49 protein-coding genes (2 of these 49 only partly in view) are annotated in these 57,671 nt (G+C 63.5%); 15 read left to right on the top strand and 34 right to left on the bottom strand.

All coding sequences use genetic code 11. The features are described from left to right. On the bottom strand, positions 1-530 hold the start of the coding sequence (locus tag PPGU16_RS32560) for a 2-hydroxycarboxylate transporter family protein (RefSeq protein WP_224028453.1). 796 nt of this gene lie to the left of the window's left edge; only the first 530 of its 1,326 coding nucleotides appear in the window; the start codon lies at positions 528-530; its stop codon lies off the left edge, out of view. A 294-nt stretch (positions 531-824) separates the two neighbouring features. Here PPGU16_RS32560 and PPGU16_RS32555 point away from each other — a divergent pair, with 294 nt between their 5' ends. Continuing rightward, positions 825-1,265 (top strand): hypothetical protein, encoded by a 441-nt coding sequence (locus PPGU16_RS32555; RefSeq protein ID WP_180726824.1) that lies wholly within the window; start codon positions 825-827, stop codon positions 1,263-1,265. Between the two features lie 60 nt (positions 1,266-1,325). On the opposite strand, the gene PPGU16_RS32550 is transcribed toward PPGU16_RS32555, so the two are convergent. From PPGU16_RS32550 to PPGU16_RS32515, 8 genes are all read right to left on the bottom strand, one after another. Further along, on the bottom strand, positions 1,326-1,742 hold the full coding sequence (locus PPGU16_RS32550) for an organic hydroperoxide resistance protein (RefSeq protein WP_180726823.1): 417 nt from the start codon (positions 1,740-1,742) through the stop codon (positions 1,326-1,328). Positions 1,743-1,768: 26 nt separating this feature from the next. Then, a complete protein-coding gene (locus PPGU16_RS32545; protein ID WP_180726822.1) occupies positions 1,769-2,038 on the bottom strand; it encodes a hypothetical protein in 270 nt (89 codons plus the stop codon). 261 nt (positions 2,039-2,299) lie between these two features. Continuing rightward, the gene (locus PPGU16_RS32540) at positions 2,300-2,761 is read right to left on the bottom strand and encodes a MarR family winged helix-turn-helix transcriptional regulator (RefSeq protein WP_042305532.1); all 462 of its coding nucleotides are present in this window, start codon (positions 2,759-2,761) and stop codon (positions 2,300-2,302) included. A gap of 116 nt (positions 2,762-2,877) precedes the next feature. Then, a complete protein-coding gene (locus PPGU16_RS32535) occupies positions 2,878-7,041 on the bottom strand; it encodes a sulfite reductase subunit alpha (RefSeq protein WP_180726821.1) in 4,164 nt (1,387 codons plus the stop codon). Positions 7,042-7,062: 21 nt separating this feature from the next. Continuing rightward, positions 7,063-7,410 (bottom strand): nitrite reductase small subunit NirD, encoded by a 348-nt coding sequence (gene nirD, locus PPGU16_RS32530; RefSeq protein WP_180726820.1) that lies wholly within the window; start codon positions 7,408-7,410, stop codon positions 7,063-7,065. Positions 7,411-7,456: 46 nt separating this feature from the next. Then, positions 7,457-10,018 carry a nitrite reductase large subunit NirB gene (nirB, locus tag PPGU16_RS32525; RefSeq protein ID WP_180726819.1) on the bottom strand — a complete coding sequence of 854 codons (2,562 nt, stop codon included), beginning with the start codon at positions 10,016-10,018 and terminating at the stop codon, positions 7,457-7,459. A 34-nt stretch (positions 10,019-10,052) separates the two neighbouring features. Next, positions 10,053-11,354: an MFS transporter gene (locus PPGU16_RS32520; RefSeq protein ID WP_180726818.1), complete on the bottom strand. Its 1,302-nt coding sequence runs from the start codon at positions 11,352-11,354 to the stop codon at positions 10,053-10,055. 340 nt (positions 11,355-11,694) lie between these two features. After that, positions 11,695-12,615 (bottom strand): LysR family transcriptional regulator, encoded by a 921-nt coding sequence (locus PPGU16_RS32515; RefSeq protein WP_180726817.1) that lies wholly within the window; start codon positions 12,613-12,615, stop codon positions 11,695-11,697. Positions 12,616-12,723: 108 nt separating this feature from the next. Here PPGU16_RS32515 and PPGU16_RS32510 point away from each other — a divergent pair, with 108 nt between their 5' ends. Together PPGU16_RS32510 and PPGU16_RS32505 are read left to right on the top strand one after the other, a co-directional pair. Continuing rightward, positions 12,724-13,806: a tartrate dehydrogenase gene (locus PPGU16_RS32510; RefSeq protein WP_180726816.1), complete on the top strand. Its 1,083-nt coding sequence runs from the start codon at positions 12,724-12,726 to the stop codon at positions 13,804-13,806. Between the two features lie 171 nt (positions 13,807-13,977). Continuing rightward, on the top strand, positions 13,978-15,288 hold the full coding sequence (locus PPGU16_RS32505) for an MFS transporter (protein ID WP_180726815.1): 1,311 nt from the start codon (positions 13,978-13,980) through the stop codon (positions 15,286-15,288). A gap of 39 nt (positions 15,289-15,327) precedes the next feature. On the opposite strand, the gene PPGU16_RS32500 is transcribed toward PPGU16_RS32505, so the two are convergent. Together PPGU16_RS32500 and PPGU16_RS32495 are read right to left on the bottom strand one after the other, a co-directional pair. Then, positions 15,328-15,507: a CsbD family protein gene (locus tag PPGU16_RS32500; protein WP_180726814.1), complete on the bottom strand. Its 180-nt coding sequence runs from the start codon at positions 15,505-15,507 to the stop codon at positions 15,328-15,330. 160 nt (positions 15,508-15,667) lie between these two features. Beyond that, a complete protein-coding gene (locus tag PPGU16_RS32495; RefSeq protein ID WP_180726813.1) occupies positions 15,668-18,871 on the bottom strand; it encodes an EAL domain-containing protein in 3,204 nt (1,067 codons plus the stop codon). Positions 18,872-19,355: 484 nt separating this feature from the next. Between PPGU16_RS32495 and PPGU16_RS32490 the strand changes: the two genes are divergently transcribed. Further along, the gene (locus PPGU16_RS32490; protein WP_180726812.1) at positions 19,356-20,219 is read left to right on the top strand and encodes a GNAT family N-acetyltransferase; all 864 of its coding nucleotides are present in this window, start codon (positions 19,356-19,358) and stop codon (positions 20,217-20,219) included. 26 nt (positions 20,220-20,245) lie between these two features. Here the strand turns inward: PPGU16_RS32490 and PPGU16_RS32485 are convergent, their stop codons facing one another. Beyond that, positions 20,246-21,112 carry a 3-hydroxybutyryl-CoA dehydrogenase gene (locus tag PPGU16_RS32485; protein ID WP_180726811.1) on the bottom strand — a complete coding sequence of 289 codons (867 nt, stop codon included), beginning with the start codon at positions 21,110-21,112 and terminating at the stop codon, positions 20,246-20,248. A gap of 182 nt (positions 21,113-21,294) precedes the next feature. On the opposite strand from PPGU16_RS32485, the gene PPGU16_RS32480 reads away from it, so the two are divergent. Then, positions 21,295-21,723: a hypothetical protein gene (locus PPGU16_RS32480; RefSeq protein WP_180726810.1), complete on the top strand. Its 429-nt coding sequence runs from the start codon at positions 21,295-21,297 to the stop codon at positions 21,721-21,723. A 133-nt stretch (positions 21,724-21,856) separates the two neighbouring features. Here PPGU16_RS32480 and glcC read toward each other — a convergent pair whose 3' ends face one another. Beyond that, on the bottom strand, positions 21,857-22,636 hold the full coding sequence (gene glcC / locus PPGU16_RS32475; protein WP_224028441.1) for a transcriptional regulator GlcC: 780 nt from the start codon (positions 22,634-22,636) through the stop codon (positions 21,857-21,859). Between the two features lie 220 nt (positions 22,637-22,856). Here glcC and glcD point away from each other — a divergent pair, with 220 nt between their 5' ends. From glcD to glcF, 3 genes are read left to right on the top strand one after another with little or no spacing between them, the layout of a single operon-like run. Further along, positions 22,857-24,356, top strand: coding sequence for a glycolate oxidase subunit GlcD (gene glcD, locus PPGU16_RS32470; protein ID WP_180726809.1), 1,500 nt, complete (start codon positions 22,857-22,859; stop codon positions 24,354-24,356). After that, positions 24,356-25,423 (top strand): glycolate oxidase subunit GlcE, encoded by a 1,068-nt coding sequence (gene glcE / locus PPGU16_RS32465; RefSeq protein ID WP_180726808.1) that lies wholly within the window; start codon positions 24,356-24,358, stop codon positions 25,421-25,423. Before glcD ends, glcE begins: the two co-directional genes overlap by 1 nt. A 13-nt stretch (positions 25,424-25,436) precedes the next feature. Further along, positions 25,437-26,669: a glycolate oxidase subunit GlcF gene (gene glcF / locus PPGU16_RS32460; RefSeq protein WP_180726807.1), complete on the top strand. Its 1,233-nt coding sequence runs from the start codon at positions 25,437-25,439 to the stop codon at positions 26,667-26,669. An 832-nt stretch (positions 26,670-27,501) separates the two neighbouring features. On the opposite strand, the gene PPGU16_RS32455 is transcribed toward glcF, so the two are convergent. After that, positions 27,502-28,851: a type II toxin-antitoxin system HipA family toxin gene (locus tag PPGU16_RS32455; RefSeq protein ID WP_180726806.1), complete on the bottom strand. Its 1,350-nt coding sequence runs from the start codon at positions 28,849-28,851 to the stop codon at positions 27,502-27,504. A gap of 2 nt (positions 28,852-28,853) precedes the next feature. Next, a complete protein-coding gene (locus PPGU16_RS32450; protein ID WP_180726805.1) occupies positions 28,854-29,102 on the bottom strand; it encodes a helix-turn-helix domain-containing protein in 249 nt (82 codons plus the stop codon). Between the two features lie 223 nt (positions 29,103-29,325). Here PPGU16_RS32450 and PPGU16_RS32445 point away from each other — a divergent pair, with 223 nt between their 5' ends. After that, positions 29,326-29,784 carry a hypothetical protein gene (locus PPGU16_RS32445; protein ID WP_180726804.1) on the top strand — a complete coding sequence of 153 codons (459 nt, stop codon included), beginning with the start codon at positions 29,326-29,328 and terminating at the stop codon, positions 29,782-29,784. 294 nt (positions 29,785-30,078) lie between these two features. Continuing rightward, positions 30,079-30,975, top strand: a complete 897-nt coding sequence (locus tag PPGU16_RS32440) for a LysR family transcriptional regulator (RefSeq protein ID WP_180726803.1) — start codon at positions 30,079-30,081, stop codon at positions 30,973-30,975. On the opposite strand, the gene PPGU16_RS32435 is transcribed toward PPGU16_RS32440, so the two are convergent. The 10 genes from PPGU16_RS32435 to leuC all read right to left on the bottom strand — a co-directional run bounded on the left by PPGU16_RS32435 (position 30,966) and on the right by leuC (position 40,609). Further along, positions 30,966-31,889 (bottom strand): SMP-30/gluconolactonase/LRE family protein, encoded by a 924-nt coding sequence (locus PPGU16_RS32435; RefSeq protein ID WP_180727141.1) that lies wholly within the window; start codon positions 31,887-31,889, stop codon positions 30,966-30,968. The genes PPGU16_RS32440 and PPGU16_RS32435 overlap by 10 nt on opposite strands. Before the next feature lie 18 nt (positions 31,890-31,907). Next, a complete protein-coding gene (locus PPGU16_RS32430) occupies positions 31,908-32,915 on the bottom strand; it encodes an ABC transporter substrate-binding protein (protein WP_243460753.1) in 1,008 nt (335 codons plus the stop codon). Between the two features lie 63 nt (positions 32,916-32,978). Further along, positions 32,979-33,821: a fumarylacetoacetate hydrolase family protein gene (locus PPGU16_RS32425; RefSeq protein WP_180726801.1), complete on the bottom strand. Its 843-nt coding sequence runs from the start codon at positions 33,819-33,821 to the stop codon at positions 32,979-32,981. Positions 33,822-33,834: 13 nt separating this feature from the next. Beyond that, positions 33,835-34,590, bottom strand: a complete 756-nt coding sequence (locus PPGU16_RS32420) for an SDR family NAD(P)-dependent oxidoreductase (RefSeq protein ID WP_180726800.1) — start codon at positions 34,588-34,590, stop codon at positions 33,835-33,837. Between the two features lie 46 nt (positions 34,591-34,636). Next, positions 34,637-35,443, bottom strand: coding sequence for an ABC transporter permease (locus PPGU16_RS32415; protein WP_180726799.1), 807 nt, complete (start codon positions 35,441-35,443; stop codon positions 34,637-34,639). After that, on the bottom strand, positions 35,424-36,278 hold the full coding sequence (locus PPGU16_RS32410; RefSeq protein WP_180726798.1) for an ABC transporter ATP-binding protein: 855 nt from the start codon (positions 36,276-36,278) through the stop codon (positions 35,424-35,426). Before PPGU16_RS32410 ends, PPGU16_RS32415 begins: the two co-directional genes overlap by 20 nt. Further along, positions 36,275-37,300 (bottom strand): ABC transporter substrate-binding protein, encoded by a 1,026-nt coding sequence (locus PPGU16_RS32405; protein WP_180726797.1) that lies wholly within the window; start codon positions 37,298-37,300, stop codon positions 36,275-36,277. The genes PPGU16_RS32410 and PPGU16_RS32405 overlap by 4 nt, the downstream gene beginning before the upstream one ends. A gap of 169 nt (positions 37,301-37,469) precedes the next feature. Continuing rightward, positions 37,470-38,540, bottom strand: coding sequence for a 3-isopropylmalate dehydrogenase (gene leuB, locus PPGU16_RS32400; protein ID WP_180726796.1), 1,071 nt, complete (start codon positions 38,538-38,540; stop codon positions 37,470-37,472). Positions 38,541-38,579: 39 nt separating this feature from the next. Beyond that, on the bottom strand, positions 38,580-39,176 hold the full coding sequence (leuD, locus tag PPGU16_RS32395) for a 3-isopropylmalate dehydratase small subunit (RefSeq protein ID WP_180726795.1): 597 nt from the start codon (positions 39,174-39,176) through the stop codon (positions 38,580-38,582). 2 nt (positions 39,177-39,178) lie between these two features. Next, positions 39,179-40,609 (bottom strand): 3-isopropylmalate dehydratase large subunit, encoded by a 1,431-nt coding sequence (gene leuC, locus PPGU16_RS32390; protein ID WP_180727140.1) that lies wholly within the window; start codon positions 40,607-40,609, stop codon positions 39,179-39,181. Positions 40,610-41,001: 392 nt separating this feature from the next. Here leuC and PPGU16_RS32385 point away from each other — a divergent pair, with 392 nt between their 5' ends. Further along, positions 41,002-41,949 (top strand): chemotaxis protein, encoded by a 948-nt coding sequence (locus PPGU16_RS32385; RefSeq protein WP_180726794.1) that lies wholly within the window; start codon positions 41,002-41,004, stop codon positions 41,947-41,949. Between the two features lie 218 nt (positions 41,950-42,167). After that, positions 42,168-44,900 (top strand): winged helix-turn-helix domain-containing protein, encoded by a 2,733-nt coding sequence (locus PPGU16_RS32380; RefSeq protein ID WP_180726793.1) that lies wholly within the window; start codon positions 42,168-42,170, stop codon positions 44,898-44,900. A 19-nt stretch (positions 44,901-44,919) separates the two neighbouring features. Here PPGU16_RS32380 and PPGU16_RS32375 read toward each other — a convergent pair whose 3' ends face one another. From PPGU16_RS32375 to PPGU16_RS32345, 7 genes are all read right to left on the bottom strand, one after another. Further along, positions 44,920-46,203, bottom strand: coding sequence for a DUF445 domain-containing protein (locus PPGU16_RS32375; RefSeq protein ID WP_180726792.1), 1,284 nt, complete (start codon positions 46,201-46,203; stop codon positions 44,920-44,922). Next, the gene (phaZ, locus tag PPGU16_RS32370; RefSeq protein ID WP_180726791.1) at positions 46,200-47,033 is read right to left on the bottom strand and encodes a poly(3-hydroxyalkanoate) depolymerase; all 834 of its coding nucleotides are present in this window, start codon (positions 47,031-47,033) and stop codon (positions 46,200-46,202) included. The genes PPGU16_RS32375 and phaZ overlap by 4 nt, the downstream gene beginning before the upstream one ends. A gap of 75 nt (positions 47,034-47,108) precedes the next feature. Next, the gene (locus tag PPGU16_RS32365; RefSeq protein WP_180726790.1) at positions 47,109-47,531 is read right to left on the bottom strand and encodes a phasin family protein; all 423 of its coding nucleotides are present in this window, start codon (positions 47,529-47,531) and stop codon (positions 47,109-47,111) included. Positions 47,532-47,573: 42 nt separating this feature from the next. Then, entirely contained in the window at positions 47,574-49,316 is a 1,743-nt protein-coding gene (locus PPGU16_RS32360; RefSeq protein ID WP_180726789.1) for an alpha/beta fold hydrolase, read from the bottom strand. A gap of 33 nt (positions 49,317-49,349) precedes the next feature. Beyond that, on the bottom strand, positions 49,350-49,814 hold the full coding sequence (locus PPGU16_RS32355) for a MaoC family dehydratase (RefSeq protein ID WP_180726788.1): 465 nt from the start codon (positions 49,812-49,814) through the stop codon (positions 49,350-49,352). A gap of 26 nt (positions 49,815-49,840) precedes the next feature. After that, the gene (locus PPGU16_RS32350) at positions 49,841-51,484 is read right to left on the bottom strand and encodes a fatty acid--CoA ligase (protein ID WP_180726787.1); all 1,644 of its coding nucleotides are present in this window, start codon (positions 51,482-51,484) and stop codon (positions 49,841-49,843) included. A 217-nt stretch (positions 51,485-51,701) separates the two neighbouring features. Further along, positions 51,702-52,406: a Crp/Fnr family transcriptional regulator gene (locus tag PPGU16_RS32345; protein WP_180726786.1), complete on the bottom strand. Its 705-nt coding sequence runs from the start codon at positions 52,404-52,406 to the stop codon at positions 51,702-51,704. A gap of 134 nt (positions 52,407-52,540) precedes the next feature. Here PPGU16_RS32345 and PPGU16_RS32340 point away from each other — a divergent pair, with 134 nt between their 5' ends. The 3 genes from PPGU16_RS32340 (at position 52,541) to PPGU16_RS32330 (ending at position 55,186) form a co-directional block, all read left to right on the top strand. Further along, a complete protein-coding gene (locus tag PPGU16_RS32340) occupies positions 52,541-53,308 on the top strand; it encodes a class II aldolase/adducin family protein (protein WP_180726785.1) in 768 nt (255 codons plus the stop codon). 111 nt (positions 53,309-53,419) lie between these two features. Beyond that, positions 53,420-54,469: a 2-dehydropantoate 2-reductase gene (locus PPGU16_RS32335; protein WP_180726784.1), complete on the top strand. Its 1,050-nt coding sequence runs from the start codon at positions 53,420-53,422 to the stop codon at positions 54,467-54,469. A gap of 33 nt (positions 54,470-54,502) precedes the next feature. Continuing rightward, a complete protein-coding gene (locus PPGU16_RS32330) occupies positions 54,503-55,186 on the top strand; it encodes a Crp/Fnr family transcriptional regulator (protein WP_224030403.1) in 684 nt (227 codons plus the stop codon). A 25-nt stretch (positions 55,187-55,211) separates the two neighbouring features. Here the strand turns inward: PPGU16_RS32330 and PPGU16_RS32325 are convergent, their stop codons facing one another. Next, positions 55,212-56,342 (bottom strand): porin, encoded by a 1,131-nt coding sequence (locus PPGU16_RS32325; RefSeq protein ID WP_243460752.1) that lies wholly within the window; start codon positions 56,340-56,342, stop codon positions 55,212-55,214. Positions 56,343-56,591: 249 nt separating this feature from the next. Beyond that, positions 56,592-57,671, bottom strand: partial view of an FUSC family protein gene (locus tag PPGU16_RS32320; protein ID WP_180726782.1) — the 3' portion only. Its footprint extends 966 nt past the window's final position; the window shows 1,080 of its 2,046 coding nt (coding positions 967-2,046); its start codon lies off the right edge, out of view; it ends in the stop codon at positions 56,592-56,594.

The following is a 57,671-nucleotide window of genomic DNA, read 5'->3' as shown; positions in this document are numbered from 1 at the left end:
TACAGCAGCGTGTGCTTCACGCCGAGTCCGAACATCGCGCCGACCGCCGTGCCGACGATGGCGGCCGCGATCGAACCGATTGCGAGCGGCACGAAGATCTTGATGAAGCCCTGGATCAGCACGCGCCGGTCCATACTCAGAATGCTGCCGACGATGATCGACGCAATGAACAGATACAGGAAGTTCGTCTGCTTGGTGAACTCCGTCGTCAGGTTGAGGACGGGTTTCGGCAGCAGGTGATAGTACGTGAGCGCCGACGGCACGAAGGTCGCGCAGATCGCGGCCGCGCCGATGTTGCGCAGAACGGGCAGACGCTTGCCCAGCTCGGCGCAGGTGAAGCCGAAGAACGCCAGCACGGCGATCGCCATCGAAATTTCGCCGGGCACCTTGCCCGTGACGGCAAAGCCCGTGATCAGCGCGAGCAGGATGAAGTAGACGGGCAGCGGAATGATGCCGATCCGGTATTCCATCAGCTTCCACCAGCCTTCCGGCCAGAAGCGCGTCTTAGCGACGGGTTGTTGCGCGGGCACCGGCTGCGAAGGGCCGTGGGCGTGAGAGGTCGTTTGCAAAGCATGTCTCCTTGATCTGGATGCGCGGGTGGCATCGCTTGTCTATGGCCGTGGCCAGTGGGCGCTTATAGCGCAAGGCCCATGCCAGTTTTTCGTCGAGGATTGAATTTCCATGTCGTTGATTTTTATAGCCTTTTTTGGACCAACGAGCGACCGCTGACGAACCCGTTCTGAGACCTCAGAATCGACACGAATGCGCAGGCTGAGAGTTCAGCCATTCGCTAGAATCGCGGCATCGCTCGATTGGGGAAAACCATGCAGGACACATGGCAGTTCCAGGTCAGGATCACGGTTTCGGACGAACGGGCTGGTGCGTTTCGCGCCGACCCGGCTGCGCAGGCGTATGCGCCGCTGCGTGACGTGCTCAGCCAGCATCGCGCCGTGCTGACATGCCAGTTCGATGCGTTCGCCGGCTACGTCAAGGAAGCCGAAGAGGTAGGGACGGCTGCGTACCCTCTCTATGAATGGACGCGGCAGACCATCGAGAACCCTGAAAAGAAAGCGAAATACCTGCGCTCCTTCACTGTGTATGTGGAGGGCGAGCAGGTTTATTCGAAGGAGACAGCTGACGCGCTCGAAGCGGCGCTCCTGTCGTTGGCGTTAGACCCCGAGTCGGGCATCGAACGCGTGTTCAAGTACGACACGAATCCCGCCCACAACCCGCAGCCGCCGCAATCGGGCAGCAACGCGCAATAGCCGGTCCGTCGCGTCCATCGTCTGAAGGACGCCAGCGATCCGGCCACTGCAGCGCGCACGTCAAACCAGCGCGATCTCGACGTCGATATTGCCGCGCGTTGCCTTCGAATATGGGCACGTCTGGTGTGCCGCATCGACGATCTTCTGCGCGACTTCAGCGCTCACGCCCGGCAGGCTCACGTTCAGACGCGCCTGCAGGAAGTAGCCGCCCTCACCCGTGCCGAGGTCGACTTCGGCGTTCACGGCCGTGTCGGTGGGGAGCGCGATTTTCAGTTCGCGCGCCGCGAGTCCCATCGCGCCGATAAAACACGCCGACCAGCCCGCTGCGAACAGTTGCTCGGGGTTCGTGCCCTTGCCGCTCGATCCCGGCGGCGAAAGCTGGATATCCAGACGGCCGTCCGGGCTGCGCGCAGCGCCTTCGCGACCGCCCGTGGTGTGCGTCTTGCCCGTGTACAGGACGTTGTCGATTCTTGCCATGATGTGCTCTCTCCTCTGGCCGCGACTTAGTGATGCTTGAAGGTGGACACGTTGAACTCGCCCGAGATGGTGCGACGACCCGATTCGACGGTTTGGGTCGCTACGCCACCCATATCGTCATTGGCGGCTGCATTGCGGCCTGCTTCGGCGACGATGGCGCTCGGGCCTTGCTGCGACACGGGGGCGCCTTGCAGCGGGTTGTAATGCGGCGCGGGGCCGTAGCCGCTCGCGAAGGCCGAAGTGGACGCTGCGACGCCAAGGGCAAACCAGACTGCGACTTTGAAGAACTTGCTCATGTTGAACTCCGCCAGGTGGAGGCGCCCGCGCTGGGGCGCCATAACGTTGAATATTCCGTGGATCGCGCCTGACTGGCGCTACCATCTTCTTTAACCGCACACGATTACATCGCGTACGACACATTCTAGGCTCAAAATTTTTCCTGTCAAGTGCGATTTAATCGCGTGCGATGCATTTGTCGAGAAAAAAGCCGGCAATCCGGCTTGACGACGCGCCTGGTACGGAGCGTCGACGGGCGCGGAAAGCGCCCGCACTGTGGCTCAGTCCTGCTCGCTCACTGCCTTGATCAGGTTGTTGCGCAGCGTGACGATGGACTTCTGCATCTTCGAGAACTCGTCGGGCGCAAGGCCGCAGGCCTCCACCAGATCCATGCCGAACGCCTTCTCGCGCAGCTTCCGGCCAGCCTTGGTCAGGCTGACGCGCACCTGGCGCTCGTCTTCCGGATCGCGCTGGCGCTCCAGATAACCCATTCCTTCGAGCTTCTTCAGGATCGGCGTGAGCGTGTTCGATTCGAGAAAGAGTTTTTCACCGAGACTGCTGACGGTCTGATGGTCCTCTTCCCACAGCGCAATCACCGTGATGTATTGCGTGTACGTGAGCCCCAGTTCTTCGAGAATCGGCTTGTAAGCCTTGCCGAATGCCAGGTTCGCCGAGTAAACGGCAAAGCACAGGAAGTCGGCGAGCTTCGGGTTCGTGTCTTCTGCCTTGGCGGTGGTCTTCATTTGCGTCCTCGTTGGCACGAGACGGATGTCTCTACAGGAACGCATTATACATCGTGTGCGATTTAATCGGAAATGCTTGACATTACACAAAGGTTGCGGGCAGCCGCCCGCGCGCTTCAGTAGACGTCCCGCACGTAGCGGCGGTCCTTCGTCATTGCGCCGACGTATTCTTCCGCCCGCTCGGCGCTCAGGCCGCCGTGCTGCGCGACGACTTCCTTCAGCGCGGCATCGACGTCCTTGGCCATCCGGCTCGCGTCGCCGCACACGTAGAAGTGCGCGCCCTCTTCGAGCCATGCCCACAATTGCGCGCCCTGCTCGCGCATCCGGTCTTGCACATAGACCTTGTCGGCCTGATCGCGCGAGAACGCCAGATCGAGGCGCGTCAGCAGCCCGCTTTGCTGCATGCTTTCGAGTTCGTCGCGATAGTAGAAGTCGGTTGCCGCATGCTGTTCGCCGAAGAACAGCCAGTTGCGCCCCGTCGCGCCGCGCGCGCTGCGCTCGTGCAGAAAGCCGCGAAACGGCGCGACACCCGTGCCGGGCCCGACCATGATCATCGGCGTGTCGCCGCTGCGCGGCGGACGGAAATGTGCCGACTTCTGCACGAAGACGGGCACGCTGACGTCGTGTGCGCGGTCGGCGAGAAACGTCGACGACACGCCTTTGCGGTTGCGCCTGCCGTTGTTGTAGCGCACGGCGGCGACGGTCAGATGCACTTCGCCCGCATGCGCTTTCGGGCTCGACGCGATCGAATAGAGCCGCGGCTGCAGGCGCTTGAGCACGCCGAGCAACTCGCTGGCGGAGAGATCGGCGGGAAACTCGTGGAGCACGTCGGCCAGTTGCTGGCCCCACAGCCATTGTTTCAGGTCGGCCTTGCGTTCGTCGGCGAGCAGCCTGGCGAGTGCATCGTTGCGGCTGCGCGATGCGATCAGTTGCAGCGCTTCCGCGCTCGGCCGCGCGATTTCATAGTGCCGCGCCAAGGCGTCGGCGATCCGCATGTCGCCGACACCCGCCACATGCACGGGCGCATCCGCCCTCACGCCCGACAGATCGATCAGTTCGTCGACCAGTTCGGGGCAGTTTTTCGGCCACACGCCGAGCGCATCGCCCGCTTCGTATTCGAGGTTCGAATCGCCGATCGCCAGCGAGAAGTAGCGCGTGTCCTTCGAGCCATTGCGATTCAGGCGCAGATTCTCGACGAGCCGCGACTGGGCGGGACTCGTCTTCGACGGCAGCACCGCGGGAATCACGCCTTGCGCGGGCACTTCATAGAGCAACGCGTCGTCGGCCTTGATCTTCGCGATCACGGCTTCGAGCCACTTGTCGGCGGCTGGCTGAAAATCCGTGTCGCAATCGACGCGCGCATGCAAACGCTTCGCGCCGAGTTCGGCGAAGCGCGCGTCGAGCTTGCGGCCGTGGCCGCAGAACTGGTCATAGCTGGGGTCGCCGAACGCGAGCACCGCATATTGCTGATCGGCGAGGCGCGGCGCGCTGTCGGCCTGCAATGCGTTCCAGAAGCTCTGGCCATTGTCGGGCGCGTCGCCGTCGCCGAACGTGCTCGTCATCAGCAGCACGTACTTGCTCTGCGCGAGCGCGGCGACGGGCATGTCCGCCATGCACGACATGCGGATCTCGAAGCCGGACTCCATCAGTTGCGTTGCGTATTGCTCGGTCAACGATTCGATGTTGCCCGTCTGCGACGCCCACAGCAGCGCGACCTTGGGCCGCGCGTGCGCGATGCGCACGGCAGGCCCGCCGACCGCTTCGGGTTGCGCCACGGACGTCAGCGCCGGGGCGGATTCCGGTACACGGCTGAAAAGACCCGCGAGCACGCCGTCGAGCCAGAGCCGCGCATTCGCGGACAGCGGTGCATTCGCAGGCAACGCGGGCACGCCATGCGCGTCGCCTTGCGACGAACGCAAGCCGCTGACGAAGCCCGCCATGTAGTGCCGCGCGGCATCGTCCAGCGTCGGAGCGGGTGTGTCGGTGATGCCGAGCATGGCGGCGAGAGCGTCGATACGGGCCATATCCAGTTCCTGTTGCTGACGGGCCATCGCGACAGGCGTTTCCTGCGCGGCAGCCGGTGCTTCTTCAGTATCGCGTGGCAACGCTTCGACCACGTCGGGTTCGGCTTCGACACGCGACAAAGCCACCGCGCAGAACTTCAGCTCGGGTTGCTGCGAGATCGCGTCGATTGCATCGCTCGTCACGGCGTTGATGCACAGGTCGTCGCCATACACGTCGTTCCAGTGCATCGGCGCGAAGCAGTTGCCGGGGCGCACGCGCTCGGTGACGACGGCGGGCAGCACGGCGCGTCCGCGCTTCGAACGCACTTCGACGCGGTCCTTGTCGCGCACACCGAGCGAAGCCGCGTCTTCCGGATGCAGTTCGACGAAGGGCGCAGGGTTCAGCCGGTTGAGCATCGGCACCTTGCCCGTCTTCGTCATCGTGTGCCATTGGTGTTGCAGGCGGCCCGTGTTCAGGACGACAGGGAATTCCGCGCCAGGCATCTCGGCGGGATCGACATGCGGACGCGCGAAGAACATCGCCTTGCCGCTCGCGGTCGGAAACACCAGTGCGGGGCGCGTGCCGTCGGGCAGCACTTTCAGCGTCTGGCTCACGCCGTCGTTGAGATACCGCAGCGGGTTGCGGTCCGATGCGGCACCGGGCGCGCACGGCCATTGCAGCGACGTTTCGCGCAGCCGCGCGTAGCTAGCGCCGCGCAGGTCATAGCCCGTCTTCGGATTCGACACGCGCGCGATTTCATCGAACACCTCAGACGCCGATGCATACGTGAACGCATCCGCAAAGCCCATCTCGCACGCGACGCGCGCAATGATCTGCCAGTCGGCGAGCGCGGCGCCGGGCGGATCGATGGCCTTCTGCATCAGCGTCATGTTGCGCTCGGAGTTGATCATCACGCCTTCCGCCTCGGCCCACAGCGCGCCGGGCAGCAGGACGTCGGCGTAGCGGTTGGTTTCCGTGTCGAGGAACGCGTCCTGCGCGATCACGAGTTCAGCGGCCTGTAATCCGGCGATCACGTTCTGCCGGTTCGCGACGCTCGCCACCGGGTTCGTGCAGATGATCCAGCATGCCTTGATGTCGCCTGCCGCCATGCGCGAGAACATGTCGACGGTGCCGCCGCCGAGCGTCGTCTTGAGCGTGCCGTGCGGCACTTGCCACAAGTCTTCGATAAACGCGCGGTCTTCCTCGACCAGCACCGAGCGCTGGCCCGGCAGGCCCGGACCCATATAGCCCATCTCACGGCCGCCCATCGCATTCGGCTGACCCGTCAGCGAGAACGGACCGCTGCCGGGGCGGCAGATCTTGCCCGTCGCCAGATGCAGATTGCAGATCGCGTTGGTGTTCCAGGTGCCGTGCGTGCTCTGGTTCAGGCCCATCGTCCAGCAACTGATCCACTCGGGCGCCTCGCCGATCCATTGCGCGGCCTGGCGGATGTCGGCTTCGGGAATGCCCGTGAGCGCGGCGACTTTCTCCGGCGTGTAGTCGTCGAGGAACGCGGGCATCGTGTCCCAGCCTTCCGTGAACTCGCCGATGAAGCGCGCGTCGGTACGGCCATTCTTGTGCAGCAGATGCAGCAGGCCGTTGAGCAGCGCGAGATCGGTGCCCGGCTTGATCTGCATGAACAGATTGGCTTTCTCCGCCGTCGTGTTACGGCGCGGATCGACGACGATCAGCTTCGCGCCTGCCTTCACGCGATCCATCATGCGCAGAAAGAGGATCGGGTGGCAGTCGGCCATATTCGCGCCGATCACGAAGAACAGATTCGCCTTGTCGAAATCCTGATACGAGCCCGGCGGCCCGTCCGCGCCCAGCGACAGCTTGTAGCCACTGCCCGCGCTCGCCATGCACAGCCGCGAGTTCGACTCGATGTTGTTGGTGCCGATAAAGCCCTTCGCGAGCTTGTTGACGAGATATTGCGCCTCGATCGACATCTGTCCCGACACGTAGAACGACAGCGCATCGGGACCGTGTTCATCGAGAATCGCGCGCAGACGGCGGGCGGTGTCGGGAATCGCGAGATCGGCGGAAACGGGAATCGGATCGGCGTCGCGGGTGCGCCGCTCGAACGCGCTTTCGAGGCGGCCCGACTTGCGCAGCGCGACATGTGCCGACTGACCTTTCGTGCACAGACGACCGTAGTTGGTCGGATGATCCTTGTCGCCGGAAATCTTGACGACCTGCCCTTCCTCGACGTGCAGCACCATGCCGCAACCGACGCCGCAGTAAGGACACACCGTCTTGATGTTCTCGCACGTCATTGCCAGATTCCGTTCCGTAGATTACGCCGATACCCACACGTGCCCATCTTCGACGCGCGCCGCGAACGCGCTGACGGACTTGTCGGGCGCTTCGAGGCATTCGCCCGTGCGCAGATCGAAGTGATGCTTGTAGATCGGCGAAGCGACGACGATGCGCTCGCCGACACTGCCGATCAGTCCGCGCGACAGCACGGCCGCCTGCGAGGCAGGGTCGAAGTTGTCGATGGCGTACACGCCGCCGCGCTCGCCTTCGACGCGGAACACGGCGACCTGCTCGCCGTTGACGAGCGCGCAGACGCCCGTGTTCGGCACGATATCGTCGAGCGCGCAGATGGACGTCCAGGTGGTCGGCAGACGGTCGTTGTTCATGTCGATCTCCGTTCTATCGGTGAATGAGTGACGTAGGTGCTCTGGGTCAAACCGTTTCTGCCGGCTCCGTCGACTGCTCGACGACGACGGGAATGCGCACGGGCCGCTGGCGCTCGTCGGGCGTGGCGGGCCGGATCTGGCCGCGCGTCGGCACGAAGCTGACGTTGTCGTCGGCGCTGTCGCTGTTGACGAAGTGACGGAAGCGCTTGCGCGTTTCGGGGTCCGTGACGGCCTTCTTCCATTCGCATTCGTAGGTGTTGACCACGTGCTGCATTTCCGCTTCGAGTTCCGCCGCGATACCGAGCTTGTCGTGGATGACGACGTCGCGCAGATAGTCGAGGCCGCCTTCGAGGTTCTCGCGCCACACGCTGGTGCGTTGCAGCCGGTCGGCCGTGCGCACGTAGAACATCAGGAAGCGGTCGATATAGCGGACCAGCGTTTCGCGGTCCAGATCCGACGCGATCAGTTCGGCATGGCGCGGCTTCATGCCGCCGTTGCCGCACACGTAGAGATTCCAGCCCTTTTCCGTCGCGATGATGCCGACGTCCTTGCTTTGCGCTTCCGCGCACTCGCGCGTGCAGCCCGACACCGCGAACTTGATCTTGTGCGGCGAGCGCAGGCCCTTGTAGCGGTTCTCGATATCGATCGCGAGGCCGACGGAATCGTCCACGCCGTAACGGCACCACGTCGAGCCCACGCACGATTTCACCGTGCGCAGCGACTTGCCATACGCGTGGCCCGATTCGAAGCCCGCCGCGATCAGCTCTTCCCAGATCAACGGCAACTGCTCGACGCGCGCACCGAACAGATCGACGCGCTGCCCGCCCGTGACCTTCGTATAGAGACCGTACTTCTTCGCGACCTGACCGACGGCAATCAAACCGTCCGGCGTCACTTCGCCGCCCGGCATGCGCGGCACGACGGAATACGTGCCGTCGCGCTGGATGTTCGCGAGGTAGTAGTCGTTGGTGTCCTGCAGGCTGGCGTGCTCTTTCTTCAGCACGAACTCGTTCCAGCACGACGCGAGAATGCCGGCGACAGCGGGCTTGCAGATATCGCAGCCAAGGCCGTGGCCATGCTTGTTCAGCAACGCGCTGAAGGTCTCGATACGCTCGACGCGCACGATGTGATACAGCTCCTGGCGCGAAAACGGAAAGTGTTCGCACAGATGGTTGTTGACGGCGAGACCCTGCTTCTTCATCTCGGCCTTCATCACCTGCGTGACGAGCGGCACGCAGCCGCCGCACGACGTGCCCGCCTTCGTCGCGCTCTTCAGGTCGCCGATGGTCGTCGCGCCCGCGCAAACGGCCGCGCAGATCGCGCCCTTCGAGATGTTGTTGCACGAACAGATCTGCGCGCTTTCGGGCAAGGCATCGACGCCGAGCGCGGGCTTCGCGTTGCCGTCCGCTTGCGGCAGGATCAGGAATTCCGGCGATTCCGGCAACTGGATGCGGTTCAGCATCATCTGCAACAGCGTGCCGTATTCGCTCGCGTCGCCGACCATCACGCCGCCGAGCAGAAACTTGCCGCAGTCGGACACGACGAGCTTCTTGTAGACCTGCTTGCGTTCGTCGCTGAACTGATACGTGCGGCTGCCCGCCGTCGCGCCATGTGCATCGCCGAGGCTCGCCACATCGACGCCCATCAGCTTGAGCTTCGTGCTCATGTCGGCGCCCGCGAACGCGGCGTCCGGTTCGCCGAGCAACTGCTTCGCCGTCACGCGCGCCATTTCATAGCCCGGCGCGACGAGGCCGAAAATCTGGCCGTTCCACAGCGCGCATTCGCCGATTGCGTAGATGTCGGCATCGCTCGTACGGCAGTGGTTGTCGATTACGATGCCGCCGCGCGGGCCGACCGCGAGGCCACTGGCACGCGCGATCTCGTCGCGCGGACGGATGCCTGCCGAGAACACGATCATGTCGGTGTCGAGATGGCTGCCGTCGGCGAACTGCATGCGGTGCGTGCCGTCTTCGCCATCGACGATTTCCAGCGTGTTCTTTTGCGTATGCACGGTCACGCCGAGTTCTTCGATCTTGCCGCGCAACATCTTGCCGCCGCCGTCGTCCACTTGCACGGCCATCAGGCGCGGCGCAAATTCGACGACATGCGTGTCGAGGCCCAGGTCGCGCAACGCCTTCGCGCACTCCAGACCGAGCAGGCCGCCGCCGATCACGACGCCCGTCTTCGAGCGCGCGCCGCATTCCTGCATCGCTTCGAGGTCTTCGATCGTGCGATAGACGAAGCAGTCCTTGCGATCCTTGCCCGGCACGGGCGGCACGAATGCGTACGAGCCGCTGGCGATCACGAGCTTGTCGTAGGAAAGCGTTTCGCCCGTCGAGGTCGTCACCGTGTGCGCGTCGCGATCGATCGACACGGCCTTCGCGTTCAGGCGCAGCACCATGTCGTCGCGATCGAAGAAGCCGGGTTCGACCAGCGACAGATCGTCGGCGGACTTGCCCGAGAAGAACTCCGACAGATGCACGCGATCGTAAGCGGGACGCGGCTCTTCGCACAGCACGGTGATGTCGAGGCGCGCCGTGGCTTGTTCCGCGAGGCATTCGAGCAGTTTGTGGCCGACCATGCCGTGGCCGATAACGATGACTTTCATGTCGCCGATCCTGTCAGAGAGGGGATTCATTGATTTAATTCGTTGCACCGAGTGCGGTATCGCGAGCAGTGTGTTCGGCGGAAAAGCGCACGGCGATCGCACAGATCGCGGACGCGCTGACGAAGCCGCCGAGCGTCAGCAGGGTTTGATGCAGGTCGCCCATGCCCTTCGCCAGGAAGCCCGCCGCCACCGCGCCGACATTGCCGCCCGCGCCGACGATGCCCGCCACGCCGCCAAGCGCCTTGCGGTCGATGAACGGCACGAGCGCGTAGGTCGCGCCGCACGCCATGTGTGTGAAGAGCCCGAACAGCAGCATCGCGATCACGGCGAGCGCCGCGTGGCTTGCCTGCGAGAACAGAAGCAGGCCCACGCCTTCGCCGGCGATCAGTGCGAACAGCAGCATGGAGCGTGCGGACAGTCCGCGACGCTTCGCACCCCAGTCCGACAGCAGACCGCCGAGCGGGCGCGCGAAGATCGCGAGCAGGCCGAAGCTGCCCGCCGCGAGACCGGCGTCGCGCAGCGACAGCTGGAAGTGATCGACGTAATAGATGGCCGCGACGTTGTGGATGAACACCTCGACGCCGAAGCACGCGGCGTAGGTGACGAACAGCATCCACACGCGATAGTTGCGCGATGCCGCGAGCAGGCTCGCCCAGCCGCCTTTCTTGCCGCTATCGATGGCGATGCCGCGTGCGCGCAGTTCCGTGAAATTGCCTTGCGGGCAATCCTGCGTGAAGCGCCAGTAGAGCGCGGCCATGATGGGCATCGCGATGCCCGGCAGCACGAGCGTCAGACGCCATGCGTCGGCGTTGCTCGCGCCCAGCGCGACGGCCCCAGCGAGCATCAGCGGCACGAGCATCTGTGCAGCGCCTGCGCCTGCGTTGCCCCAACCTGCACTCGTCGCGTTCGCGGTGCCGACCACGTTGGGCGCGAACATCACCGAGGTGTGATATTGCGTGATGACGAAGCTCGCGCCGACTGCGCCGATGCCGAGCCGGCACAACAGAAACATCGTGTAGCTGTGCGCGAGCGCGGCGCCGAGCACGGGCAACGCACCGACCACCATCAACGCGACGTAGACCTTGCGCGGACCGAAGCGATCGCACATCGGACCGACGATCAGACGCACGAGAATCGTGATCGATACGGCGGCGATGTTGATGTTCGCGACCTGATCCGCCGTGAGGTGGAACTCCTGCTTGATGAGCGGCATCAGCGGCGCGCACGCGAACCACGCGAAGAAGCAGACGAAGAACGCCATCCACGCGAAGTGGAAAGCGCGCATGGCGGGCGTGCGCCAGTTCAGCAGATCGATCGATGTGGCTTTGTCGGTCATGTTCCGGGCCTGTAAACGACTACGGCGTCCCGCGAATCGGGTGCGAGACCAGATTCAGGGGACGCCGTTGTCCAAAATTCGTCAGTACTTGGGGGATGCTGCTTTGCGGCTCGTCGTTGAGCCGCTGTGGGGTGATAAAGGCAAGGTGTGTGCCATGCGGGTTGATGTTGGTGCTAAGGCTTTTCTGGCTTGGGTTTGCCGGAGTTTTTCCAGGTCTACCGCGAGGCTGCTCACTGATTCATGGTGAGGCTCGATGGCACTTTGCTGGTGCAGCGCAGCACTGTGGGCGTGCTTTGCGTGCGGATCAATCGTGTGATGCACGGTATTGGTGGCACGACCGTCACCCCTCCCGCGCCTCCCTCAACTCCCCCGCAATAAAATCGACAAACGTCCTGATCCGCGCCGACATCTGATGCCTTTGCGAATACACCGCAAAAATATCGGCGCCCGGCGTCTCATACCCCGGCAGCACCTGAACGAGCCGCCCATCCGCAAGATATTCGTTGACGTCCCACTCCGCACGCATCAGAACACCGTGCCCTTCGAGCGCCCACTTCACCGCGATCTCGCCGTCGTTGGTCGTCAGATTGCCGTTGATGCGCACCGCCTCTGTCTTGCGCGCAGCGCCGCGTCCCGTCGCGAGCCGCCACACGCCATACGCTTCGTCGCCCTGCCGTATGCCGATGCAGTTATGCCTGACCAGTTCATGCGGCGTGAGCGGCATCCCATACTCGGCGATGTACGAAGGCGCCGCGCATAGCAGTCTGCGATTCGGCGCAAGCCGCCGCGCGACGACGCGGGTGTCGGGCGGCTCGCCGAAGCGGATACAGACGTCGAACGCGTCGTCGGTGAGCGGCGGCGGCGTGACGGACAGCTGCAACTGCACCGCGACCTGCGGATAGCGGTGCACGAAGCGCGAGATCGCCGGTGCGACATGACTGCGCCCAAAACCAAGCGTCGCGTTCACCCGCAACAGTCCCTTCGGACTCTTCTTCGCGCTGCCCAGCAGCTCGGACAGCGCGTCGATCTCATCGAGTATTCGCCGCGCGTGCTCCAGATAGACCTCGCCTTCGGGCGTCAGCATCATCCGGCGAGTCGTCCGGTTCACGAGCGGCACGCCCGCGCGCTGCTCCATCTGCGTCAGACGCTTGCTCACGGCCGCGGGCGTCAAACCCAGTTCGCGCGCCGCCGCGCTCAGGCTGCCTGACGCGGCAAGCGTCGAGAAAAAGCTCAGATCGGTCGGTTGAACGGTGTCGGTCACTGCTCTATTTGTGAATTTAAGTTAAAGATGCTTTGAGTTTAGCACCGGTTACAGCGCTTCCAGTTGGGTACAGTCAGTTCCATTCCATATCAATTGAAGGAGCGAGACATGAAGACCTATTCCATTGCGACGATCCCCGGCGACGGCATCGGCAAGGAAGTCGTGCCGGCGGGCAAGGAAGTGCTGGAAGCGCTGGCGCGCAGCAGCAACAGCTTCAGATTCGAGTTCGAGAACTTCGATTGGGGCGCCGACTACTACCGCGAGCACGGCGTGATGATGCCCGCCGACGGCCTCGACGCAATCCGCAACAAGGACGCGATCCTGTTCGGCTCGGCAGGCGACCCCGACGTGCCCGATCACGTGACGCTGTGGGGCCTGCGCCTGAAAATCTGCCAGGGCTTCGATCAATACGCGAACGTCCGGCCGACGCGCATTCTCCCCGGCATCGACGCACCGTTGAAGCGCTGCACGCCCGAAGAGCTGAACTGGGTGATCGTCCGCGAAAACTCCGAAGGCGAATATTCGGGCGTCGGTGGTCGCGTGCATCAGGGCCATCCCATCGAAGCCGCCACCGACGTCTCCATCATGACGCGCGCCGGCGTCGAGCGCATCATGCGCTTCGCGTTCCGTCTCGCGCAGTCGCGCCCCCGCAAGCTCCTCACCGTCATCACGAAGAGCAACGCACAGCGTCACGCCATGGTGATGTGGGATGAAATCGCGCTGCAGATTTCGAAGGAGTTCCCCGACGTCAAATGGGACAAGGAACTCGTCGATGCATCGACGGCGCGCATGATCAACCGCCCCGCATCGCTCGACACCATCGTCGCGACCAACCTGCACGCCGACATCCTGAGCGACCTCGCCGCCGCATTGGCGGGCAGCCTCGGCATCGCACCGACGGGCAACATCGACCCGGAGCGCCGCTATCCGTCGATGTTCGAGCCGATCCACGGTTCGGCATTCGACATCATGGGCAAGGGCCTCGCGAATCCGATCGGCACGTTCTGGTCGGTCGTGATGCTGCTCGAGCATCTCGGTGAATTCGAAGCGGCGAAGCGCGTGATGAGCGCAGTCGAAACCGTCACCGCGGACCCGTCGCTGCATACGGGCGATCTCGGCGGCAAGGCAACGACGGCGCAAGTGACGGCAGCCGTGTGCGCGCTCGTCGAAAAGGTAGCCGTCGCCGCATAACGCAGATGCAGTTCCGTGGTCGCGCGGCTCCTGCCGCCGCGACACCGGGCGCAGCGAAAAACGCGCCCAAAGGCTTCACGCACACAACGACAACTGACCCGCAAACGGCAGACAACGCGTGAAGCCTGGATTGTCCGGCACAGCCCGGCTCAACCTCCAAGGAGGAGACACATGCAACCCGAACTCGAATCGCGAGTAGCGCGCAAGCTGATGTTACGGATCATTCCGTTCGTGATGCTGCTCTACTTCGTCAGCTTTCTCGATCGCGTCAACGTCGGCTTCGCCGCCATGACGATGAACAAGGCAATCGGCCTGTCGCCGACGGCATTCGGCCTCGGCGGTGGGCTGTTCTTCATCGGCTACTTTCTGTTCGAAGTGCCGTCGAATCTGATCCTGCATCGGGTCGGCGCCAGGATCTGGATCGCGCGCGTGATGGTGACGTGGGGCATCGTGTCAGCGGCTTCGGCGTTCGTCACGGGACCGACCAGCTTCTACGTGTTGCGCTTCGTGCTGGGCGTCGCGGAAGCGGGCTTCTTTCCGGGCATCATCCTGTATCTGAGCCTGTGGTTTCCGGGCAAGCAACGCGCTGCCGCCGCTGCATGGTTCATGGCCGCCGCGCCGATCTCGACGGCCATCGGCTCGCCGATCTCCGGCGCGATCATGCAGTTGCCGCCGATGTTCGGTCTCTCCGACTGGCAATTGCTCTACATCATCGAGGCCGTGCCTGCCGTCGTGCTCGGCTTCGTCGTATTGAAGTTCTTGACCGACACGCCGTCGAAAGCGCACTGGCTGAAGGACGACGAGCGCGAATGGCTGATCGCGAAACTCAAGGCCGAAGCCGACGAGCGCAAGGGTCACTCGGGACATACGGCAGGCGCGCTGAGCGCGCTGCGCGATCCGCGTGTGCTCGCACTCGCGCTGATCTACTTCGGCACGTCAGCAGGCCTGTATACGCTGGGCCTGTGGGCGCCGCTCATCATCCGCCAGTATGGATTCAGCGCGCTGCAAACGGGCCTGCTGACGGGCATTCCGAGCGTGCTGGCAGTGATCGCGATGGTGTTGTGGGCGCGGCACTCGGATAGGACGGAAGAGCGCACGTGGCACGTCGTGATTCCTTGCGCGCTGGCGTGTGTCGGCTTCATCTTCGCCGGTCAGGCGGGCACGGCGCTCATGATCGTGCTTGCACTGGTGGTCGTCAATGTCGGCATCAGCGCGGCGAAGGCGCCGCTGTGGGCGATGCCGAGCATGTTCCTCTCCGGCGCGGGCGCGGCAGCGGGTATCGCGATGATCAATTCGGTCGGTAACCTGGGCGGCTTCGTCGGACCGTTTGCGATCGGCTGGCTCAAGAACGTGACGGGCGGATATGCAGCGGGCCTGTACGTGGTCGGCGCGACGCTGGCCGTGTCGGCCGTCGTCACGCTGATGCTGAGCCGCAAGGCCGCGCAGCAACCTGCAGCGGCCTGCATGCGGCACGATCATTGATGGTTCTTTAAATGAACACGGGCCGGCGCGGCGGAAACGTCACCGGCCCATCCTTCTGATTTTCTCCTTCCCGTCGCCGAATGCCTTGCGAGCCGTGCCAGTCGCCTGTTGCAAATCGCCCTTCAGTTGCTGCGTGCGATTGCCCGTCACCTTGCCGACGACTTCGTTGACCTTCCCCTTCACCTGCTGCGCAACACCTTTGACCTGATCGCGGTTCATGTCGCTCTCCCTGTCGATTGGCGCATAGGCGCCATCGGAGTTACAGACACGCAATTCACGCGCCAGCGCTTTGTTGTCGGGGCATAGCGCGTTTCAGGCCCGTCGCGCACGCGTCTTCATGACAACGCACAGGTAAGTTATACGCACGCTATTCCGCGCATCATTCGACATCCGCCGCAACCCGCTGCGCGACCCATGCCTCGAGTTCGTCGGCGGATATCGCCGGCGAGTACAGGAATCCCTGCAATTCATCACAACCGATGCTGCGCAGCGTATTCGCTTCGTCCTCGTTTTCGACGCCCTCTGCGACCACGCGCAGACCCAGTTCATGCCCAAGCTCGATGATCGCCTTGATGACGGCGAGATCGGCTGGTGCATCGAGCATGTCGCGCACGAACGCCCGGTCGATCTTCAATCGATCCAGCGGGAAACGGTTCAGATAGCTGAGGCTCGAATAGCCCGTGCCGAAGTCGTCGAGCGACAGCTTCACGCCGAGCGCGCGTATCGCGCGAATCGCGTCGAGATAGTTCTCCGCGCTATCCATCAACACCGTCTCGGTGATTTCGAGTTCCAGCCGCTGCGGCGCGACACCATGCGTCGCGAGACTGCGCCGCAACGTATCGACGATATCCGCGTCGCGCAACTGGATCGCAGACAGATTGATCGACATGCGCAACTCGCCCATCTCGCTCGACTCGTCCTTGCGCCAGCGCGCGAGCTGCCGGCACGCTTCGTCGATCACCCATGCGCCGATCGGAATGATCAGCCGCGTCTCTTCGGCAATCGGAATGAACTGCGCGGGCGTCACCGCGCCCAGTTGCGGATGGCTCCAACGCAGCAAGCCTTCGACGCTGACGAGCGCGCCCGTTTGCGCATCGAGACAGGGCTGAAACGCCAGCCGCAATTCGTGCCGCTCGATGGCCGTACGCATGCAGGCTTCGAGCGCAAGGCGCTGACGCGCGCGCTCGGCCATATCGGGCGAGAAGAACTTCGCGAGGTTGCGCCCCGCAGCCTTCGCCTGATACATCGCGGCATCGGCGTTCTGCATCAGCGTCTCGATGTCCGTGCCGTCGTCGGGATAGAGCGCCACGCCCGCGCTGCACGCAACCTGCAGCGTGACGCCGCCGATCGCATGCGGCTCGCGCACGAGCGGCAGCAGACGTTCGTCGATGGTGCGCGCGACATCGGCCGCGCTGCCCACGTCGGAAAGAATCATCGTGAACTCGTCGCCGCCCAGACGGCTCACGGTATCGCTGCTGCGCACGGCCTGCACGAGACGCCGCGATACGGAACGCAGCAAGCCGTCGCCGATATGATGGCCAAGCGAATCGTTGATGTCCTTGAAGCGGTCGAGGTCGATGAAAAGCACGGCCACCCGCTGCTGATGCTGCTTCGCATGTTCGAGTGCCACGCCCAGCCGCTTCGTGAAGAGCGCGCGGTTCGGCAGTTCGGTCAACACGTCGTGCTCGGCGAGAAACTCGATGCGCGCCTCGCTCTTCTTGCGATCCGTGATGTCGATCAGTGTGCAGATATAGTGCGAAACATTGCCGCGTTTATCGCGCACTGCGCTGATCATCAGCCACGCCGGATAATCGCCACCTTGACGCCGCCTGATCTGTGCTTCGCCGTTCCATGAACTGGAGCGGTCGACGAGCGTCGCGAGCGCCGTGATCACCGCGCCGCCCGTTGCGCCCGCAACGATGAACGCGGGCGGCTTGCCCGCAATATCTTCCGCGCGATAGCCCGTCGCGCGATAGAACGACGCGTTGGCCGTCAGCAGTCGCCGCTCCTGGTCGAGAATCAGGATCGCTTCGGACGATGCCTCGAACACCTTCGCCCACAGTTCGAGCCGCTGCTCCATCAGCTTGATCTGGTTGATCGGCGTGAAGGCCGTCAGCACGGCGTCGCGGCCCTGGAAGTTCAGACGCCGCGCGGACAGCATGGCCCACGTCGGTTCGGTGCTCGCTTTCCAGCGCACTTCGAATTCGTCGACGGCGTCGCGGTCGGACAACTGCTGGAAAAAGCGCGCGCGCACCGACGAATCGAGGCCAAACGCCCATGGGTCGGTCGTGCAGCCGTTGAGCCAGTACAACGCGGGCTGGTTCGCGTGCAGCACTTCATGACCGGGCACGGCCGTCACCATCATCGGCACGGGTGTCGATTCGACGAGCGCATGCTGCGCGGCCGATGCACGCGCCGTCGCCGCGAGTTCCTTCTGCACGTCGCGCTCGCGATCGAGCTGCTCGAGCATTTCGTTGAAGCCGCGCACCAGCTGGCCGATTTCATCCTGGCTGTGCCAGCTCGCGCGCACGGTGTGATCGCCCGTCCGGCGCACCGTGTCCATCACGCGCGCCAGCTGCCGCAGCGGCCGCGAGATCTGCTGCGCGACGAAATACACCATGCCGAGAATGCTGCACAACAGGAAGAGCGCCGTGCCCAGATGCAGCCACATGCGCGAGAAGAGGCCGCGCACGCGCGCGTGCAACAGGCCGTCGAGCTGATCCGCCGTGCTGCGCCATGTGTCCTGCACACTGGCTACGAGTGTCTGCTGTTGCACGTCGACGATCGACAGCAGTGCGGGATCGACCTCGCCGTTGCTGTCGATGATGATGCGCGCCGCGTGCCGGTACGATTCGACGGCCGTGAGCATGCGCGCCATCGACGGCCCGAGCGTCGAGTCGAGTGCATGATTGGCCGCACCCGCTTCGGAGAAGTCGGAGCGCAAACCTTGCAGCACGGCATCGAGTTGCCCTTCGAGCACGAGATAGCGCGTGCGCAATTCGTCGTGCGAGCGCACGGCGTGCAAGCCTTCGTGCCCTTCGTGTAACTGCCGGCCAATCCGGTTCACCGATTCGAGCAGCGCCGGATAGCGCAGGATCGACAGCGACATCGCGTAGTAGCTGTCGAGGTCAGGATCGAGAATCAGGTTCGACTGATTGCCGACGCGTGTCACGAGCTCGCGGCATGCTTCGAGCGCTTCGTTGATTTGCGCGGCAGTGGGCTGCGCCTCGCGCGCCAGCACGTCCAGCGCGGCGCGCACGCGCGTGTTCAGCGCGGCGCTTTCCAGATGTGCGCCGTAGCGTGCTTCCGTGCTGGCGAGATCCGCCTGCGAATTGTTCAGGCGCCCGGCGGGCGGACGCTGTCCCGCGCCCGCCATCGCTACGTCGATCAGCGCATCGCGGACCGTGCCGATATACGCGTTACCGACGATCTCCTTGTTCGAGAAGTCGATCGAAATGTACTTCTCGTGAATCAGGATGCCGCTGATGTACACCACGGCCGTCAAGTCAAGCAGATAGATCAGCAGCAGCTTGCGGCCCACGCGCAGACGCGCAAGCAGACGGAAGAATGGATTGCGCTTCATGGCATGCGCGCCATCGCGTACGACATCGAACGAGTCACACATCACTCCCGGTCAGTGGAAGGTGAAAAACGGGCCCGCGCCTCGATCAGGCCGCTCGCCACTACGGCTTATCGGCGCATCGTATCGCGACTTTAGCGTTTGCTGAATAATCCCTTCGACGGTGCGCGAATGCCGCGCGCAGGTGCAGAGAACAAGGGCTTTCGGCTGGATTCGCACCAACGTATGTCACGCGTCACGCGTGTTATCTGAGCAGCGTCGTGCATATGCAAGAGGTGGTCCGTGCATCCAACGAACCAGTTCTTTGCCAGCACGTGAACCTCCATGCGCAACGCGAGACAGATATGCATCAACCGTTCATATTCGATCGTGACGTTCGCGCGTTCACGACGCCGCAACGGGTTTCGCGCGAACGTAAAAACGCTTTTGGTTGCATGATATGTGTTCGCATGTGAGCGGAAGCACCCGGCTGCGACAAGGAGACATCATGAGCGAAGCGACGCACGCAACGCGCGACTTCATCGTTCGCACGATGACCGCCGATGAAGTGAATCTCGCCATCGAATGGGCCGCGCGCGAAGGATGGAATCCAGGCTTGCACGACGCGCACTGCTTTCGCACCGCCGACCCGGACGGGTTCTTCATCGGCGAATTGCATGGCGAACCGGTCGGCTCGATTTCGGCTGTTGCCTATGACGCGCATTTCGGCTTCATAGGGCTCTATATCGTGAAGCCGGAGTTTCGCGGCAAGGGACTCGGCCTGCGCATCTGGCAACATGGCATCGCGTATCTCGGCAAGCGCAATGTCGGACTGGATGGCGTAGTTGCGCAGCAGCCGAATTACAGGAAGTCGGGATTTCAGCTCGCGTACCGGAACATCCGCTTTCAGGGTGTGGCCGAGGTCGACGCATCGAACAACGCTTCACTCGCCGATGCGCGCCAGTTGCCTTTCGACAAACTCGCCTCGTATGACGGGCGGTTCTTTCCCGCGCCGCGCGACATCTTTCTGCGCGGATGGATCGATCAACCGGATGCCGTCGCGCTCGCAAGCGTCGGCGACGGCCAGATGCGCGGCTACGGCGTGCTGCGCCGATGCCGCGAAGGACGCAAGATCGGTCCGCTATTCGCCGACGACGCGCAAACCGCCGAGGCCCTGTTCACTGCGCTCGTCGCGCGTTGTCCCGGCGAGACCGTCGCGCTCGACGTGTCCGAACTCAACACAGCCGCCGTCGCGCTCGCCGAGCGGCATCGCCTGACGAGCGTGTTCGAAACGGCGCGCATGTACACGAAGCGCGCGCCGGATATACCGCTTGCGCGGCTCTATGGCGTCACGTCGTTCGAACTGGGTTGATCCACGACTGCACGCCGCGCGATGCATCAATGCTTCGGATCGTAGCGATATACGCCGTGTCCCGTCTTGCGGCCCAGACGGCCTGCCGCCACGAGTTCGCGCAATAGCGGACACGCGCGATACTTCGAGTCGCCGAAATCCTTCAGGAACACATCCATCACCGACAGACACACGTCCAGCCCGATCAGGTCCGCGAGCGCGAGCGGCCCGATCGGATGATTCGCGCCGAGACGCATGCCCGCGTCGATCTCTTCCGCCGTCGCAATCCCCTCGGCCAGCACGAAGAACGCCTCGTTGATCATCGGCACGAGAATGCGGTTCACCACGAAGCCCGGCGCATTCTTCACGCTGACGGGCGTCTTGCCGAGACGCTCGGTCAGTTCTCGCACGGCGGCCGCCGTGTCGTCGCTGGTCTGCACGCCGCGAATCACTTCGACGAGCGGCAGCAACGGCACCGGGTTGAAGAAGTGCATGCCGACGAAACGCTCCGGCTTGCCGAGCGTCGCGGCCAGCGCGGTAATCGAAATGGACGACGTGTTCGATGCGATGATCGTCTCGCCGCTTACGACCGATTCGATCTGCCGCAGTATGCGAATTTTCAGTTCGGCGTTTTCGGTCGCCGCTTCGACCACGAGGTCGACGCCCGACAGCCGCTGGTAATCGGTCGACGTCTCGATGCGCGTGAGCGCCGCATCGCGCGCCGCCGCTTCGATCTTGCCCTTCTCGACGAGCTTCGCGAGACTCGACGTGAGCGCGCCGACGCCCTTTTCGAGCGCGGCGTCCGTCACGTCGATCAGCACGACCTTCAGCCCTGCCACCGCCGACACCTGCGCGATGCCGTTGCCCATCGTGCCCGCGCCGACGATGCCGATTGTCTCGATTCTGTTTGCCATTGCCGCTCCTTTCTCCTGATTTGTGCAAGTTCTATCGATGCGCTGCACTGCACCATAGGCGATACGATACCTGTTTCTGACGCAATGACGTGTGAAAAACGGGTGGCAACCTGTCGCACGGCCCGCCTGCCGGACCCAGCCGCTGGATATATCATCGGAAAAATTCTATTGAAGGCCCTGTCATGCAGCCGGTCGAACTGAACCCGAAACGCAAGCGCGAAAACCCGCTCGTGTGGATCTTCGAACCTCTCGAACGAGACCCCGAATACTCGCGGGAACGATTCTTCAACTTTCAGGCGGCGTATCTCGACGGCCTGCTATATCTCGCGGTGGCAAGCGGCAATGAACCGTGGAACGGACTGGTGGTGTGCACGTCGCATGACCGGCAAGCGGGTTTGCTCGATGAGTTCCCTGTGCTCGCGCCGCATCCCGTGCTCGGCAAGTGGCTGTATGTGTCGCAGACGCATCCCGAGTTCGAAACGGTTGCGCACGAGATGGTCGCGCTTGCACGCGAGCGCGACCCGCGCATGGGCGTGCTGCCCGGCAAGCGCAAGCGGTCGCCCGATGTCATCGAGATGAAATCTTCGTCGCGGAAGAAAAAGGCGCAGTAGCGATTTTCCGCGGTACGCTCCGCCCTCCTTTTGCGGAACCGAAGTTGCCGCCGAAGGCGTTGGCCGAGGCCGAACGCGACAGACTGGTAGTTGCGTTTTTGCCTGAACAAAAAAGCGCCGAAGCAACGAGCGCTTACTTCCACCCTTCGAGCCTGAGCGTCGCGCGCACCAGCCGCTGCTCTTCCTGTTCGATTTCCTGCAGGCTTTCGCGCACCCCGTCGATATGATCTGCGGCGGCCCGATACGCCTGCTCCGGCAACTTGCCCGTCACCGCGTTGTAGAGCCGCGCATGCTGCCGGTCGATCCGCTTGCGATGCGGCTGCCGGTGATAGAGATTGTTCACGGACGCAAACACCGAACTGAGCAGCAACTCCGTCAGCGAGCGCAGCGTATGCACGAGCACCGGGTTGTGCGACGCCTCGCAGATCGCAAGATGAAACGCGTGATCGAGGCGCGCATGCGTCGCCGGGTCGGTGTCGGCATGGTGCGCGGCGAGCATGTCCTCGTAGCGGCGCGTGATCATCATGTAATCGGCGGGCGTGCCGCGCAACGCGGCCAGACGCGCCGATTCGGCTTCGAGCATGCCGCGCACTTCGAACAGGTCGTAGAGCGTGCGCGGCTGCGACGCGAGCAGATGCATCAATGGCGACTGCGGCGGCTGCGCAGTCAGGTTCGCGACGAACGAGCCCTTGCCGTGCGCCGTTTCGATGATGCCCCGCGCGCGCAGCAGCTTCAGCCCTTCGCGCAATGCGGTGCGCGATACGCCGAGCTTGTCCGTCAGGCGACGTTCCGATGGGAGCGCCTGCCCCGATCTCAACACGCCGTCGACGATCAGCCTTTCGATGCGCTCCGCGACCACATCGGCAATCTTGCGATCGGACTGTTTGGCGGGGTTTTCCGGGTCTGAAATCACTGGTATGACCACTTCTGGAACGGGTTCTGGATGGGGTCGATGATAGCGCCAATTCCCTTTCCACGCCTCATTCAACGGGTTCTACGAGGTTTTTTTGAAATCAAGAAACTGGTACGACCACTCGTTGCGTCCATCGACAGGGCAACACGAAACGGGAACAATCGGCGGCAACACGGATAAGCGGCGCACGACATAGCACCTGCGCCCACGGAGACACACCATGAGCTACGCGTACGACGAACGGATCGACGGCCCGCTTCCCTCGCATGACAAGGCCGCGCTGGTCGCCGGGCTTCAGGGTCTCGTGCCCTCCATGCAACTGCTGCACGACAACGAAGATCTGCGTCCATTCGAATGCGACGGACTCTCGGCATATCGCACGAAGCCGATGATGGTCGCGCTGCCCGATTCGATCGAGCAGGTGCAGGCGCTGCTGAAATTCGCGGCTGCGCGCAAGGTGCCTGTCATCGCGCGCGGCGCGGGCACGGGTTTGTCGGGCGGCGCGCTGCCGCTCGAACAGGGCATTCTGCTCGTGATGGCGCGCTTCAACCGCATCCTGCACATCGACCCCGAGGCATCGATTGCGCGCGTGCAACCCGGCGTGCGCAATCTCGCGATCTCACAGGCGGCTGCGATTCACGGCCTCTACTACGCGCCCGATCCTTCGTCGCAGATCGCCTGCTCGATCGGCGGCAATGTCGCTGAAAATGCGGGCGGCGTGCACTGCCTCAAATACGGTCTGACCGTGCACAACATCCTGAAGCTCGACGTGCTGACCATCGACGGCGAGCGCCTGACGATCGGCTCCGAAGCACTCGACTCGCCCGGCTTCGATCTGCTCGCGCTGCTGACGGGTTCCGAAGGCATGCTCGGCGTCGTCACGGAAGTCACGGTCAAGCTGTTGACCAAACCGCAAAGCGCGAAGGTGTTGCTCGCGAGCTTCGACGATGTCGAGAAAGCGGGCGCGGCCGTCGCGCAGATCATCGGCGCGGGCGTGATTCCGGGCGGCCTCGAAATGATGGACAACCTCGCGATCCGCGCCGCCGAAGACTTCATCCACGCGGGCTATCCCGTCGACGCCGAAGCGATCCTGCTGTGCGAACTCGACGGCGCGGAAGCGGACGTACAGGAAGACTGCGATCGCGTGGGCGCAATACTGCGCGACGCGGGCGCGACGGGCATCCGCATCGCGAAGGACGAAGCCGAACGCCAGCGCTTCTGGGCTGGTCGCAAGAATGCGTTTCCTGCCGTGGGCCGCATTTCACCCGATTACTACTGCATGGACGGAACGATTCCGCGCCGCGAACTCGCGCGCGTGCTGCGCGGCGTCGCGGACCTGTCGAACGAATACGGCCTGCGCGTCGCGAACGTTTTCCACGCGGGCGACGGCAACATGCATCCGCTGATCCTGTTCGACGCCAATGCGCCCGGCGAAATGGAACGCGCCGAAACGCTCGGCGCGAAGATTCTCGAACTGTGTGTCGAAGTGGGCGGCAGCATCACCGGCGAGCATGGCGTCGGACGCGAGAAGATCAATCAGATGTGCGTGCAGTTCAGCAGCGAGGAACTCACGCTGTTCCATTCGCTGAAGGCCGCTTTCGATCCCGACGGCTTGCTCAACCCCGGCAAGAACATTCCGACGCTGCATCGCTGCGCCGAACATGGCGCGATGCATATCCATCACGGCAAGCTGCCGTTTCCCGAACTGGAGCGCTTCTGATGCGACGCGAATTCGATTCGATGGACGACAGCGCGCGCCTCGTCGCGCAAGTGCAGCACGCGATCGCACAGCATACGCCGTTGCGCATTCGCGGCAGCGACAGCAAGCGTTTTCTCGGCCGCGATGTGCAGGGCGAAGAACTCGACACGCGCTCGCATCGGGGCATCGTCACGTATGACCCAACCGAGCTCGTGATCACCGCGCGCGCCGGCACACCGCTCGTCGAACTGAATGCCGCGCTCGACGACGCCGATCAGATGCTGCCGTGTGAGCCGCCGCTTTTCGATGGCAAGGGCACGCTTGGCGGTGCGGTCGCGACTGGCCTGTCAGGTCCGCGCCGTCCTTGGGCGGGATCGATGCGGGACTTCGTGCTCGGCTGCCGTGTGATTACGGGCGACGGCGATCATCTGCGCTTTGGCGGCCAGGTGATGAAGAACGTCGCGGGCTATGACATGTCGCGTCTGCTTGCGGGCAGTTTCGGCTCGCTCGGCGTGTTGACGGAAGTGTCGCTGAAAGTGCTGCCGAAGCCGCGCGAGCGCCGCAGCTTCGCGCTCACGCTCGGCGCCGACGAAGCTTTGCGCGAACTGTCGGCATGGCGCAAGGCCGCGCTGCCCGTGAGCGGCGCATGTTATGTCGATGGCAGGCTGTATGTGCGGCTGGAAGGCGGAAGCGGATCAGTGAAGTCGGCCGTCGACCGGATCGGCGGCGACGAAATCGACTGCGCGTTCTGGGATGCGCTGCGCGATCATCGGTTGCCGTTCTTTGCTGACACGCGTCCGTTGTGGCGTGTGTCGCTGCCGAATGCCACGCCGTTGATGCAATTGCCCGGCGACGTGTTGATCGACTGGGCAGGCGCGCAGCGCTGGGTGAAGAGCGACGCGTCCGCCGCCGAAATCCGTCAGCTCGCGCATGCGGCAGGCGGTCATGCGACCTGCTTTACGCCGTCGTCCGAACGTGAGCCGTTCCAGCCGCTCGCCGCGCCGCTGCTGCGCTATCAGCATCAATTGAAACGCCGCCTCGATCCGAATGGCGTGCTGAACCCCGGCCGGCTGTACGCCGACCTCTGAAGCGAGCGCGATCATGCAAACGAATCTCGACTCTCACGCGAAAGCCCTGCCCGATGCAGCGGAAGCGGAAGACATCTTGCGCTCGTGCGTGCATTGCGGCTTCTGCAATGCGACGTGCCCGACGTATCAGCTGCTCGGTAATGAACTCGACGGACCGCGCGGGCGTATCTATCTGATCAAGCAGTTGCTCGAAGGCGAGCCTGTCAGCGACAAGACACAACTGCATCTGGACCGCTGCCTGACGTGCCGGAATTGCGAAACGACGTGTCCGTCGGGCGTCACGTATCACCGGCTGCTCGATATCGGGCGCGCCGAACTCGAGCGGCGCGTGGAGCGGCCGGTCGGCGAACGGCTGATGCGCAAGGGCTTGCGTGCGGTGATTCCACGGCCTGCTGTGTTCGATGTGCTGCTCAAGAGTGGGCGCGTGGTGCGGCCGCTGTTGCCTGCTGGCGTGCAGGCGAAGATTCCGGCGCGTGCTGCCGTGCCAGCGAAGGCGCGGCCTGCGGTGCGTCATGCGCGTCGTGTGCTGATGCTCGAAGGGTGTGTGCAGACTTCGCTGTCGCCGAATACGAATGCGGCTGCGGCGCGGGTGCTCGATCGGCTTGGGATTAGCGTGACGTCTGTTCGTGAAGCGGCTTGTTGCGGGGCGACTGACTATCATCTGAATGCGCAGGACGCCGGGCTTGATCGGGCGCGGCGCAATATCGATGCGTGGTGGCCTGCGATCGAAGCCGGTGCTGAAGCAGTCGTGCAGACGGCCAGCGGCTGCGGCGCGTTCGTGAAGGAATATGGGCATCTGTTGCGGAATGATCCGCTGTATGCGGCGAAGGCCGCGCGGGTTAGCGCGCTGGCGCGCGATCTTGTCGAGGTGCTGGCTGAGGAGCCGCTCGATGTCTTGCAGGCTGCTGATGGTGCTGTTGCGAAGCGGGTTGCGTTTCATTGTCCTTGTACGTTGCAGCATGCGCAGAAGCTTGGTGGCGCGGTCGAGAGTGTGCTGTCGCGGTTAGGGTTCGATCTTGCTGCTGTGCCTGATGCGCATCTGTGCTGTGGGTCGGCGGGGACGTATTCGATTACGCAGCCTGAACTTGCTATCAAGTTGCGGGACAATAAAATCGCGGCGCTTGAGAGTGGTAAGCCGGATGTTATCGCGACCGCGAATGTCGGTTGTCAGGTGCATCTGGATGGGGCTGGCAAGACGCATGTGCGGCATTGGATTGAACTGGTCGAGGAGGCGCTCGATGAGTGAGGGGTTTGGTTTTCTGGCTACGCCCTGTTGATAGGGTTTAGGCGTGCGCCTCCGGTGCGAGGTGGTGGTTGTTGCGCAAGCGGTTTGGTTTTTTTGTCTTTGCCTTGGCATCCGCGTTTTGTGTTTTCGCTGGCATCCGCGTGATGTTATTGGTTCGCATGCGTTGCCCCTGTGCGGGGCGGCACCTACTTTTCTTTGCCGCCGCAAAGAAAAGTAGGCAAAAGAAAGCGGCTCACACCGCCAGCCCATGTTCCTGTCCACGGGCCCCCAACGTCCCCACGTTTCACACGGCAACATTTCTGTTCGCGTGCGTTGCCAACGCTTCGAATGAGCGCCTCACCCACTTCAAATACCCGTACCAAGGCAAGCGTCAGCGAATGGTATGCGCCGCGCAGGTGGCAAACTGTGTGTAGGCTGTCGCGTCGTATAGCCTGGTGCTCTTACAGTGTGGGGCGCGTGCGCTATCGGTCCGAAGCGAGGCGTGGGGAGTACCGGGGCCTACGCACAGTTTGCCACCTGGGCGGCCGTGGACTGTCTGGCACGGCATGCTGCAACTCGGGAGCATGAAGCGGGTGAGGCGCATTGCAAGAGCGCTGGCAACGAGCATGGGTCACGTGGCTGCCGTGTGAAGCGTAAGAACCTGTGGGGGCCCTCAGGCAAACACTAGAACTGGCGGTGTGAGCCGCTTTCTTTTGCCTACTTTTCTTTGCGGCGGCAAAGAAAAGTAGGTGCCGCCCCGCACAGGGGCAACGCTAGCAAACCAATAACATCACGCGGATGCCAGCGCAAACACAAGCAAACCACACTTCACACCTCCGCGTCGCTCAGACGCTCAGACACCCGGAGCCATCGCGGCAAGCCGTTCCTCCGACGTCCTCAGCCCGTTGAAAATGCGTTCCGCCACACGCTCCGGGAAACCCACAGGCAGCGCTGCCGCTACCGTTTCGATCGCAACCGGCGTTGCATCGATCAATCGCCCTATCAGCGGCTCGGCGTCAGCACCATAGAAACACCGCGCCGCCATCGCGTTGAAATTGCGCCGCTGGATATCCTTCATCAGATAGTGCCGGTTCTTACCGGCCACCGCCATCGCGAGCTTCGCCTTATGCCACGACCATTGGTTGCCGCCGTCGCCCTCGACCGGCCAGATCGACATGATGTCGTACAGCGGCGTCAGCGCGTACCGCCCGCCCGGCATCAGGTGCACGCTGAAGTTCTTTGCGTGGCCGTCCGGCGCGGCGAGCATCCAGAACAGTATCTGCGCGCTGAGGAAGGTCTCGAGGTCGGCGTCGGGTCGCTCCGATTGGCGCAGCACGCCCGCAATGTCGATCATGCCCGGGCCGCCGTCCGCTTCGTATCGTTGATGCGAAGGCTTGCCGAGCACCTGGCAGAAGTCCTCCTGCGGTAGCCTCAAAATCCATTTCTTCGAAGGATGCAGCCGGCGATCGAATCGCTCGACGGCCAGCACCTTCTGTTCGCCAAAGTTCAGGATGTCGGCATTCGGCGCAGGCAAGCCGTACGCCCTGAACAGCGCGAGACAGAGCCACTCGTTTTCGACGGACGTCGTCCAGTCCGCTTTCTTGTTGCCGACGAGTCCGAGCGGCAGCTTGAAAATGTGTGTCGTGGGCGTTGCGCCGTGTGGGCGCATCCACTTTTTCTTGTGCCATAGAAACGCGGTCTTTTCCTGCGCGCCCGCGAGCGAGATGCGGAAGTCGTCGTATTCGTCGTCGCGCCCCGCCCCCGGCCCGCCCGATGCAACCGTGCGCGCGAGCATCTCGGCGATCTCGTCGTCCGACATCGGCGTGCCTTCGATTCGGTCGAAGCCTTCCGGCTGCGCATCTTCGGCCAGCAGTTGCGCGGCACCCACGCAATCACGGCCGATCGCTTCGAGCAGGTCGAAGGCGTCGGCGGTGGCTGTCCGGAAACGCGTGGCCAGACGCCGCCGGATCGGCTCGCTGTCGGGCAGCAGATTGTCGAAATAGTTGCGCACACGTTCGCCGCGCAATGGCGCATCGTCGATGCCGAACGGCAGCGAGAGCGACAGCGGCCTCCCCGCAGGCGACGCCATCCAGTCGCGGTCGTACTGAAACTCCATGTCGCCGCGCGATGGTATACGCCATGTGCCGACCCGCAGACCATTGGTCCACACCGACAGCGCGCGCGCATGAGACGGGCGGCCCATGGCTACCAGTCCTGCTGCATCGGCGCCGTGCTGGCGGGACGTGTCTGCACAGTCAGCTCGAGGCCGTACATGGCCAGCAATGCAAAAAGCTGCTCCGATGTGATCGAGTCGGGATTGAGCTCCATCGCGGAGAGCCGGCTCTGGCTCAAGCCCACGCGCGACGCCGCCTGGGCCTGCGAAAGCCCTCTGGCGCGCCGTGCAGTGCGCAGGATCTGGCCAAGCTGGTGCGGATTGAGCAACGTGCGTTTCATCGCGGGACGCCTATACGGGTTACCTGTTTGGCAGGTAAATGTATTTTACGCGTGTGGCGGGTATTTGCAAGTTAGTTGTGTGACGGGTAAGGAGCAGTGACTGACAGAAGCGCTACCGGGAGCCTGTCACCGCGAGCGACAAACGAAACCTGGCCACAGGATGACGAATCGGAATGGCGACAGCCATCTATAATCTGCTGCGTTCCCCATCGAGGACCTACCGATGCCGACATGTCCCGACTTCGCAACCGCCTTCCAGAAGAACATGGCCGCGCTCGGCCTGCCTGCACCCACGCGTCTCTTCGGAACGGTGCAAACGGCAACCGCAAACGTGACTGCCCTGCTCGACGCATTTCAATCGGTCGGTACGGGCACGACCCTGGCCGCGATCATCGGTGCCACGACGGGACTGGAAGGGCTCAGCGTCGTTGGCGGCCTCTCCGCAGCGTTCTATGTCGGCGCGGTGATCGGGAGTCTGGTCGTCGCGACAAACGCATCGATGGTCGGCGTCAAGTCCACCAGCGCCATGTGGTCTATCCATGAGTGGGCGCGACGCACCGGCGTGTCGATTCCCGCTACGATGTACGCGTTTCTCAGACAGCATCCCGAAGTCGTCGTCGACAGGCCCGGGCGTATCGTGTATGCACTTCACGCTTCTCGTTCGGCGAAGGTGGCGGCGTGAACCGGATGACCGACCAGCCCGCACCTGGCTGTGGTCGCATGCGTCTGCGCGGCGGGAGCCTGAGTGCTGCTTCATGACGTTGGCCAGCCGCCTGTTCCTGCCATCGCCGTTGTCGTTTGCTTCTACGTCGATAACCGGCGCCAGCGAGCGCGGCTGAAGGAAAACGGCATCGACCCGCGCGCGAACCGGCACAGTTGTAGACGACAGAACCGCCCGCATGCCAGGCGCCCCGTGCATACTCGCTTTCCGCCATAACAAGTGGCGCGGCAAGAAGACCGCGCGTCCGGAGATTCAATGCGTTTCGATTTCCAGTCGCTGAAACTGTTTGTCGCCGTCTGCGAGCACGGCAGTATTGCCCGCGCGGCAGAAGCCGAAAACATCGCGCCGTCGGCGCTCAGCAAGCGCATGTCCCATCTGGAAGACACCCTGAAGACCGCCCTCTTTGTGCGGAGCAACAAGGGGCTCGAACTGACGGTCGCGGCCACCTCCCTCTTGCAGCACGCCCGTGTGCTGCTGCGCGACGTCAAGCAGATGGAAAGCGAGTTGCTCGACCATGCCGAAGGCGTACGTGGACAGATCCGGCTACATGCCAGCCTCTCGACCATCGTCCAGTACATCGCCAATGACATTCGCGACTTCCTGGCGCTGCATCCGGGCCTGCGCATCGACCTGCAGGAAAGCCTGAGCCCCGCCGTGGTCCGCGCCGTGGCCGAGAACGCGGCCGACATCGGCGTGTTCGGCGGCACGACCGTGACCGCCGGCCTGCAGGTGTTTCCCTATCACAGCGACCGGCTGGTGGTCATCATGCCGCCCGACCACCCGCTCAGTCACGCAGGGAAAGTGAAATTCCGCGAGGTGGCCGAGTACCCGCTGGTGGGTCCTCAAGCCGGCAGCTATCTGAATTCGCTGGTGTTGCGCGCGGCGGCCGACCTCGACCACCCGCTCAAGCTGTCGATCCGGGTCAACGGCTTTGAGCCGGTGCGAAGCATGGTCGAAGCGCGCCTCGGCATCGGGCTGGTGCCTGAGCATCATGCCGAGCGCTATGTCAGTTCGGGACCGCTGGTCGCCGTGCAGCTGGACGAAGCCTGGGCCGAACGGCATTGGAAGATCTGCGTGCGCGAGGCCGAATCGCTCCCCGCGCCCGTCCAGCTATTTCTCACGCACCTGCTCGCACGCAGCCGTCAGGAATAAGCCAGCCTCAATCCCGCTTGCGGCCAGGGCAGCGTTCCGAGACGCCCCGTACCCGACAGCGTGAGGTAAGCCGTCTTCATATCCGCGCCGCCGAAGCAGATGTTGGTCACCATGCCATCGGGCACCATGACCTGTCGAAGCACCTCGCCGGAGGGCGCAACCACCGTGATGCAGCCCGTGACCAGTGTGGCCACACAGATATTTCCTTCTGCGTCCACGGCCAGACTGTCGAAGCGCTGGTAGCCGGGCAGCCCGCAGACCAGACGACCACCGTGCGGCGAGGGATACGGATGCTTGCGCGCCCTGCCGGGCGCTTCAAGATCGAACGCCCATAGGCGCGCGGTCTCCGTCTCCGCCACATAGACAACGCTATCGTCTGGCGACAACCCGACCCCGTTGGCCGTCGTGAGCGGATAGGCCACTTCGACGATCATCGATCCATCGGCTCGCCCGTAATAGAGCCCCGCATGATCGCGGTCGCGCAGCCGGTTCTTGCCGAAGTCGGTGAAGTAGAAGCCGCCATCGTGGTCGAACACGATGTCGTTGGGACCGCATAGCGGGTAGTCGCCGCAGCGGTCGTACACCGTTGTCAGCGTGCCCGTCCGCGGATCGAAACGCTCGATGCGCCCGCTGGTATAACGCGGGTGCACGCCCGGTCTGGTGCGATTCAGCCCGGCAACGGTGCGGAACAGGAAGCCACCGTTGTTGCAGATGTAGAAGGCTCCATCCGGGCCCAACGCCAGGCCGTTGGGCCCGCCGCCCACCTCCGCCAATACGCTCACCGTGCCGTCGGGCGCCACGCGGCTGATCGTCTCGCGTTCGATCTCGACCAGTACGATCGAGCCATCGGCCATCGCCACCGGCCCTTCGGGAAACTTCAGTCCTTCAGCCAGGATGCGGACGCTGCTCTCCATCATTGAATTCCTCACACGTCATTGCTTGTTGGCGTTTTCGACAAAGCGATTGTCGTAGGTGGCTTTCAGGTCGATCGAGGCCTTGCCGATGTCGGGATCGAAGGCAGCGAGCACATCGCGTACAGTGTGCGCGGCGGCGTCCGTCATCAGGCCGTCGCGCGAAATGCAGCTCTGCATGTTGCCGTAGGCCCGGGTGAATACATCCTTGTCGGCCAGCGCGTATTGCGGCGGCACGGCGGCGGCGACCTGCTCGGGCGTCGCGTGCGCCATCCAGCGCTCGGCCTCCAGGATGGCGTTCGTCACTGCCTGCACGGTATTCGGATATCTGGCCGCGAACTCCCTGGTGGTGTAGACGGAAGCTTCCGGATAGTCGCCGCCCAGCGTCGCGCGAGTCCCGGCGGGATCACGCATCACGGCCAGAGGAAAAAGATCGCCGCTGCCCTGCAGCACGGTCGCGACCGGGTCGTTGCTCATCAACGCATCGATCTGCCCGCTGCGTGCCGCGGCAATCGCACCGGCAGACGAACCCACGCCGATGATCGAGACATCGCCCGGCTTGAGGCCGGCCCTGTTCAGCAGATAATTGACGCCCATATGGAAGCTCGAACCGGGCGAGCTTACGCCGATGCGTTTTCCCTTGAGGTCCGCATACGTCTTGACCTTGTCGTGGCTGGCGCGAGTCACACCGAACACCCAGCCAGGACACGAGGCCAGCGTCACGAACGACACCAGCTTCTGCCCCTTCGCCGCCATCGTGATCGTGTTGGAATAGGCGCCCGCGACGATGTCGGCGCTGCCGCCCAACATGGCCTGCAGCGCCTTGGCGCCGCCGCTGAACACGCCAATCTCGACGTCCAGCCCGGCCTGCTTGAAGTATCCCCGGCTTTCCGCAATGACGAACGGCAGATAGGGAAAGCCCACGCCCGCGGCAGCAAGACTGAGCTTGGGTTTCTCCGGTACAGGCGCGGCGCTCGCGGCCGAAAGGTTCACGAGCGCCGCGCAGGCGGCCAGTATCGGCAACAGCATGCGCCTGATCGATATCACGATGGTTTGTCTCCTTGTTTTCGCGGCCTTCGCGGCCCTGGGTACCTAGCCCTGTACGACGTTCTGGCGCTGCTGCCCCAAGCCCTCGATGCCAAGCGTCACGACATCGCCAGCCTTCAGGTAGACAGGCGGCTTCTGGCCTAGCCCAACGCCTGGCGGCATGCCAGTGGACAGGATGTCGCCAGGCTGCAGCGACATGAACTGCGACAGGTACGCCACAAGATAACGCACGCCGTAAATCATCGTGGCCGTGCTGCCGTTCTGGTAGCGATGGCCATTGACCTCCAGCCACATGGGCAATGCCTGCGGGTCATGCACCTCGTCCGACGTCACCAGCCACGGCCCCATCGGGCCAAAGGTATCCGCCGACTTGCCCTTGGTCCACTGTCCCTGACGCTCTGCCTGAAACGCGCGCTCCGACACGTCATTGATCACGCAGTAGCCGGCCACGTGATCCATTGCATCGCGTTCGCTCACGTACTTCGCGGTCTTGCCGATGACGACACCGAGTTCCACCTCCCAGTCCGTCTTGAGAGCGTTACGCGGGATCTCGATGGCATCGTTCGGCCCGGTGATCGCGCTGGTCGCCTTCATAAAGACGATGGGCTCGGGCGGTATCGCAGCGCCCGTCTCGGCGGCATGGTCGGAGTAATTCAAGCCGATGCAGATGAACTTTCGCGTACCGCCCACGCACGAACCCAGGCGCGGATTGCCTTCCACCCGCGGCAACGACGTGGCGTCGAGCGCTTTCAGGCGGGCCAGGCCAGCGGGCAACAGAACATCACCGGAAATGTCGGCCACATGCGCCGACAGGTCTCGCAAGTTTCCATCACGATCGAGAAGACCCGGCTTCTCCTGGCCGGGCGGTCCGTAGCGTAAGAGCTTCATCGATATATTCCCGTCAATAGGTGGCGCGTCCGCCGGACAGATCGAACACTGCGGCGGTCGTGAAAGAATTCTCTTCGCTGGCAAGCCAGGCAATCATGGCGGCCGCTTCATTGAGTTCGAGGAAGCGGCCGCGCGGAATCTTGCCCAGCATGTAGCGGATATGCTCCGGCGCCTGCTCCATCGCGCCGGGCGTACGCGCCACTGCGGGCGTGACGCAATTGACCGCGATGTCGTAGCTCGCCAGTTCCTTGCCGAGCGATTTGGTCATCGCAATGACGGCAGCCTTGGCCGAGCTGTACGCCGCGGCATTCGGGTTGCCTTCCTTGCCGGCGACGGAAGCCAGATTCACGATGCGCCCGTAGTTCTGCGCGATCATGACGGGCACCACGGCACGGCAGCAGTGGAAGGTGCCGTTGACGTCGATATCGATCACCTGCTTCCAGACATCGACGGGATACTCCGCCAGGGTCGCATTCGGGCCGACGATCGCCGCGTTATTGATCAGGATATCGATACGTCCTGCCGCTTTCAGCGTGCCCGCGACGCCGGCCTCGACGCTGGTGTAATCGGCGATGTCGACACGCTCGAAGTGAACGTCGTGATTACCCAGTTCGGCACGGGCCTGCTCCAGACCAGTGGAATTGATATCCCAGATCGCGAGGCGGGCGCCGGAGGCCAGCAGCCGGCGGCCGACCTCGAGGCCGATCCCTTGTGCGCCGCCCGTCACGATAGCGACGCGGTCGTTCAGATTGATAGCGTTTGTTTGCAAGGTGCTCTCCTCAGCGCCAATTCGTCGATTGCAATGCCGCACGCGCTCACGCGCTCGCAGCCACGGTCTGCCCGGTACCGGGTCGCCAGCGCAACAGATAGTTCTCGACCATCGACACCGCGGTATCGAGCACCAGCGCAAAAACAGTCAGCACCAAAATTCCCGCAATGACCGAATTGATATCGAACACGCCCTCGGCCAGCAGAATCAGATAACCCACTCCCTTCTCCGAACCGAGGTACTCGCCCACTACGCTTCCGACAAAGGCGATGCCGATCGCGTTATGCAGGCTGGAGAACACCCAGCTCGTCGCCGAAGGCAGGTACACGTGCCGCATTAGCTGACGCGCATTGGCGCCGAGCATGCGCGTATTCGACAACACCGCCGGACTGACCTCGCGCACGCCCTGGAAGACGTTGAAGAACACGACGAAGAAGACCAGCGTCACGCCCAGCGCCACCTTGGACCAGATGCCGAGACCGAACCAGAGCGCGAAGATCGGCGCAAAGATCAGGCGCGGCATGGAATTCATCGCCTTGATGAACGGATCGAACACGACCGCGAGGAACGGATTGAGCGCGAGCCAGAGACCGCAGGCGAGACCCGTGACCGTACCGATCGCGAACGCCAGCATGGTTTCGAGCAGCGTCGTATAGAGATGGCGAAACACCGAGCCCGTCACGACCCAGTCGACGATGCGATGCACCACCCCCAATGGATCGCCGAAGAAAAAGGGCGACAGCCATTTCTGGCTGGTGCCGATCCACCACAGGAACAGCACGCCGAACAGGAGTGCTAGCCGCGTGACGAGCACGACGAACCGGTTGCCCGGATTAAACATGATTGCGCGCATAGCTTTTCAGAACCTCCCCTCGAAGCACGTCCCAGATCTGGGTGTGCAGTTGCAGGAAACGCTGCGTCATGCGGATTTCCGACATTTCGCGTGGACGCACAAGGTCGATCTCGAACTCGGCGATCGGCCGGGTACCCGGCCCTGCAGACAGCACGATGACGCGGTCCGATAGCGAAATAGCCTCTTCCAGATCGTGAGTCACGAACATCACGGACTTGCGGTCGTACGACCACAGGCGCAGCAGCTCGTTTTCCATCAGGTGCCGTGTCTGGATGTCGAGCGCGCTGAAGGGCTCGTCCATCAGGATGATGCGCGGGTTCAACGCCAGCGCCTGGGCCAGCCCGGCACGCTTGCGCATGCCGCCCGACAACTGGTGCGGATACTTCTTGCCGTGCCCCTGCAGGCCCACCCGCTCGAGCCACTCATGCGCGACGCGCAGAGCCTCTTCGCGCGGCGAGCCGCGAAAGATCAGGCCCATCGCGATGTTCTCTTCGGCCGTCTTCCAGGGCATGAGTGCGTCCACCTGGAACAGATAGGCGGCTTGCCGGTTCAGGCCATTGGTCAGTTTTTCGCCGAACACGCTCAGGCTGCCCGACGAGGGCCGCGTCAACCCGGCCGCTACGTTCAGCAGTGTGGACTTGCCACAGCCCGTGGGTCCGACGATCGAGACGAACTCGCCGTCGCCGATCGTCAGGTTGCCGCCGGAAACAGCCGTGTAGGTCTGCGCGTTCTTGCCATTGCCCGCAAAGGTGCAGGTCACATTGTCGAAGCGCAAAGCCTCACGCACTTCGGTCTGACCGCTGGCGCGCGCCATATTGCACATCACAGTGCTCATGGTTGAATCTCCGCCGCTTTCTCGACGAACCTGTTGTCATAGGTCGAGGTGAGGTCGATCCTGGCCGACGCTACGGTCGGGTCGAATGCCGACAGCACGTCGCGCACGGTCTGTGCGCCTTTGGGCGTGATCTCTCCGTTCTGCGCGATGCAACGACGGCTGTTCGTGAAGGCGTCCGCATACAGCGCCTTGTTCTCGCCCAGATATTCCGGCGGCACATTGTCTGCGACCTGCTGCGGTGTGGCTTTCGCGATCCACTTCTCTGCGCGCACGATTGCGTTGGCGACTGCCTGCACCGTCTTTGGATTCTTATTGATGAAATCCTGCGTCGCGAACAGGCTCGATTCGGGGTAATCCGAGCCGAATACCTTGACGTTGCCTTCGGCCGTACGCATGTTCTCCAACGGCTTGAGGCTGCCGTCTTTGGTCAGGATCGTGGCGCTCGGATCATTGACGATCAGCGCATCGATCTGTCCCGCCCGCACCGCCGCTACCGCTCCCGCCGCCTGACCCACGCCGATGATGGAAACGTCGGAGGGCTGAAGCCCTGCCTTGTGCAAGATGTAGTTGACCGCCATATGCGTGCTGGAGCCCGGCGCACTCACGCCGATACGCATACCCTTCAGATCTTTGGCTGACTTGACTTCACCCTGGCGCTTCTGGGACACGCCGAATATCCAACCCGGACAAATGACCTGCGCTGCAATCACCACCAGATGCTGTCCCTTGGTAGCCATCGTGATGGTGTTCGAATAGGCGCCCGCTACCATGTCGGAACTCCCGCCCAGCAACGCCTCCAATGTCTTGGAACCCCCTGAGAAGGCAGCAATGTGCACGTCCAGCCCTTCGTCCTTGAAGTAGCCGCGCTGCTGGGCGACGAGCATCGGCAAATAGGTGATGCCGACGGAGGCGGCCGCAATATGCAGTTCGGGCTTTTCAGGCACATCCTTGGCCACGGCCGCGACGGAACCGCAGACAAGCTCGAACGCTGCACAAAGCGCGATGGCGAATTTCAGCTTCATGGTTGTCTCCTCCCTTTCAGGGATATTTATGGTGCGACCGACTGCCGAAGATGGACCGCGTTGTCAGCGGCCCCGATGCCTGACATGCTAAGAACTGCTGAGTATTTCCGGGCTCCTCACGCCCTCGTTTCTCCTGATCCTGGGTCTGCTGCGTGCGGCGCGTTCCGGCCTACGCCGCCTGTTTGCGCAACGCCTCGACGACTGCATCGCCCATATCACGGGTACCAACGGATCGCATGCCTTCCTGATGGATGTCGGCAGTTCGATAGCCTGCGGCCAGCACTGCACGCACGGCCTGCTCGACGCGGCGCGCGGCATCTTCCATCTCGAAGCTCTCGCGCAGCATCATCGCAAGCGACAGGATGGCGGCGAGCGGATTGGCGATATCCTTGCCGGCAATGTCCGGTGCCGAACCGTGCACGGGCTCGTACAAGCCTTTGCGGTTGTAGCCCAGCGACGCTGAAGGCAGCATGCCGATCGAGCCGGTCAGCATGGCCGCGGCGTCCGAGAGAATGTCTCCGAACAGATTGCCCGTGACGATCACGTCGAACTGTTTGGGCCGGCGCATGAGCATCATGGCGGCGGCGTCCACGAACAGATGGCTCAGTTCGACGTCCGGGTAGTCGGGCCCGACGCGTGTCACCACTTCGCGCCACAACTGGCTCGCCTCCAGCACATTTGCCTTGTCGACCGAGCACACCTTGCGGCTGCGGCGGCGGGCGCATTCGAAGGCGGCACGGGCGACCCGCTCGACCTCGGATTCCGAATAACGCATGGTGTTGAAACCGACACGCTCGCCCGCCTGATTGGTCTCGAACCCGCGCGGCTGGCCGAAATAGGCGTCGCCGTTCAGTTCACGCACGATGACCAGATCCAGCCCGTCCACCACTTCCGGCCGCAATGTCGAAGCGCCGATGAGTTCCGGGAACATATAGGCCGGCCGGAAGTTGGCGTACAAGGTCAGCGCTTCGCGCAACTGCAGCAGCCCGGTACCGGGACGACGTTCACGCGGGATGTCGGCTTCGTCGGCCACGCCCACCGAGCCGAACAGGATCGCATCGGCCTTGCGCGCCAGCTCGAGCGTGGGGGCGGGAAGCGGCACACCATGCGCCTGTATGCCCGCCTCGCCGATCGGCGCCTCCTGGGTCTCCGCATGAGGCGCTACGATCCGCAGCACCTTCAGAGCCTGCGCTACCACTTCTGTGCCGATACCGTCACCGGGCATGACTGCAATCTTCATCTGAACTTCTCCTTGGTTGTCGTCCTCGAGAGTGCGTCTTCAATAGGGTTGCGCATGGCTGCGCTCGTATGCATCGATGCCGTCCTGATGCGACAGCGTGTAATCGATCTCGTCCATGCCGCGCAGCAGACACGCTTTCGCGAAGGGTTCCATCTCGAAGGCATGGGCCGAGCCGTCAGGCAGCGTCGCAGTCTGAGCGGGCAAGTCGATCGCGATGCGGCTGCCCGGGCTGGCCGACAGCGTGTCCAGCAGCGGCAACACCACGGCCTCGGGCAACACGATGGGCAGCAGGCCGTTTTTCAGGCAGTTGATGAAAAAGATGTCGCCGAAGCTCGGCGCGATCGCAGCACGGATACCGTAGTCGTACAAGGCCCAGACCGCGTGCTCGCGTGACGAGCCGCAACCGAAGTTGTGATTCGCCACGACGATGCGCGACTCGCGGTAAGGCGCCTTGTTGAGAACGAAATCCGGCTGTTCCGCGCCGTCGTGACCAAAGCGCAGTGCACTGAACAGAAATTTGCCGAAATCGTCGGAACGCGGTTTCTGGAGGAAACGCGCCGGCAGTATCTGGTCGGTATCGCAGTTGATGGCAGCGATCGGCACGGCCACGGCGTCGAGGTATGTCAAGCTCTCCATGTTCAGGCTCCAAGCAGGCGGCGGACATCGGTCAGACGCCCCGTCACCGCAGCCGCGGCGGCCATGGACGGGCTCATCAAGTGTGTGCGCACGCCGGGCCCCTGGCGGCCCACGAAATTACGGTTCGAGGTAGAGGCACAGCGCTGTCCGGGCGCCGCGATATCGCCGTTGGTGGCAAGGCACATGGAGCAGCCTGGGAAGCGCCACTCAAAACCGGCCTCCCTGAACACGCGGTCCAGCCCTTCGGCCTCGGCCTGTGCGCGCACCTGGTGCGATCCCGGCACCACCCACGCCTCGACGCCCGGTGCCACGCGGCGACCGCGTGCGACCTCGGCGGCATTGCGCAGGTCCTCGATACGTCCGTTGGTGCACGAGCCGATGAACACCCTGTCGATCGCTACGCCTTCCAGCGCCTCGCGAGGGACCAGTCCCATGTAGTCGAGTGCCCGCGACATCGCCGCGCGGAGATCGGGGTCGGCCTCCTCCGCAGGATCGGGCACGCGAGAGTCGATCGCACACGCGTATCCGGGCGTGGTACCCCAGGTCACCATGGGGGCGATGTCGGTCACGTCGATATGCACCTCGCGGTCAAACCGCGCGCCCGCGTCGGAGAACAAGGTGCGCCAGTGCGCCACCGCCCGCTCCCACTGCTCGCCTGCAGGCGCATAGGGGCGGCCAGAGAGATAGGCGAAGGTGGTTTCGTCGGGGGCGATCATGCCGGCGCGGCCGCCCGCCTCGATGGTCATGTTGCACAACGTGAGCCGGCCTTCCATCGATAAACCGCTGATCGCCGAGCCTGTGTATTCGATCACGTGGCCCACCGCGCCCGCCACGCCGATCCGTGCGATCACGGCCAGAACAAGGTCTTTGGCGCTTACGCCCTGACCCGGCGTGCCGTCGAGAACGACGCGCATGTTGCTCGACTTGCGCTGCCACAGGCATTGCGTAGCGAGCACGTGCGCCACCTCTGTCGCGCCGATACCGAACGCCAGCGCGCCTAGCGCGCCGTGCGTCGACGTGTGGCTGTCGGCGCAGACGACGGTCATGCCCGGCAGACTCAAGCCCTGTTCAGGTCCGACCACGTGGACGATGCCGCGCCGCGCGTCGTCCATGTCGAACAGCGTGATGCGCGACTCGGCGGCATCACGTTGCAGCGCCGAGATCATGGCGCGCCGCTCGGGGTCTGCCACGGACGCCATGTCATTCGCCGTGCTGGAAACGTAGTGGTCGACCGTGCCGAAGATACGTTGCGGCGAGCGCGGTTTGAGTCCGCGTTCACGCAACATGTCGAACGATTGTGCGGTGACGTCGTGAACGAAATGCCGGTCGATGAACAGCAAGTCCTGTCCATCGTCACGCGACATCACCCTGTGAGCGTCCCAGAGCTTGTCGTAAAGAGTACGCGGACCACCCATCGCCTGGTCGAGTTGCATCGCTTTGTCTCGCTCCATCAATTTATTGGCCGCGGCAAACGCGGCCATGCGGTTTCGCAATTGATTCTGATGTGGAAGCATCATGCATCAAGCGAATTGGCTTGGACGTGGTCTTTTGGAAGGGCACCATCGCCGATCGCGATGACGGGATCCGTCGATATCGCAAACCCTGGCGCCCTGTTCGAAGCGGTTTGCACAGAAACCCGGCAACCAGCACGTTTCCCCGAACAATCAATAGCTTACGTAGCCGCATCAGGTCAGATTGCGTTCCTCGCCAACCAGGCGGCACGTGGCGGGCGTTCATGTTTTCCGCGCCCCCGCCGATATACAAGTGACCGGGAAACGCATGGAATACGCATGCTTTGCGCCCCGTGAAACCACAGAGCCAAGTGATGGACCATCAATCGAATGAAGCGCGCACGACCCTGACCAGTTCAAACCAGTTCGAACTGCTCCTTTTCAGGCTCGGCCCCGTGCCGGGCGACAGCGCGCACGAGCTGTACGGCATCAACGTGTTCAAGGTCCGCGAAATTCTCACGATGCCGACCATCACGCCCATCGTCGGCGCGTCCCGCTGTGTGATGGGCGCGGTCAACATTCGCGGCCAGATCATCCCGGTGGTGGACCTGCCGCAACTGATGGGCTGCGAACCGACGCGTGGCCTGAACATCCTGCTCGTCACCGAGTTCGCCCGCACGACGCAGGGCTTCGCCGTGCAGGATGTGGACGACATCGTGCGGCTGGACTGGAATCAGGTGCTTCCGGCGGAAGGCGCGGCCGGGTCGGCGCTCGTCACCAGCATCGCGAGAATCGACGGCAACACGGGGGACTCGCGACTGGCGCAAGTGGTCGACGTCGAGCAGGTCTTGCGCGACGTGCTTCCTGCCCATCAGCCGGAAGCTGTGGCGCCGGAAGCGGCGACGTTTCAGGTGCCGCCGGGCACCCGGATTCTTGCCGCAGACGACTCGGGTCTCGCGCGCACCATGATTCAGCAGGCGCTCGGCGACATCGGCGCCGAATGCATGATGGCCAAGACGGGCGAGGAAGCGTGGCAGATGCTCGTCAAGCTGGCCGATGAAGCGAAGCGGAACAAAACGCGCTTGCGCGATGCCGTATCGATGGTGCTCACCGACCTGGAGATGCCCGAAGTCGACGGCTTCACGCTCACGCGGCGTATCAGGGCGGACGAACGCACGCGGGATATCCCCGTCGTGATCCATTCGTCGCTTACGGGCGCGGCCAATGAAGCTCACGTGCGAAACGCGGGCGCCAACGGCTATGTGGCCAAGTTCCAGGCTGCAGAACTGGCGGAGGCTATCCGGCACGCGATCGGCGCGTGATCCGGCTGCTGCAGGCATCGGCCGTGCGGACACGCGTTCCCCACCGCGGAGCCGTCCGTCCGCGGACCGGTTGAGCGTATCATTCGTGAGTGACATCGATCGATACGCTGGAACGCATCGTGTCCCCGTCGTGACGCGGCGCAATATGCCTTATCGGCAGCGCGATCGCATGGACAGGGTATGGCATCCAGGGTCAATCCGAACGCCAGGAGCAGCCGATGCACGTCGCAGAAGCGGTGCCGACCGCGAGCCCGCCCCTCTTCCTCGCCACGAAGGTATGTCCGCCGCGCCTGCCCGCCGGCCTGATCGACCGGCCACGGCTGGTCGCGCTGGCTGACAAGGCCGAAAGCAGGCGGCTCACGGTCATCAAGGCGCCTGCGGGGTTCGGCAAGACATCGCTGGCACTCGCGTGGCTCCATCGGCTTACGGCAAGCGGCGCCGTCGTCGCGTGGCTTTCTCTGGATAGCGACGACGACGAACCCGCGCGCTTCTTCCATCACCTGGCGCAAGCCCTCAACAACGCGTGTCCGAATGTCGGTGCGTCCGCGATCAGCCTGACGACCGAGGCATCGCTGATGCCCGCCCAGTTGATCGGGTCCACGCTGATCAACGAACTGGTCGAAGTCGACGACGAAATCTATCTGTTCATCGACGACTATCACCTGATCAGCCTGCCTGCGATTCACGATGCGATGGCGTACTTCATCGCGAACATCCCGTCGAATACGCATGTCGTGCTCTGCACGCGCACCGAACCACCGCTGCCGCTCGCGCAGCTGCGCGCGAACAACGAATTGCTGGAAATCGACGCCGCCGCGCTGCGCTTCAACATCGACGAGACCCGCAGCTTCGTCGAACGCGAATATCCAGGCGGGCGGTACGCGGCCGGCATCACGTCGCTTTTCGCCCATACGGAAGGCTGGGCCGCCGCGCTGCGCATTTCCGCATCGGTACTCTCGCGTGACGACGGCAAAATCCTTCCGGACGCAAGCCCGCCATCCGGCGCATCAAGGCCGTTCGCCGCGTACCTCGAAGACATCCTCAGGCGCCTGCCGCCGGAGATGGTCGCGTTCATGCTCCGCACGTCGATACTCGATCGCCTGTGCGCGCCGCTCTGCGATGCCGTCACGGGCATGGACGCCGGGCAGGACATGCTGGAAACGATCTCGACGCGCCAGCTATTGCTCGAACCGCTCGACCTCGAAGGACACTGGTTTCGCTATCACCATCTGATGGGCGAATATCTGCGGCGGCGGCTCGACACCCAGCACAGCGATGAAGTCGCCGGCCTGCACCGGCGCGCATGCCAGTGGTACGCCGGACAACAGCAATGGACGGACGCAGTCAGGCATGCGATCGCCGCGGGCGACACGGAACACGCGGTCTCGCTGATGGGCCATTGCGCGATGACGCTCGTCACGAAAGGCGATCTGCTCACCCTGCTCGGCTGGCAACGGCAGTTCCCGGCCCATCTGATGCGCGGGCAAGTCGGGATCACGCTCGCCATCGCCTGGGGCATGGCGCTCGCATTGCGTTTCGACGAAGCGCTGGCGATGCTCGACGACATCGGGCGCGACGCCGGCGCAGGCACCGATGCTGCCGCCGACAAAATCCGCTGGGAATGCCAGGCCATCCGCTCGGTGATCGCCGGCTTGCAGGACGATGCGCCGCGCGCGCTCGCGATCGCGCAAACCTGTCTCGAACATCCGTCCACCGATAGCTGGACCACCAACGTCGCCTCGAACGTGGTGCGCTTCGGGCACTGGAAAGCAGGCAACCTCGGCGCGCTGTACGCGACGCCGTGGATTCCCTACTCGATCGAGGAAGACCAGCGCAACGTGTTCGCGTCCGTCTACCGGCTCTGCCTGCTCGGTCACGCCGAGATGCAGCAGATGCACTTCGTGCTCGCGGAACGCTACTTCACCGAATCGATCCGCCTCGCCGAGCGTCATTCGGGCCCGAAGTCCATTGCGTCCGCACTGTGCGCGCCGATGATCGCGCAGATCTGGTACGAACAGGGGCGGTTCGACGAAGCCGAAGCACTGCTCGTCGAACTGATGCCTGTGATCGACCTGGCCGTTCTGCTCGACAGCACGTTTTTTGCGTATCGGGTGCTCGTGCGGATCGCCATTTCGCGTGCGAACTTCGAGCACGCCTACGCGCTGCTCGATCATGCCCAGGCACTCGGTTATATGCGCCGCTGGGACCGGATGATCGCGGGCGTTCACGTGGAGCGCGCGCGGCTTTATCTGAGGGAAGGCCGGATCACGGAAGCCGCCGCCTGTGTCGTGCAACTGGATCAACTGGCGCAAGCGCGCGCCGCCGCTTCGAAACCGGCCTCGCCGGAGATCGACACCTTCCGCGCGATCGCCGTGGGGTCGCTCGCCATGGAACAGCAGCGGACCCACGAAGCCGTCGAATCGATCACGGCCGCATTGCGCAGCGTCGAAAGCCGGCACAACGACTATCTCGCGCTGCGCTTGCGCACCGTGCTCGCGCTCGTGTGGCTGCGCGCAAACGACCGGGCCCGCGCCGTCGAGATCTTTCGCGATGTGCTGAATACCAGTCACGACATCTACCGCTCGATCATCGACCAGGGCGCGGCAATCGGCCCGCTGCTGCAAGCCGTGCGCGACGACACACGCTCGACGTCGACGACGAAGGAGACCGTCGCGTATATCGACCGTCTGCTGGATGGCTGGCGCGCGCTGCACGAGCCCGGCGCCAAATCCACCGGCGACGCCGCGCGCGAACTGTTGAGCGCAAGGGAACGCAGCATCGTCGAGCTGATTGCCCAGGGGCAGTCGAACAAGGAGATTGCACGCACGCTCGGCATCTCGCCCGAGACGGTCAAGACGTATGTGAAGAATATCTTCGTGAAGCTGAACGTCGACAAACGGGCGCAGGCCGTTGCGCGCGCGCAGGCACTGGGACTGGTTGCGGCGGGCTGATACCGACGCACGCATCCCGTCACGCGGCTAGCGCGACGGCGTGAATCAGCACGCCGACCATCCCGCCGACGAACGTGCCGTTGATCCGCACATATTGCAGGTCGCGGCCGATCTGCACTTCGATCTTGCGGCTGACTTCGTCCGCGTTCCAGCTCTTGACGACCTCGGTGATCAATGCGGACAGCAGATGCCGATAGCGCACCACGAGTTCATGTGCCAACGCGATCCACCACGCGTTGAGCTTGCGTTGAATCGAAGGCTCGCGGCCGATGCGTTTGCCAAGCGACTTCAGCCCACGCGCCAGCGTGTCGCGCACGGCCGACTGCTCGCGGCCGAGATCGGCGATGACGCGTTTTCGCAGCCATTCGAGCACCGCACGATAGTAGCCCGCACGCCGACAATGACGAATGCAGTCGCGCAGCAGCGACCTGCCGAAGCGGCGATGCACCGCCGACGTCCGCAACTGCACGATCAGCGTCTGCAAAGCCTCGTCGAACTGACGGCGCAGCGCATGGTCCGGGCTTGCGGCGACTTCATGCAGCAGCGCGAGAATGCCCTCGATGAACTTGCGCACGATGTACGCATCGAGCGGCGCGGGCGTGTACCGCGACGCCTCGCTGAACTTGGCCTTGATCAGGTCCGCGTTCGACGTCAGCCACTTTTCGAGCGCAACGAGCCCATGATCCAGCAGCGGCCGATGCCGGTCGCCTTGCGTGAGCACATCGAGCGCGTCGCCTGCCACGCGAGCGATATCGAGCGTGCGTAACCGCGGCGCGACGATGCGGTCGAACCACCATGCGACGTCCGCTTCATCCATGTCGTCGAGCAGCCCCACGAACGAGTCCGCGATCACGTCAGCGACGCCACGGCTGTTCTCCGGCTGCGCCAGCCAGCGCGCGAGCGCCTGCGCCGCGTTGTGCCCGCTCAATCTGCCGATGATCAGTTCCGGCTGCAGAAAATGCTCCTCGACGAAGCTGCCGAGGCTTTCCGCAATGCGCGGCTGGTTGTGCGGAATGATCGCGGTATGCGGCAGTCGCAGACCCAACGGATGGCGAAACAGCGCGGCGACGGCATACCAGTCCGCGATCGCACCCGCCATGCCTGCCTCGGCAAACGCACGCGGCCACGCGAGCCACGCATGATCGGCCTGCCACACGACACACGCCAGCAGCAAGACGCCCATCAGCACGAGCAGCGCCGACGCCGTACGCCGCATGCGATTCAGGTCACGCAGCCTGCCGTCTTCGCGTGCGCTGGCTGCTGCAGGCCGCGCGACGTCACCGCCGCCCACGAAGAAACTCAACCCGCCTCCTGCCGCAGAAACCGGCGCACGACAGGCGCGACGTCATTCGCGCGCGAGATGAGAAAGAGGTGACCGTCATCGATCACGTAAAGCGTCGCATTGCGAATCCGCGCTGCGAGAATCCTGGCGTTGGTCAGCGGCACGATGGGGTCATCGCTGCCGTGCATCACGAGCGTCGGCTGGCGCAACGAGCCGAGCCACGGCAGGCTCGTCCAGCCCGATGCCGCGAGCAGTTGATACAGATAGCCGCGTCCGCGCGGCGGCTGTATGTGCCGGCTGTGCGCCTTGAGCAGCGACGGGTCGCGCCGGTACGCGCCACCGTACAGGTCCGCCCCGACTTCCTGCAGGTACGCGGGATCGGTATAACGGCGCGGCCCGATCATCTTCGACAGCACCGACAATTTTCCCGGCACCATCAGCACACCCGGCGACGTGGCCGCAAGGACCAACCGGCGGCAACGCCGCGGATACAGGCGCGCGAACTGCTGCGCGAGCGCACCGCCCCACGACACGCCGAGCACGTCCACTTCGCCGTCGTGACCCAGGCGCGTCAGCAGCTTGTCGGCTAGCACCGACAACGTCGAAAAGCGGTACGGCACGAGCGGCGCTGGCGAACCGCCGACGCCCGGCACGTCGAAGATGATCACGCTCACATCGTCGAGCGCGGCGACGAACGGTTCCACCAGTTCGAGATTCGCGCCGATGCCGTTGAAGATGAGCAGCGGCGGCGATGCGTCGCTGCCCTGCCAGGTTGCGACACGCAGGGTCTGGCCATCCAGATCGATCGACCGGATTTGCATGCTGCAGGCAGATTCAGGGCTTATGTGCATTGTTATCTCCCAAACGTCCTTCTCGATACGGGTCTCGCATCCGATGCGCCGGCGTGCCGCACGCTGCGCCGTGTGTTACTTCTTCTTCGGCTGGAGCAGCGTCTTCAGTTCTTCGACACGCTCGGCGACGCGCTTCGTGACTACCGCGACGCTGTCCGACTGCGCGCGGTAAGCTGTGTCCGCCAGGTCCTGCACATCGACGAGCGCTTTATGCAGCGTTTGCTTGACCGTATCGCCCGTGTTGGCGATGGATTGTCCGCCCTGTGTCAAGCGCGTGACGAATGCCTGCAGTTCGCCCAGCGTCGTGCGAAGGATGTCCGACTGCTTCTGTGCCAGCGACTGCACACCTGCCAGCGCGGTCGTGTTGGCTTCCGCGATCGCCTCGATATCCTTGCGGCGCGATTCGAGCATCGCACCCATGTCGATGCCGGGCAGCTTGAACTGACCGAAGAGCTTCGTGTACTCGGTGAAAATGCTGTTCTTGCCGGTCGATTCCATCGTCAATACTCCAAAAAGACTGCGTTAAAGAAAAGTTGAATGTCACGCTTCCAGCACGTAGATTCCCGGCGCCTTCGCGCCTGCGGGATGCCGCGCGCTGCCGACTGAAACGGGTGCCGTACGCCGCTCGCCGGAACGCTCCGCGAGCCACTTGCGCCAGTTGTCCCACCACGAATCTTTCTCGGCCTGGGCATTGGCAAGCCACGCATCGGCGTCGGTGGGCAACGTGGGATTGAGGAAGAACTTCGCCTTCGGATTGCCCGGCGGATTGATCAGGCTCTGGATATGCCCGGCCGAACTCAGCACGAAGCGCGTTTCGCCGCCGAAAATGCGCGCCGTGTTGTACACGCCCTTCCACGGCGTGATGTGATCGGTCATCCCGGCTACGACGTACTTGTCGCACTTCACGTCGGACAGGTCGATCGGCGTGCCGAGCACGGTCAACGCGTGCGGCTTGCTGAACAGGTTGCCCGTGAAGATATCGAGCAGTTGCCCATGCATGCGCGCGGGCAAGCGGGTCGCGTCGTTGTTCCAGTAGAGGATGTCGAACGCGGGCGGCGCCTTGCCGAGCAGATAGTTGTTGACCCAGTAGTTCCAGACGAGATCGTTGGGGCGCATCCATGCGAACACGCGGCCCATTTCCTCGCCGGCCAGCACGCCTTTCGATATGCTGTTCTGCTTCGCGGCCGCGATCGCTTCCGGCGTGGCGAACAGACCCAGTTGCGAGTCCGCCGTGTTGTCGAGCACCGCGACCATCAGCGTCGCGGCGTGCACGCTCTTGTCGCCGCGGGCCGCGAGGTGGCCGAGCAGCGCCGCAATCGTCATCGCCCCCGAGCATGCGCCGTGCAGGTTGACGTCGTCGCTGCCGGTGATCTCGCGGATCGCGGCGATCGCTTCGAGCAGCGCGGCAACGTAGGTATCGAGATCCCAGTGGCTTTGCTCCACGGTCGGATTGCGCCAGCTCACGACGAATGTCTGGAATTCGTTCTTCACCAGATAGTCGACGATGCTCTTGCCTTCGGACAGATCGAACACGTAGAACTTGTTGATCTGCGGCGGCACGATGAGTTGCGGACGCGCATAGACATGCTCCGTTGCGGGCGCATACTGGATCAGCTCCAGCACTTCATTGCGAAACACCACCGCGCCCGGCGACGTGCCGAGATTCTCGCCCACCTTGAACGCCGTCTTGTCCACCTGCGCGGGCATGCCCTGGTTTTGCAGCATGTCCGTCACGAGATTGCGCACGCCGCCGAGCAGGCTCGCGCCGCCCGAATCGATCACCTTCTTCAGCGCCGCCGGATTGCCGAGCAGCGTGTTGGTCGGCGATACGGCGTCGGTGAAGAGCGACAGCACGAACTGCGCGCGCTCTTTCGTTTTCGCGTCGAGCGCGGAACGCTCGACGAATCCCGTCAGCGCGCTGCGCCATGCAACGTAGCCCTGCATCGTCATCCGGTACATCGCGTTGTCCTGCCATGCCGGATCGGTGAAGCGCTTGTCGCCTTGCGGCGGCTTGCTGTCCGCGCTGCCGCCGAGCACCGCCATCAGATCGCGCACCAGCGCCGCTTCCTGTTCGAGCACGAGCGTTGGCTGACGCAGCGCCTGCGTGCCGATCTGCTGCACCGTTGCCAGAATGTCGCGCGGGCGCAGCCCGACGAACGGGTTCGGTCCCAGCATGCCCTCGGCAGCCGATGCCGCGAGATCGTCCGGCTGGGCGCTTTGCGCGGTGCGCTGTGTTGTGCGTTGTGTTGTATTTGTTGCGATGCTCATTTCAGTCTCCGCCATCTTCTGCTCCTGTCTCCATCCATGTCGCTTCGCTCACGCCACCAGCATCGCCAGCGACTCGGCGATCAGCGCCGGTTTCTCCTCGCCTTCGATCTGCAGTTCGTTCATCGTCTTGATGATGATTCGCCCGCCCTCCTTCCTTTCCGCCGACACCAGCGTGACGCGGCTACGAACCCGCGCGCCTGCCTTGACGGGCGTCATGAAGCGCACCTTGTCGAGCCCGTAGTTCAGGCCCGCCGATGCGTCCGGAGGAATCAAACCGATCTCGATCGCGAGCGCCGCCAGCAGCGAAAGCGTCAGATAGCCGTGCGCGATCGTGCCGCCGAACGGGCTCTCGCGTTTTGCGCGCTCGACATCGACGTGAATCCATTGCCTGTCGCCCGTGCAGGCGGCGAAGGCGTCGATGCGCGCCTGATCGACGCTGACCCAGTCGGACACGCCGAGTTCGCGGCCCACGCAACTGTCGATCGTCGCGATGCTGTAATCCTTGATGCTCATCGTGCTTGCTCCTCGAGAGAGATCGGTCAGGCGAACTGTTCGCGCAACCACTTCTTGTTCGTCTTGCCGACGCTCGTCTTCTGCAGCGCGTCGACGAACCTGACGATCTGCGGCACGGCGTACTTCGAGATTTGCCCCGTCTTGCTAAACGCCAACACGTGTTGCTTGACGTCGTCTTCGCTGACCTGCGCGTCCTGCCTGAGCACCACGAGCGCGACGGGACGCTCGCCCCACTTCTCGTCCTTGATGCCGATCACCGCGACTTCCGCGACGCCCGGATGCAACGAAATCAGGCTTTCGATTTCGAGCGACGAAATCCACTCGCCGCCCGACTTGATGACGTCCTTGATGCGGTCGGTGATCTGTACGTTGCCCGTCGTGTCGATGTTCGCGATGTCCTGCGTATGCAGATAGCCGCCCGCCCATAATTGCGCGGACGCTTCCGGATTGTTCAGATAGCCCTGCGTGAGCCACGGCGCGCGAACGACGATCTCGCCGTAGGCGTTGCCGTCACGCGGCACGTCTTCCATGTGTTCGTTGACGATGCGCAGATCGACGAGTGGCACGGGAAAGCCCGTCTTGCAGCGCAGCCGCACTTCTTCGTCGAGACCGAGCGGTTCCGTGTGCAGCGGGAGTTGCGCCAGGCTCAGAACCGGGCACGTCTCCGACATGCCATAACCCACGAACACGTCGATGCCGCGATCGAGCGCGGCGCGCGCGAGTCCGTGCGGCAGCGCGCCGCCGCCGATCACGACCTTCCATTTGCCGAGATCCACATGCTTCGCTTCATCGCACGAAAGCAGCATGTGCAGGATCGTGCTGACGCAGTGCGAGAACGTGACGCCTTCGTCGCGCACCAGTTGCACGAGACGCTCGGGCACATAACGGCCCGGATACACCTGCTTCACGCCGAGCAACGTGGCGATATACGGCATGCCCCACGCGTGCACATGGAACATCGGCGTGAGCGGCATATAGACGTCGCCGCGATGAAAGCGCTGCCCCGCAACGGGGCTCGCCAGCGCGGCCATCAGCGTGACGGTGTGCAGGACCAGCTGGCGATGCGAGAAGTACACGCCCTTCGGCAAGCCCGTCGTGCCCGTCGTGTAGAACGTCGTGGCGCGGGTGTTCTCGTCGAAGTCGGGAAAATCGTAGTGCGTCGCGCTGGCGGCGAGCATCGCCTCGTACTCCGTCGCGAACGGGATGGTGTGTTCGCATGCGTCGCTGCCCGGTTCGTCGATCCAGACGAATACGCGGACCGTTTCGAGCTGATCCTTGATCGCTTCGACCACGGGCAGGAAGTCGGTATGGACGAACAGCACTTCCGCGCCCGCGTGGTTGATCGTGTACGCGATCTCCGCTTGCGACAGCCGCACGTTCACCGTCTGGAGCACGGCGCCCATCATCGGCACCGCGAAGTACGACTCCAGATAGCGATGGCTGTCCCAGTCCATCACGGCGACCGTCTTGCCGTAGCGCACGCCCAGATCGTGCAGGCCGTTCGCCAGCCGCGCGATGCGCTCGCGCAGCGTCGTGTAGGTCATCCGCAACTGGTCGCGGTAGACGATTTCCTGGTCCGGCGCCTGAACAAACGTCGTGTGCAGCAACTGTTTGATCAGCAGCGGATAGGCGTAGGGGGATGGCGTCGAATCGTGCCCGGCGTCCTGCATCGTTGTCTCCTCACAAGTCCGGCGATGGGTCGGGCGCGCACAGGTCCATCGAGGCCTGCCGCGCACGGTGCATCGCGAGTGAGACCATCATCGGTTTGTTCGGAGGGATGCAATATCCCCTGAACAGGGGAGTCCCAGACGGCAGCCGCGGGGGCACACTGCGTCTGGAGGGAATGCAGGAAAGCGGTAGAAAAAGGCCTGATTACTTACGAAGAGCCTACGGTCTCGACGCGCCGACGCTGGCCGCTCGCAGCCGGTCGATATCGATAATCTGAATTTCGCCGAATTTCAGGCTGATGATCTGCTGGCTTTCGAGGCTCTTGAGCAGCTGGTTGGTAGTTTGCCGCGACAGTGACACCATCGATGCAAGGCTGTCCTGCGAAAGCCGGATCTTGCTCTGCACCGCGTTCAGGCCGTCATAGCCTTCGGCGATCAGCAGCAGGCGGCTGGCGATACGTTGCGCGGCAGGCTGCAGCGCCAGCGATTCGGTGCTCTTGAACGACAGCCGCAGGCGCTGTGCCATCAGGAGCGCAAAATCGCGCCAGTAGCGCGGTGTGGCGTCGAGCAGGTTTTGCAGTGCGGCTTCGGGTACATGCATGAACAGCGCGCGGCTGACGGCGATCGCATCGTGCGGGCGCGGCAAGCCGTCGAACATCGAGATTTCGCCGACCCATGCAGTCGGGCCGAGCACCGCGAGCAGGGATTCCTTGCCGTCGATGCCGACCGTGCCGATGGACAGCCCGCCTTCGAGCACCGCATACAGGCCGTAAGAGGGATCGCCGTACCGGTACAGCAGTTGCCCTTTTTCGAGCCGCAGCAGCGTGGCGTGGCTCATCAGATAGTCCTGCAGTTCGACGGGCAGGCCACGAAACCAGGGCGTCGATTCGAGTTGAGGACGATAGTGAAGCAGCCTGGAATCCATGTACTTCTCGACGTGTCGGCTATGCGACAGATTTTACGCGGGATTGCCGACATCATGCGTTCACGGCATTGGCCGCCAGCGCAGCCGAACGCGCTGTTTTCAGACATATGAACCATTGATTAAGGAGTCTCGCCGTGAGCTCACCCGATGTCAGCCTGAAGCACGCAGTGTCCCCCGCCGAGTGGGAAGCACGAGTCAATCTTGCGGCGGCCTACCGCCTGGTCGCGCTGTTCGGCTGGGACGATCTCGTGTTCACGCATATCTCGGCACGCGTGCCCGGCCCCGAGCATCATTTCCTCATCAACCCGTATGGGATGATGTTCGACGAGATCACTGCGTCGTCGCTGGTCAAGATCGATCTGCACGGCCACAAGGTCTCCGATTCGCCGTATGACGTGAATCCCGCCGGCTTCAACATCCACAGCGCCGTGCACGCGGCGCGCGAAGACGCGCTGTGCGTGATGCACACGCATTCGGTCAACGGCGTCGCGGTGTCGGCACAGGAAGCGGGCTTGCTGCCGCTGTCGCAGCAATCGCTGGTGGTGCTCGCGTCGCTCGGCTATCACGACTACGAGGGCATCGCGCTCAACGAGGAAGAAAAGCCCCGGCTCGTGCGCGATCTCGGCAGCAACGCTTATCTGATGCTGCGCAATCACGGTCTGCTGACGGTCGGCGCGACGCCTGCCGATGCGTTCGTCGCGATGTACTTCTTCGAGGCGTCCTGCATGATCCAGGTCCGCGCGCAGGCAGGCGGCGACAAGCTCCTGCCGATCGCGCAGCCGATCCTCGACGGCATCCGCAATCAGGTGACGGCCGCGACGCGCGGCGCGAGCGCCGGACAGCTCGTGTGGCCGGGACTGCTGCGGCGGCTCGACCGGAAGAATCCCGGCTATGCGGAGTGACGCATAGCAATTGAAAGCACCGATGCGGGAACCGGGCGGCAGAAACGTGATGAGCCGTGCTTGCCGCCCAGCGCATCGGCAGTATCGGAAAGCGGCTCGATCGAGAAAGGCATGGCGAAGATCTGTATCTATGGCGCGGGTTCCATTGGTTGCTACGTCGGCGGACGGCTGCTCGCCGGCGGCAGCGACGTCACCTTCATTGCGCGCGAACGTGTCGGCCGCCAGTTGCGCGAGCATGGGCTGACGCTGTCGCAGTTCGGCGAGCGCCGCTGGTCGGTGCCGGCCGAGCGTATCGACGTATCGACGGACATCACGACGGCCGCCGCCGCGGACCTGGTGCTCGTGACCGTCAAGTCCGCGGCGACGCCCACGGTTGCGGCCGAACTGGCGGGCGTGCTGCGCCCCGGAACCGTCGTGGTCAGCTTTCAGAACGGCGTCGGCAACGCGGACATCCTGCGCGCCGCCTTGCCGAACCAGACGGTGCTGGCGGGGATGGTGCCGTTCAATGTGATCGAACGCGGGCCAGGTGCTTATCATCAGGGATCGGGCGGCGAACTGGAGATCAGGCGCGCGCCCGCATTGCACCCGTTCACCAGCGACTTCGAGAAGGCGGGACTTCCGCTGCAACAGCACGCCGACATGCTGCCCGTACAGTGGGCGAAACTGCTGCTCAACCTCAACAACGCCGTCAACGCGCTGTCGAACCGTCCGCTGAAAGAAGAACTCTCGCAACGCGCGTATCGGCGCTGCCTGGGCATGGCGCAAGAAGAAACGCTCACGTTGCTCGCGCGCGCCGGCATTCGCCCGGCCCGCCTGACGCCCGTTCCGCCCGCATGGATGCCGCGCTTTCTCGGCTTGCCCGATGCGTGGTTCGTCCGTGTTGCACGCGCAATGCTGACCATCGACCCGCTTGCGCGCTCGTCCATGTCCGACGATCTCGCGGCGGGACGCGCAACGGAAGTCGACTGGATCAACGGCGAAGTCGTGAAGCTCGCCCATCGTCTCGGGCTCAGCGCACCCGTGAACGCGCGCCTCTGCCAGCTCGTGCACGAAGCCGAGCAAAGCGATGCACGTCACGCGTGGACGGGCGATGCGCTATTGGCCGAACTGCGCGCGGCTTCGCGCGGCGCGACTGCGGGGAGCGAACGCTTGCCTGCGTAGCGGGCATTGCGTTGATCGATTCACATGGCGCTCATGACCGACACGTCCGACGCAATGCGGACCAACCTGTGGTTCAGTGGCTTGCCTCATGCCGCGCAAGAGGCGCTGATGCGCCATTGCGAACCCGTTACGCTGCATGCCGGTGAATACCTGTTCCGGCGCGGCGACGCGCCCAATGGCTTCTTCGGCCTCAAGTGCGGCAAGCTGAAGGCCTGCACGCTGCGCGAAGACGGCAAGGAAGCGATCCTCGCCGTGATCGAGGCGGGCAACTGGTTTGGCCAGACTTCGATGACCAGCCGGCAGCCGCGCCTGCGCGATGTCGTCGCGCTCGAACGATCGACTCTGTTCGTCGTCAGGGCTCAGGCATTCGACGCGTTGATGCAGAACCAGGCCTTCTTCCGCGCAATTGCGGAGTTGCAGACCCTCCATATGAACTGGCTCTACCGCATGGTCGAAGACGCGACCCTGCATTCGACGCGTGCCCGTATTGCCCGCCGCCTGCTGCTGCTCGCATCGGGCGACGTGACCATGCTGTCGCAGAGCCGCCCGGACGTCGCCGTCTCCCACGACACGCTGGCGATGATGCTCGGCATCACGCGCCAAACGCTCTCGCTGGAACTCAAGGCGATGGCGGAGCAAGGCGCGATCGTCCTCCGGTATGGCCGGATCGAAATCATCTCGAAGGAGATGCTTTGCTCCTTTCAGGAATCCCATTGATCGCGCCTGCACGGGTTCACGCGGCCTAGAACGTATGTCGCAATCCGGCCATGATGCCCAGCTGCGTCGTACCGTAGGCCGAACTCAACGCGCTGATGCCCTGGAACTGCGCGCCCACCATGCCGCCGCGATACAGCGAGTAGTCGGCTTCCAGATAGGTATCCGTGCGTTTGGACAGGTTGTAATCCGCGACCAGCTGGAACTGCGTGGTGTTGCCGTCGGCGGACTGGGTTTTTCCCGTCTGGATCGTGCGCCACACATTCGCCGACAGATGCGTGGAATCGCCTACCAGTTGCGTGATGCCGCCGAAGAACATCTTGCGCGCCGCGAACGTGTTGAATTTGAGCGCTGTCAATTCCGGCACGCTGAACGGACCATTCGGGAAGTTGCCGACGAAGTTCGCATCCTGCCTGTTCACGGCCCAGCCGGCCATCACCGTGGTGCCGCCGAATGCATATGAACCGCCCGCCGTCCACGATTTCAGGTGCGCCGACGAGTTCACGGCATCGCGCGAATCGAGGTAGCCGGCAGCGAGGCGCAACGGCGCGCCAGGCAGAAAAATCAGCGATGCGCCGATCTGACTGCCCGAGCCGAACGCACCCGCATTGCCGCCAAATGCATACGATACTTCCGCCGTCAGGTATTGCCAGCGCGCCGCGTACTTGACCATGTTGCTGGTCCAGACGCCCTGCGCCATCATGACTTCCGGGCGAAACTGATAGAAGGTCGGCAACCAGGGATTGGTGATGAAGGCGCTCAACACTGCATCAGACAGGGGATTGATCTGCCGCCCCATCGTCAGCTTGCCATAGGTGCTGGATTGCAGGCCGACGAACGCCGTATTGAAGAACGGATACGCCGGATCGATCACCCCGCTGTTCGGAAAAAAGCGATCTTCGAGTTCGAACACCGCCTTGTTGCCGCCGCCGAGATCTTCCGTTCCTTTGAATCCGAACACACTCTCCGTCGCGCCGCCGTTGGCGAGCCGAACGGCCGAATTGCCCTGCGGGTCCGCGTGAGTCGTATAGCGAACGCCCGTATCGACGACGCCGTAAAACGTCACCAGGGATTGTGAGTTCGATGGAACCGGACACAGCGTCGCTGTCGATATCACGCCCGCCACGATCCCGCTTCTCCGAGCGGTTTTGGACAGCATTCTCCTGACCTTCATCATGCCTCGTCTCCAACTATTCTGATTATGTCGTACAACCAAACATATCAGCGGATCAGACGATGACTACGTACCATCTGATCCGCTGCACTCGGCGCCCGGCGCCACACCCATACGTTGCCCGGAAAATATCCGGGCAACTGCCAGAAAATTTACATTTGGCGGAGCGTTCTGCTTAAGGAGTTTTCGTCCGACGCATCCGGGGCAACCACGGGTGCAATGACCGCTTGCCGATCAGGACGCGTCTGCAAATGTCGTGGCCGGAAACAGCGACAGCCTGAGTCCGATGAGCGCATGCAGCGCACCTTTGCGCAGCTTGTAGCCAGGCGCGCCGGGATCGGCCGCAAAGCCTGCGAGAATCCGCGCTATGGCGGCATCGACGTCGACTGTGAGCGACGACGGTACGGCTTGCCGCTCGCCCGATTCGAGGCATCGTTCATAGTGCGATCGCACATCATCCAGCACGCGATTCAGCACGACCGGCAACTCCCCGGAAAACTTGCCGGACAGTCTGCGCAGGTCGAGTGTGTTGAGCGCAATGCGCATGTCGCGCAGGCTTTCCGTCGAAGGATGCCTGTCGTCCTCGCTCGGCGCCACACGCGGAATCAGCTGCACGAGCCGGTCGAGCATGCGCGCGTTCAGATCGCGCTGCTGATCGATCGACAACGCCGACGCGCTGAGCACGACGTCCCGCCAGCTGGACCGGGTCAGCCGTGCCGTCGCCGCATCCGTCCCGAACGGGCGGATCACACCCGTCATCACCGAAGCGAACATCACACCGGCCAGGCCCGCGAGATTGGCATTCAGGAAGCTCAGGATGTTGGCGTCATAGGCGCTGTCGATGCCAAGAAAAGTGGCCGTCGTCAACGCCACGAGCGTCGATATCAACGCCCATTTCGGACGTGGCATCAACAAGCCGAGCGGCACGAACAGAAAGGAGAAGAAGATGACCAGCAGCCCGAAGTCCTGCCCACTCGGCAACACGACGAACAGATAGAACGCTGAAATGACGACGCCCGTCGTCGCGCACTTCAGAAACGTCAACATCATGGGCACGGGCTCGTCGAGCGCGGCGAAAAAGCAGACACCGATAGCGCCCAACGACACAGCCGCCGCACCGTCCTGCCAGCCTGAAGCAATCCAGATGGCCGAAGATACGAAGATGACCAGCGCGGCCGAACTCGCGGAGAACAACGCAAGACCACGATCGAGAAAAGCGTGACGCGTGCCGACCCGCCAATGACGAAACCGTGGTCGCCAGGTCGCTTTTTCGTGGACGATCATGTCGCGCAAGCTGCGGCAATCGGCCCACAG

It is taken from the genome of Paraburkholderia largidicola (assembly GCF_013426895.1).
Taxonomy (GTDB): Bacteria; Pseudomonadota; Gammaproteobacteria; order Burkholderiales; family Burkholderiaceae; genus Paraburkholderia; species Paraburkholderia largidicola.
This window is presented reverse-complemented; position numbering and strand designations above follow the sequence as displayed.

Bases quoted from the DNA above. Each gene is read 5' to 3' on its own strand.
- leuB (WP_180726796.1), bottom strand. From the start codon at position 38,540: ATGAAGATTGCAGTCATGCCCGGTGACGGTATCGGCACAGAAGTGGTA.
- nirB (WP_180726819.1), bottom strand. From the start codon at position 10,018: ATGAAAGTCATCGTTATCGGCCACGGCATGGTCGGCCACAAACTGCTC.
- PPGU16_RS32350 (WP_180726787.1), bottom strand. From the start codon at position 51,484: ATGCAGGACGCCGGGCACGATTCGACGCCATCCCCCTACGCCTATCCG.
- PPGU16_RS32445 (WP_180726804.1), top strand. From the start codon at position 29,326: ATGCCGACATGTCCCGACTTCGCAACCGCCTTCCAGAAGAACATGGCC.
- PPGU16_RS32415 (WP_180726799.1), bottom strand. From the start codon at position 35,443: ATGCGCGCAATCATGTTTAATCCGGGCAACCGGTTCGTCGTGCTCGTC.
- PPGU16_RS32545 (WP_180726822.1), bottom strand. From the start codon at position 2,038: ATGAGCAAGTTCTTCAAAGTCGCAGTCTGGTTTGCCCTTGGCGTCGCA.
- PPGU16_RS32550 (WP_180726823.1), bottom strand. From the start codon at position 1,742: ATGGCAAGAATCGACAACGTCCTGTACACGGGCAAGACGCACACCACG.
- PPGU16_RS32355 (WP_180726788.1), bottom strand. From the start codon at position 49,814: ATGAGCATCAAGGATTACAGCATCGCGACGATCGACAGTTGCGTGGGC.
- PPGU16_RS32425 (WP_180726801.1), bottom strand. From the start codon at position 33,821: ATGAAGCTCTTACGCTACGGACCGCCCGGCCAGGAGAAGCCGGGTCTT.
- PPGU16_RS32435 (WP_180727141.1), bottom strand. From the start codon at position 31,889: ATGGAGAGCAGCGTCCGCATCCTGGCTGAAGGACTGAAGTTTCCCGAA.
- PPGU16_RS32410 (WP_180726798.1), bottom strand. From the start codon at position 36,278: ATGAGCACTGTGATGTGCAATATGGCGCGCGCCAGCGGTCAGACCGAA.
- PPGU16_RS32330 (WP_224030403.1), top strand. From the start codon at position 54,503: ATGACCGACACGTCCGACGCAATGCGGACCAACCTGTGGTTCAGTGGC.
- phaZ (WP_180726791.1), bottom strand. From the start codon at position 47,033: ATGCACATAAGCCCTGAATCTGCCTGCAGCATGCAAATCCGGTCGATC.
- PPGU16_RS32360 (WP_180726789.1), bottom strand. From the start codon at position 49,316: ATGGCGGAGACTGAAATGAGCATCGCAACAAATACAACACAACGCACA.
- PPGU16_RS32520 (WP_180726818.1), bottom strand. From the start codon at position 11,354: ATGACCGACAAAGCCACATCGATCGATCTGCTGAACTGGCGCACGCCC.
- PPGU16_RS32540 (WP_042305532.1), bottom strand. From the start codon at position 2,761: ATGAAGACCACCGCCAAGGCAGAAGACACGAACCCGAAGCTCGCCGAC.
- PPGU16_RS32535 (WP_180726821.1), bottom strand. From the start codon at position 7,041: ATGACGTGCGAGAACATCAAGACGGTGTGTCCTTACTGCGGCGTCGGT.
- PPGU16_RS32490 (WP_180726812.1), top strand. From the start codon at position 19,356: ATGAGCGAAGCGACGCACGCAACGCGCGACTTCATCGTTCGCACGATG.
- PPGU16_RS32495 (WP_180726813.1), bottom strand. From the start codon at position 18,871: ATGAAGCGCAATCCATTCTTCCGTCTGCTTGCGCGTCTGCGCGTGGGC.
- PPGU16_RS32505 (WP_180726815.1), top strand. From the start codon at position 13,978: ATGCAACCCGAACTCGAATCGCGAGTAGCGCGCAAGCTGATGTTACGG.
- PPGU16_RS32365 (WP_180726790.1), bottom strand. From the start codon at position 47,531: ATGGAATCGACCGGCAAGAACAGCATTTTCACCGAGTACACGAAGCTC.
- PPGU16_RS32345 (WP_180726786.1), bottom strand. From the start codon at position 52,406: ATGGATTCCAGGCTGCTTCACTATCGTCCTCAACTCGAATCGACGCCC.
- PPGU16_RS32500 (WP_180726814.1), bottom strand. From the start codon at position 15,507: ATGAACCGCGATCAGGTCAAAGGTGTTGCGCAGCAGGTGAAGGGGAAG.
- glcE (WP_180726808.1), top strand. From the start codon at position 24,356: ATGCGACGCGAATTCGATTCGATGGACGACAGCGCGCGCCTCGTCGCG.
- PPGU16_RS32485 (WP_180726811.1), bottom strand. From the start codon at position 21,112: ATGGCAAACAGAATCGAGACAATCGGCATCGTCGGCGCGGGCACGATG.
- glcF (WP_180726807.1), top strand. From the start codon at position 25,437: ATGCAAACGAATCTCGACTCTCACGCGAAAGCCCTGCCCGATGCAGCG.
- PPGU16_RS32430 (WP_243460753.1), bottom strand. From the start codon at position 32,915: ATGCTGTTGCCGATACTGGCCGCCTGCGCGGCGCTCGTGAACCTTTCG.
- leuD (WP_180726795.1), bottom strand. From the start codon at position 39,176: ATGGAGAGCTTGACATACCTCGACGCCGTGGCCGTGCCGATCGCTGCC.
- PPGU16_RS32380 (WP_180726793.1), top strand. From the start codon at position 42,168: ATGCACGTCGCAGAAGCGGTGCCGACCGCGAGCCCGCCCCTCTTCCTC.
- PPGU16_RS32555 (WP_180726824.1), top strand. From the start codon at position 825: ATGCAGGACACATGGCAGTTCCAGGTCAGGATCACGGTTTCGGACGAA.
- PPGU16_RS32325 (WP_243460752.1), bottom strand. From the start codon at position 56,342: ATGCTGTCCAAAACCGCTCGGAGAAGCGGGATCGTGGCGGGCGTGATA.
- glcD (WP_180726809.1), top strand. From the start codon at position 22,857: ATGAGCTACGCGTACGACGAACGGATCGACGGCCCGCTTCCCTCGCAT.
- PPGU16_RS32510 (WP_180726816.1), top strand. From the start codon at position 12,724: ATGAAGACCTATTCCATTGCGACGATCCCCGGCGACGGCATCGGCAAG.
- nirD (WP_180726820.1), bottom strand. From the start codon at position 7,410: ATGAACAACGACCGTCTGCCGACCACCTGGACGTCCATCTGCGCGCTC.
- PPGU16_RS32455 (WP_180726806.1), bottom strand. From the start codon at position 28,851: ATGGGCCGCCCGTCTCATGCGCGCGCGCTGTCGGTGTGGACCAATGGT.
- PPGU16_RS32335 (WP_180726784.1), top strand. From the start codon at position 53,420: ATGGCGAAGATCTGTATCTATGGCGCGGGTTCCATTGGTTGCTACGTC.
- PPGU16_RS32450 (WP_180726805.1), bottom strand. From the start codon at position 29,102: ATGAAACGCACGTTGCTCAATCCGCACCAGCTTGGCCAGATCCTGCGC.
- leuC (WP_180727140.1), bottom strand. From the start codon at position 40,609: ATGCAACTCGACCAGGCGATGGGTGGTCCGCGTACTCTTTACGACAAG.
- PPGU16_RS32480 (WP_180726810.1), top strand. From the start codon at position 21,295: ATGCAGCCGGTCGAACTGAACCCGAAACGCAAGCGCGAAAACCCGCTC.
- PPGU16_RS32385 (WP_180726794.1), top strand. From the start codon at position 41,002: ATGGACCATCAATCGAATGAAGCGCGCACGACCCTGACCAGTTCAAAC.
- PPGU16_RS32405 (WP_180726797.1), bottom strand. From the start codon at position 37,300: ATGAAGCTGAAATTCGCCATCGCGCTTTGTGCAGCGTTCGAGCTTGTC.
- PPGU16_RS32440 (WP_180726803.1), top strand. From the start codon at position 30,079: ATGCGTTTCGATTTCCAGTCGCTGAAACTGTTTGTCGCCGTCTGCGAG.